Genomic DNA, 54,526 nt, shown 5'->3' on the forward strand with positions numbered 1-54,526 from the left:
GGCTTGCGAGCCTCGACGAGTGCTTCGAGTCCAGGTGAGCTCTTGAACCGGTCCGGGTAGGACTCCTGCAGGGTCTCACCGGTGTGCAGAGCCACTGCGGGTCCGACGAGGGCCAGCAAGGTGAACGGCGACATGGGCATGCCGAGTTCGGCGATGGCATTGTCCGCGACGTCGAAGGGGGTGCCTTCGTCGACGGCGGACATGACCTCACCCAAGGTGCGGGTGACGAGGCGGTTGAAGACGAAGCCTGCCTTGTCGCCGCAGAGGACGGCGGACTTCTTCAGGGATTTCGCGGTGGCGAAAGCCGTTGCGAGAGTGGCATCGTCGGTCTTGCTGCCCTTGATGATCTCGAGGAGGGGAAGAACGGCAACCGGGTTGAAGAAGTGGAAGCCGACCACACGCTCGGGATGCTCGAGGCCGGACGCCATCTCCGTGATGGAGAGTGAAGACGTGTTGGTGGCGAGGATGGTTTCGGGAGCGATGAACTGCTCGAGTTCCGCGAAGACCTTCTTCTTGACGTCCATGTTCTCGAAGACGGCTTCGATGACGAAGTCGGTCTTGGCGAACGCGGCCTTGTCGAGGGAACCGGAGACGAGCGCCTTGAGGCGGTTCGCAGCGTCGGGGGACAGGCGCCCCTTGCCCTGGAGCTTCTCGATTTCGGTGTGGACGTAACCGACACCCTTGTCGATGCGCTCCTGGTCGATGTCGGTCAGGATGACCGGCACCTTGAGCTGGCGGACGAAGAGCAGCGCGAGCTGGCTGGCCATGAGACCGGCACCGACGATGCCGACGCCGCTGACCTTGCGGGCGAGCGAGCGGTCGGGTGCTCCGGCGGGGCGCTTGGCGCGCTTGTTCACCAGATCGAAGGCGTACAGACCTGCACGGAGTTCGTCGGTCAGGAGGAGATCGGCAAGAGCCTCGTCCTCGGCCGCGAAGCCCTTGTCGAGCGAAGCGGCATCGGTGATGTCGGTACTGCGAGCCAGTTCGAGCAGCTCGACGGCCTTGACGGCGCCGGGAGCGTTGCCCTTGGTCTTGCCGTCGACGATCGCCTTCGCACGAGCGATCGCGTCGTCCCAGCCCTGGCCACGATCGATCTCGGGGCGAGCGGGGGTCACTGTGCCGGCGAGGACCTGCGACGCCCAGGCGAGGGACTGCTCGATGAAGTCGGCAGAATCGAGAACGACGTCGACGACGCCGAGTTCGAGTGCCTTCTTGGGGGAGAGCACCTTGTTCTGGTTCAGCGAGTTCTCGATCACCACGGTGACGGCGTTCGACGGGCCGACGAGGTTGGGGAGCAACTGCGTTCCGCCCCAACCGGGGACCAGGCCGAGGAATGCTTCCGGAAGACCCAGTGCGCCCGCATTGGCGGCAACCGTGCGGTAGTGGCTGTGCAGGCCGACCTCGAGGCCGCCACCCAGAGCGACACCGTTGATGAAGGCGAACGTGGGAACGGACGACTCACGCAGGCGTCGGAACACCTTGTGACCCAAGCGGCCCAGCTCGAGTCCCTGCTCGCGAGAGGTGATCGCGGGAACACCCTTGAGGTCCGCGCCGGCGGCGAAGATGAACGGCTTGCCGGTGACGGCGATGGCAACCGGGTTGGCTGCGAAGGCTTCGTCGAGGGCGGCGTCGAATGCTGCGAGTCCGCCGGGACCGAAGGACGACGGCTTGGTGTGGTCGAAGCCGTTGTCGAGGGTGATCAGTGCAAACGGGCCCTCGATGCCGGGGACCGAGATGATCTTCGTGTAGGCGTTCGTCACGACCTCGTCGGCGAATGCTGTTGCAATATCAGACATTTAGTTAACCCCTGCCTGGTAGTCAGCGTGGTTCGGGTTCTCCCAGATGACGGTGCCGCCCATGCCGAGTCCGATGCACATGGTGGTCAAGCCGTAGCGCACGTCGGGACGCGTCGCGAACTGGCGGGAGAGCTGCGTCATCAGGCGAACGCCCGAGGAAGCGAGGGGGTGGCCACACGCGATGGCGCCGCCCCACTGGTTGACGCGCGGGTCGTCGTCGGCGATTCCGTAGTGCTCGAGGAACGCGAGGACCTGAACGGCGAACGCCTCGTTGATCTCGAAGAGTCCGATGTCCTCGATCTTCAGGCCGGTGCGTGCCAGGAGCTTCTCGGTGGCGGGAACCGGGCCGATGCCCATGACGGCGGGGTCGACGCCCTGGTAGGCGAAGCCCACCATGCGCATGCCGACCGGCAGGCCGAGCTCGGCTGCGGTGTCCTCACCGGCGAGCAGTGCTGCGGTGGCGCCGTCGTTGAGTCCGGCGGCGTTACCGGCGGTGATGCGTCCGGCCGGGCGGAACGGCGTCTTGAGCTTCGCGAGATCTTCGACGGTGGTTCCGGGGCGCGGCGGCTCGTCTTCGGTGGCCAGACCCCAGCCTGCGGAACTGCGGGTGGCGACGGGGACCAGGGTGTCGGCGATGAAGCCGGCCTTCTTGGCAGCGTCGTACTTGTTCTGGCTGTTGACGGCGTAGGCGTCCGTGCGGTCCTTGGTGATGGTCGGGAACCGGTCGTGCAGGTTCTCGGCGGTGTTACCCATCACGAGGGCGCTCGGGTCGACCAGGCGGTCGGCGAGGAAGCGCGGGTTGGGGTCTGCGCCCTCACCCATCGGGTGGTGGCCCATGTGCTCGACGCCACCGGCGATCACGACGTCGTACTGGCCGAAGCCGATGCCCGACGCGGTGGTGGTGACGGCGGTCATCGCGCCGGCACACATGCGGTCGATGGCGAATCCGGGAACGGTTTCGGGGAGACCGGCGAGGATCGCAGCGGTGCGGCCGATGGTCAGGCCCTGGTCACCGGTCTGCGTGGTGGCTGCGACAGCCACTTCGTCGATCCGTGCGGGATCGAGCTGCGGGTTACGGCGAAGCAGCTCACGAATCGCCTTGACGACGAGATCGTCTGCGCGCGTGTCGGCGTACATGCCTTTCGGGCCGGCCTTGCCGAACGGGGTGCGAATGCCGTCGACGAAGACGACGTTGCGTTGGTTGTTTGTGGATGGAGCCACGCGAATTCCTCCTGATGGAGCTGCCCACCACTCCGAAGTGCGGTGAGACGTTGGTTCGGCGATCACGGCCAGGCGTCCGGCCTCGTATCGAGCGTACTACTGCCCATTACTGACCGGTAACTTAACGTGCCGAATTGCTCCAACCTCACACCGGGGTCAGGTCAGGATTCAGGCTCCTCCGCTTCGGGCTCGGCCGGGACCACGGAGTTCAGTGCCTCGGCGAGGACGGGGACCGTCAAAGTGCGTTGCCAGCCACGTGCGCCACCGGAAGTGAGCTTGGTCTCGATTGCGGTCTCGACCTCGGCGATGTCGGAGTCGGGTTCCAACTTCCAGTCCCAGCACAGGCGCCTGACCAGGTCGGGTTGGAGCAGATTCTCCACGGGCACTGACACGTCCTTGCTCAGGTCCGACAGTGCGGCCCGAGCCGCCGTCAGTCGGTCGGCCGCCGCCGGGTCCTGGCGAGCCCAGCGGCCGGCGGCAGGGGGTCCGACGATCGGCGGGGTCTTCGGCGGAAGCTCGCTGTCCGGGAGCCTGCGCGCAGCTTCCAGTGCGTCCATCCAGACACGCGAATACCGGCGTTGACGTGGTCCGCCGAACACGGGAAGCGAACGGAGCGCATCCAGCGACTGAGGATCTTTGAGGGCGGCATCGATGATGGCGGAGTCAGGGAGAACCCGGCTCGGCGACACGTCGCGCTTGCGTGCGAGATCCTCACGCGCCTGCCACAGCGCCCGTACTGCCGCCAACTGCCGAGTGGTCTTGAGCGAGGTGATGTGCGATGTACGACGCCAACGGTCGGGCTTGGGCTTGGGCGGGCCGGCCAGACGGATGTACTCGAACTCCTCCTTCGCCCACTCGAGCTTGCCCTGGGATTCGAGTTCGGCTTCCATGGCGTCGCGCAGTTCGAGAAGCACTTCGACGTCGAGGGCGGCGTAGTTCAACCAGGCGTCCGGCAGCGGACGTGTCGACCAGTCCGCGGCCCCGTGACCTTTGCGAAGTTCCACCCGAAGGGTTCGTTCCACTATCGCGGCGAGTCCGACTCGTTCGAACCCGGCCAGTCGACCGGCCAGTTCGGTGTCGAACAGCTCGGCCGGTGTCAGGCCCAGTTCGGCGAGGCCGGGGAGATCCTGATCGGCCGAGTGCAGCACCCATTGCAACGGGTTGATCGCCTCGGCCAACGGCTGCAGGTCCTGCGCTGTCGGGATCGGGTCGAGCAGGAACGATCCCGCTCCTTCGCGTCGGAGCTGGATCAGGTACGCCCGTGCCGAATAACGGAATCCGGATGCCCGCTCGGCGTCCACGGCGAGCGGGCCGTGGCCGGAGGCCAGCGCGGCCGCGGCGTCGGCGACACCGGCGGCAGTGGTGATGACGTCCGGAACTCCGTCACGCGGAACGAGCAGCGGAACTACGTCGGAGGTGGGCTCGGTTGCATCATCGGTGACTTCGGACATGGTCACTGACTCTACGTCGCAGTCGGGGCCGGGGTTGTCACCTCAGCGTCGAACAGTTCGTCGAGTGCGGCTCCGAAACCTTGCGCGAGCTGGTCCAATTCGGGTGCCAGATCGGAGCAACTGACGATGCCGACGTCGAGTTTTCCGTCGAGTGACATCACCGTCACGTTGAGTCCTGCCCCGTGAAAGATCGGGCCGAGCGGGAACATTCCCTTGATCTGGGCGCCGAGGAAGTAGAGCGGGACCGGCGGCCCGGGCACGTTCGAGACGACCAGGTTGGACACGACGGGGTGACGCTCGGCGAGTTTGAGCGACGAGTACACCCGCATGGCGGCGCCGAACACCGCTGGTGATGCGAACTGGGACCAGTCCTGGAGCATGTTCGCACCCAGAGCCTCGTTGTGGTTCTTCGAGGTGGCGTTGTAATCGCTGATCGCGTGCAGACGCTCGACCGGATCGCCGATCTGGGTGCCCAGCTGCGTGAACATGCCCGAGATCTGGTTTGTGCCCGGCCGATCGGATTTACCGTGGACCGATACGGGGACCATCGCGACGAGGGAGTCCTCCGGCAGCTCGTCGCGGTCCTCGAGGTAGGTCCGCAAAGCACCCGCGCACAGCGCGAGAACCACATCGTTGACCTTCACGCCGTGACGGTCTTTGACGGCTTTGACCTTCGCGAGATCGAGCTGGCTGAAGGCGACGTTGCGGTGACCGGTGATAGCGCCGTTGAACGAGGTCCGCGGCGCGGTGAACGGAGCAGGCATCGCTTCACCCTTTCGTGCACGCGTCACCCACTTGGGGAGCATCGCGATTCCGCCGGGGACCAGACGGGCAATTCTTGCGGGTCGGGCGATGACGGCCATGAGTCCGCCGATGGCGATGTCCAGCGTTCCCGCGTCGCCCGCACCCTGTGCGGTGGGATCCACGAGCGCCGGTGAATCCGGTTCGAGACTGCACAGCTGAGCGAGGATGTTCGCGCCGGTGACGCCGTCGGCAGCGCTGTGATGAATCTTCGACATGACGGCGATCTGTCCGTCGGCAAGTCCCTCGATGACCCACATCTCCCACAGTGGGCGGGAACGATCCAGCGGTTGGCTCGCGATGTGTCCGGCGAGTTCTGCCAGTTCCGCGTGTGTGCCCGGAGCAGGTACCGCGGTCCGGTGGCAGTGCCGCTCGATGTCGAAATCGTGATCGTCGACCCACACGGGGTAGTCGAGATTGAGGCGGGAATCTTTGAGTTTGCGCCGGAAGGTCGGCATCGTGGCCATCCGCGAGTCCAACTCGCGAAGCAGCTTCCGGTAGTCGTAACCGCCCGGAATGGTCGAGGGGTCGAGCAGTACGAGTCCACAAACGTGCAATAGCTGGGTCGGTGTTTCCAAGTAGAGGAAGGTCGCGTCGAGTCCGCTGAGACGTTGCATGACTCATTTTAGAACAGGTTCTAGTATTTTTCCGGGGGAATGCGTAAACGAGTAGTGGAGTTAGTCGCCCTGCCGCGACAGCGTGGTTATCCCGGCAGGCGGAAGTCCTGCCGCGTACGCGAGAACTTCACAGAAAGCCTCGACATGGTGAGCCAATTCCGATGACGTTGCAGTCCAGGATGCACGTAACTCGAGTTGGTGGGCTCGCGGCGGGCCCGCGATGTCGCCGTATCGCACGGAAGTTGTGGCTGTGACCGTACCGCCCAGGGCCACAAAAGGTTCCGGTCCGGCTTCGAGTGCGTCCACCAGCCAACTCCAGGCTACTTCGGGAAGTAGTGGATCCGCGGCGACGGCTTCGTCGAGATCGGCCTGGATGTAGGCCACCAACCGCATGGTGCCGTTCCATGCCTCGTCGCCGTCCGGATCGAACAACAGGATCAGGCGGCCGAAAGCGTCGCCTTCGGACTGCTCGGCCACGACGTCGGAGTCCGGGTGCAGAACCTCGGCTCCCACTGCGTGGCTGTACGGAGCGAGACGCTGCGGCGGACGGATGGGACCGACCTCTATCTCGGGCCGAACCCGCGCAGCGGTCATCGCCTCCACGGCGGCACGGAACTCGGCCGGGTCGGCTGTCGATCCGGATGTCGTCACAGGTCAGGACGTTAGTCGGGGATAAGGGCGGGTAGGTGGAGGCGCGCCGACCGAGTGTGGTTCGGGTGTGTGGCCGCTCACGAACCGCTCGGGTGTCCGATCCCGAGTGTGGGACATGGCAGCATTGAGTCGATCGAAGACACACGTTGGCGGAGAGCGCGAGGACTGATGAGCGGGTTGGACAACATGAATTCAGGCATGACCGGGTCGGCGGAATACAGCGCTCGGCGAGTTTTGCCCGACGCACCGTTGCTCGCCGCGGCGACCGGACGCACTCCGAGTCGACGGCCGGTGTGGTTCATGCGCCAGGCCGGACGTTCGTTGCCGGAGTATCGCGAGATCCGCGCGGGGATCGGCATGTTGGAGTCGTGTTTCGATCCGGCGCTGGTCTGTGAGATCACGATGCAGCCGGTGCGCCGTCACGACGTGGACGCGGCAATCCTGTTCTCGGACATCGTTGTTCCGCTCAAGGCTGCGGGAATCGATCTCGACATCGTTGCCGGCGTCGGACCGGTGGTTGCCAATCCGATTCGCTCCATCGCCGACGTCGCAGCCCTCCCGCGGTTGGTCCCCGAAGAGGTCGGGGCAATAGCGCAGGCCGTTCGACTTCTCACCACCGAGTTGGGCTCGACTCCGCTGATCGGCTTTGCCGGAGCGCCGTTCACCTTGGCGTCGTATCTGGTCGAGGGTGGTCCGAGCCGGAACCACGAGAAGACCAAGGCGCTCATGCACTCCGATCCGAAGACCTGGCACGCGTTGCTCGGAAGCCTGGCAGACACCACGATCTGCTTCCTGCAGACGCAGCTCAAGGCGGGTGTCGACGCGGTTCAGCTGTTCGACTCGTGGGCCGGCGCGCTCTCGCTGGCCGATTACCGGGAATTTGTTCTCCCACATTCCGAGCGGGTGTTTGCCGAGGTTGCAGCTGCCGGCGTTCCGCGTATCCACTTCGGTGTCGGAACCGGTGAACTTCTCGGCGCGATGGGGGAGGCAGGTGCCGACGTCGTGGGTGTCGACTGGCGGATTCCGCTCGACGTCGCGGCCGGTCGTGTCGGTCCGGGCAAGGCGCTGCAGGGCAATCTCGATCCCGCTGTACTGTTCGCGGGCCCCGAGGTGATCGATCGTGAGGTGCGCCGGATCGCCGCTGAAGGTGACCGCGCGATCGAAGCCGGTGCCATCGGCCACATCTTCAACCTCGGCCATGGAGTTCTTCCCGACACCGATCCCACGGCGATCACCTCGGCGGTGGAGCTGGTGCACTCGCTGTGACAACCACTCGGCCGTCGGTCGCGGTGATCGGAGGCGGAATCTCCGGTCTGGTTGCCGCGTACCGGCTTCGGCGCAGTCTGGGCTCCGTTGCCGACATCACGGTCGTCGACGACTCTCCGCGACTGGGCGGGAAGCTGCGAACGATTGATCTGGGTGGTGGCCCGATCGACATCGGCGCCGAGGCGTTCATCGCCCGTCGGCCCGAAGTCCCTGCCCTTCTCTCCGAGCTGGGACTGACCGATCAGATCGTTTACCCCGCGGGGTTGAGCCCGTTGATCTGGTCCCAGGGCTCACTGAATCGACTTCCTGCCGGAACCCTGATGGGAATCCCGGCATCGTCCGAGTCGGTGAGAGATCTAGTCGACGAGCAGACACTGTCGCGCATAGCTGCCGAACCAGGCGCTCCGTTCGAGTGGACCCGCGGTTCCGATTGCAGTGTTGCCGAACTGGTTTCAGGGCGATTCGGTGATCAGGTGGTCAGCCGATCGGTGGATCCCCTTCTCGGCGGGGTGTACTCGGGCCTGGCTGAGACCATCGGAGTGCGTGCAGCTTTGCCGACACTCGCTGCGGCGCTCGATGCGGGCGCTAAGAGCCTCACGGATGCAGTTGCAGCCGCAGTGCCGACACCTGCACCCGGACCAGTGTTCGGAGCGCTCAGGGACGGTTACGGCATCTTGCTCGATGCGCTGCGGCAGGCCGCCGACGCGACGTTCGTCCGCGGCGAGGCTTCCGGGTTACGCAGGGACGGGAAAGGTTGGAACGTCGATCCGCTCGGCAGCGTCGACGCGGTGATTCTGGCTGTTCCGGCGCCGCGCGCAGCGGTGCTGTTGGCCGGCGTCGATGCGGATATTGCGCGTATCGCGTCGCGGATCGAACTGGCGTCGTCCGCGGTGGTGGCGCTCCGCCTGCCCGGTCAGGTCGACCTTCCGCAGAATTCGGGGATCCTGGTTGCCACCGACGCTGACCTGACCGCGAAGGCGTTCACGCTGTCGAGCCGAAAGTGGACGCACCTCGCTGATCGCGGCGAGCATCTCGTTCGGGTGTCGTTCGGTCGATTCGGCGCATCGGAGATCGTCGACCGGCCGGATGGTGAACTGATCGAACTTGCGCGCGCCGATCTCGAGACCGTGACCGGAATCACCGAGGAGCCAGGAGCGAGCTTCGTACAGCGGTGGCACGGCGGTCTTCCCCAGTACTCCCCAGGTCACACGGAAATCGTGGCTGAAATCGAGTCCGGGATGACGCAGTTCGACGGCCTCGAAGTGGCCGGGTCGTGGCTGCACGGCGTCGGGGTTCCGGCGTGTGTCGCAGTCGGCACGACGGCGGCTACACGGATATTCGAGCGAGTGGCACGATAGACCCATGGCACGCCTTGATTTCGACAAACTGAACTCTGAAATCCGTTACCTCATGTTCTCCGTGTTCCAGGTGGAACCCGGTGTGCTGGGCGATGATCGGGAAGCTGCGGTCAAGGACGCCCGCTTGTTCTTCGAGGGTCTCGAAGACAAGGGCGTCGTGGTTCGCGGCATCTACGACGTCGCCGGCTTGCGCGCCGACGCGGACTTCATGATCTGGACCCACGCGGCCAGCATCGAGGAACTGCAGGCCGCTTACGCGGATTTCCGCCGCACCACCGTCCTCGGACAGGCCAGTGCTCCCATCTGGAGCAACTCGGCGGTGCACCGCCCCGCGGAGTTCAACAAGAGCCACGTGCCCTCGTTCATCGCGGGTGAGGATCCGGGCGACTACATCTGCGTTTACCCGTTCGTCCGCTCGTACGAGTGGTACCTGCTCCCCGACGAGGAGCGTCGCAAGATGCTCGCCGATCACGGTATGGCTGCTCGCTCGTACAAGGACGTTCGCGCCAACACGGTCCCGGCCTTCGCTCTGGGGGACTACGAGTGGATTCTTGCGTTCGAAGCGCCTGAGCTCATCCGTATCGTCGATCTGATGCGCGATCTGCGTGCCACCGAAGCTCGCTTGCACGTTCGCGAAGAGGTGCCGTTCTTCACCGGGCCGCGCGTGGACATCGAGAAGCTGGTCCTTTCCCTACCCTGATCTACTTCGAAAGTAGTTTCTGTGACAACTGCACCGAACCGGCGTCGTCAACACATGTCCCATTGGGGAATGTTCACCGCCGAATCGGTCGCCGGCGAGGTGACCGCCGTGCATCCGTACGAGGGTGATTCGAATCCCTCGCCGATGCTCGGGAACCTCGCCGGTTCGGTGCGCAGTCGGGCTCGCGTTTCGGGCCCGGCGGTGCGCCGCGGTTGGCTCGAGAACGGGCCTGGTCCCAGCGACCGACGTGGAGCGGACGAGTTCGTCTCGGTCTCGTGGGACGAACTGACCGAACTCCTCTCCCGCGAGTTGCGTCGCGTGGTCGACACGCACGGGAACAAAGCGATCTTCGGCGGCTCGTACGGCTGGGCCAGCGCCGGTCGATTCCATCACGCGCAGAGCCAAGTTCACCGATTTCTGAATCAGCTGGGTGGATATACCAAGTCGGTCCACAGCTACTCGCTCGGTGCCACCGGTGTCATCATGCCGCGTGTGGTCGGAACACACTGGAAGTTGTTCGCGCGCTCCACGTCGTGGGACGTCATCGCCAAGCACTCCGATCTTCTCGTCTCGTTCGGGGGAGTACCGATCAAGAACACCGGCGTCAATGCCGGTGGTACGAGCGATCATCCGACGCGCGGGGCGCTCGACGCATTTCGTGCCCGCGGCGGAAAGATCGTCTCCTTCAGTCCGTTGCGCGACGACGTCGATGGCGACTGCGAGTGGATCGCACCTGTTCCGGGAACCGACGTGGCAATCATGCTTGCCCTGGCGTTTGTCCTGGCGTCGGAGGACCTGCACGATCGCGATTTCCTGAACCGCTTCTGCGTCGGCTACGAACGCTTCGAGGATTACCTGCTCGGACGTGCCGACGGTGTACCGAAGGATCCGCGCTGGGCGCAGAAGATCTCCGGGGTGCCGGCGGAGTTCATCACCGACCTGGCTCGGAGAATGGCGTCCGGCCGGACGCTGGTGACCGTCACGTGGTCGTTGCAACGCATCAAACACGGTGAACAGGCTCCGTGGATGGGCGTGACACTCGCCGCGATGCTCGGCCAATTCGGGCTTGCGGGTGGCGGTTTCGGCCACGGCTACGGTTCGATGAACGAGCCGGGTCTGGCTCCGGTGCCGTATCCGTTGCCGACCTTCTCACAAGGTGTGAATCCGGTGCCCGATTTCATTCCGGTGGCCGCGATCTCCGATCTCTTGCTCTCGCCCGGCGAGGAGTTCGACTACGACGGCAGGCGCCTGACCTATCCGGATATTCGGTTGGTCTACTGGGCCGGTGGCAATCCGTTTCACCACCACCAGGATCTCCCGAGGCTGCGACGGGCATTTGCGCGTCCGGACACGATCGTCGTTCACGATCCCTACTGGACGCCGATGGCTCGCAATGCCGACATCGTTGTCCCGTCGACAACGTCGCTTGAACGAAATGACCTGAGCTGCACACGAAATGATCCACTTCTGGTCGCGATGCAGCAAGTAGTTCCACCTTTCGCGAATTCGCGAGACGACTACGACACGTTTGCCGCTCTGGCTTCTGCGCTCGGATTCGGGGAGCAGTTCACCGAGGGGAGATCCTCACAGGAGTGGATCGAGCATCTCTACGGTCAATGGCGGCCGTTCGTCGATGCAGACGGCGGCAACACACCGACGTTCGAGGATTTCTGGTCGGATGGGCACTACCGGATGCGAACCGAAGACAACCTCGTGCTCTTCGGTGACTTCCGCGAGGACCCCGAGAAGTATCCACTCTCGACTCCGAGTGGGAAGATCGAGATCTTCTCCGAGACCATCGAGTCTTTCGGCTACGACGACTGCGCCGGCCATCCGCGCTGGTACGAGCCCGACGAGTGGCTGGGTGGACCACGGGCCACGCAATTCCCGCTTCACTTGATCGCCAACCAGCCCAAGACGCGCCTGCACAGCCAACTCGATCACGGCGCTGCGAGCCAGGCATCGAAGATTCAGGGACGCGAGCCGATTCGTATGCACCCGGATGCAGCGGCCGCGCGCGGTGTGTCGGCTGGGGACGTGGTGCGCGTATTCAACGATCGCGGGGCGTGCCTGGCTGGTGTGATCGTCGATTCGGATTTGCCGAGCGACGTCGTCCAGTTGTCGACCGGGGCGTGGTACGACCCGCTCGATCCTGCCGATCCCGATTCGCTGTGTGTTCACGGAAATCCCAACGTTCTGACGCCAGACGTCGGCACGTCTTCGCTTTCGCACGGGTGCACCGGCCAGCACGTTCTGGTGCAGATCGAGAAATTCCAAGGGGTTCTGCCGCCGGTCAAGGCGTTCGATCCGCCCGTGCTTCGTTCGCGCTGACGGAACCGATCGGCCACCTCCCGCGTCGAACCTCGTGAGCGCCTGAATCAGGTGTCACGATCTATCGAAGGTGGGGGCCATCGTGAGTGGGGCGGATGTTGGTTCGATGAGGGGACACGTCGAAGTTCTTCGGGCTCAGATCGATTCGATGCAGGTTGATCTGTTGGAGCGAACGCGATCGCTGGCGGATATGCAGGAGAAGATCGCACGAGCAACGGCGAGCGCGCGCTCGAGTGATGGCAGCGTGGAAGTCGTCGTAGACGCTTCGGGGGCGACCGTGGGAGTCACCCTCTCCGGGAGCGCTTACGGCAAGCATTCGCCGGTAGCGTTGGGAATTCTGATCCTGGCCACGGCCACATCTGCGGCGGAGGACATGCGCCGACAGGTTGCCGAGATGTCGAGGCCGTTCACCGAAGCGGCCAGGATCGATTTGCCTGACCTCGTTCCCGGTGTGCTCGGATTGCGTGAGATTCTCGCGCCTCGTCCGGCGTCGGTGCCGATCGGCGGCGACGAGCACTGGGACCGCACCGTTCTGAGGAGCTCCGGCAATGTCTGAACTGGACGTGGACGTGGCCGCGATGGGAAGTGCTGCACCAGCATTCGAGGTGGTCGCTGCCGATCTCGACGAGGCGCGGAGTGCTCTGGAAACAGTGGCCGGCGCCGAAGAGGGGTGCTGGGGCGCTGACCAGTTCGGAACCGCATTCTCGGACGCGTATGTTCCCGGTGCGGAGTCAGCAGTCGGCGGGATGACACTGGTCGCGGGCGCGCTTCGCGAATTGACTGCCACGCTGATCGAGATCACCGATCGTTTCGAATCGATCGACACCTCGCTTGCCGACGACATGGCGGGTGGGCTCTGATGGGACTCGAGATTCCAGGCTGGTTACAGGCGGTTGCGTCGGTTGCGGTGGGCAGTGACTGGCCGCAAGGAGACGAAACGGCACTGTGGAGGTTGGGTGATGCCTGGTCAGGCGCGGCTGATCGGATCGAGGCTTCGGCCGCTGCCGGTGGTTACGGATTGCAAACAGTACTGGCATCGATCGACGGTCGAGCCGGCGACTCGTTGTCTCGGTATTGGTCGGAGGCCGGGGGAGTCGCGGAGGTCTTCGAGCGGTTGTCCTCTACCGCGGCCGAACTGGGTCAGTCATGCACCGATACCGGCACGGACATCGAGTACACCAAACTGTCGATCCTCGCGGCGCTGGGCGCACTGGCGCTCGAGATTGCCGCCATGCTGGCGGCCGCTGTCCCGACACTGGGTGCGAGTACCGCCGGAATCGTGGCGGCTGAGGTGGCAACAACACTCACGGTCCGAATGCTGTTGCAGCAATTGTTGATACGAGTGATCGAGGCCGCAGCAGTGGAAGCTGCCGCTGCCGTCTTCTCCGGCCTCGCCATTCAACTCGGGCAGATGACGATGGATCATCGCCAGTCGATCGACGGTGGCAAGGTCGTGACCGAGGGCCGCGACGGTTTCATCAAGGGACTTGCGAACGGAGGGTTGAAGACGACGCCGGATCGTGTCGGCCCTGACCCGAACCCGCTCCCGACCGGTTCGAGATTGCAGCAGATCGCGCGGGGGGCTTTCGACGATGCGGTATCGGGAGCGTCCGCTGCGATCGTGACGAAGGAAGTCACGGGCGGCGATGCCTCGTTGACGGACATCACTTCCGGCGCGATCGGGGGTGGGATCGGGTCAGTCAAGGACGGTCTTGTCGCTCGAAACGAGGACCTGAACGCGGCTGGTCTGAGCCCGACTGCGCTGAACTGGGACTTCTGAGTTGAAGTCTCGAATCGTGGGCTACCAGTGACACGGGGTAGCCCACGACCTGGCTACTGAGCGACACGGGGCAGCCCACGACCTGGCTACTGAGCGGGCTTGAGAACCAGCGAGATCGAGTTGATGCAGTACCGCTGATCGGTCGGCGTCGGGTATCCCTCGCCCTCGAAGACGTGACCGAGGTGGCTGTGGCACTTCTTGCAGATGACCTCGACACGGCGCATCCCGAGTGAGCTGTCTTCCTTCAGGATCACGGCATCCGAATCCGCCGGATCGAAGAAGGACGGCCACCCGCAGTGCGATTCGAACTTCTCGGTGCTGCGGAACAGCTCGGCTCCGCACGCTCGGCAGGAGTAAACGCCTTCCGCGGTGGTGTCGGTGTACTCGCCGACGAAGGGGCGTTCGGTGCCGGCTTGGCGCAGGACGGCGAACTCCTCCGGCGTCAGCTTTTCGCGCCACTCGCTCTCGGTGTACGTGACCTCAGGTGTGCTGTCGACGCCATCGTGTGAAGAACTCATGCCTCCACGCTAATGCTTTGTCGCCGTTTCGGCTTCGTCGGCAGGTGAGACGGTATCGAGTGGGGGATCGAGGAGGTAGGCGGGATCGATTCCGCGATCCAAGCGGCCCTCGCGACGCGCGACCAGATACCGGTATCCGAGGACACAGAAGATCACGATCAGCAGAAGGCTCCAGCCGAGGGTGCTCTTGGTGTATTCGGCTGCCCGGCCGAAGGTCGGCCAGCGGTTCGACCACCAGCTGTCGAACGTCAAGAAGCCGTAGACGGCGAGCCACGCCGGCCAGTTCCGCATGACCGAGTTCTTGAGCACCACGGACATCAACAGCGGCAACAGCATCATCGAGTAGTACATCTGGCCGAGCGATGGCAGCAGGAACGACGCGGTCATGATCACACCGGTCGCGGTGGTGAGGAAGAAGAGTTCGTCGTTGCGGTAATAGCGGTGCAGAAGCCACAGAGAGACGACGACCATGGCGGCCAACACGACGCGCAAGAGCAGGATCAACCATTCGGGCAGACCGAAGTAAGCGCCGTTTCCGACAATCGAACTGTTGAAGTAGTCACGAGATTCGAGCAGGTACGGCACGGTGCGGCGGACGAAGTCCATCGGATCCGACGCCAGCGGCCATGCCACGACCGTGAGAATGAACGGGATGCCCAGGGCGGTGACGAACACCTTCCACTGACCGCGAACGAGTGGCAGCAGGAGCAGCGGCGCGAGAGTGGGTTTCACTGCGATGGTGAGACCGATCGCGGCGCCGGCCCACAGATCCTTCTTGCGCATCAGCAACAGGAGGAAGGCAACTTCGCCGAGCAGGACGAGGCCGTTGATGTTGGTGAACACCAACGTGTTGGTGACCGTCTCCGACATGAACGCGCCGAGCACCAGAATCGGCGCCGCGATGGAACTGATCGTCAGGTCGAACAAGCGCAACAGCAGGTAGAGAGCCACGAGAATGGCGACGGCATTGACACCGATGAACAGCCACCGTGAGCGCTCGGGATCGAGGATCGCCAGGGGTGCCATCAACAAGGAACCCGATGGTGGGTACAGGTAATGGGGGTCTACGGAGTTGAAATCTGCGGTGTAGACGTCGCGCCCGTTCCAGAACGCCAGCGCGGCGTTGTAGACCGGTCGGAAGTCATCGGTGATGGCGCCGTTGACTGCTGTGACGATGACACGATTGAGCACTGTCATCACGGCGATCGGCCACAAAACGAAGTTGACGACTTGTTGGGTTGTCCGCCCGGTACGCGGCTCGAGCTGTCGAAGGAACACTTCGGCACGGTACACCGGAGCAGGGTGTGATCGGGGGATGCACCCCTTTTCGGTCGTGGTGGACAAGCGCCCGAGTCAGGCCGGGCACACGCTTCCGTTGCTGGGCAGGGAGGCGTCGGTGAGGTATGCCCTCATCGCCTGCTGCGCGCAGGTGGATTGTGCCGCGGGGTGACCCGCACCCTGCCAGTCCAGGGTTGCGAAGCGCGACCCCGCGTTGGTCACGACGCCGGTGACAGTCGAGAGTCCGGAGTTCCCGACGGCCGGGTCGCCCTGACCGCTCAGCACGAGGACGGCGGGCTTCAACTGATTCGGCAGGGGAGAGTTGGCGGTCGACGGCCAGCTGGCGCATGCGAGCAAACCGAGCGCGGCTTCTCGACCGAATACCGGATAGTTGGTGCCCCAGGTGTCCGCCAGTTCGCGGACGCGCCCGATCCCCGGCCACTGCATGCCGTCGGTGCATCGTCCGATGAACTGGCCGTCACCGTCCACCTCGTTCTCTGCCCGGGCGGCGCGCTCTCGAATCGGCGAAGCGTTGCCGGTACCGAGCGCGGACAGAGCGTCTGAGAGCGAGCGGGTCTCTTGCTCACGGTTGGTTCCGGCAGTCCACAGGCTCGCCGAAATCGCGTTCGACACCGCAGCGGCGGACAGCGGCTGGAATTCATCGGCCCGAGCGCGCTCCATCAGGTCCGTGACCGCTTTCTTCGGATCAGGTCCGAGAGAGCACCCCAGCGCCACACATCGCTGAGCGAATGCGGTCAACGCCGCTTCCTCGCCCTGCACGCGGCTCTCCGCCTCGGTGGCAGCGTCGGTGGCCACCGGAGCGGGAGAATCGAGGATCAACCTCGCGAGGTTGTCGGGGTGGGCTGCCGCGTAGCTCAGCGCGATGTCAGAGCCGGACCCTGCCGACCACAGAGCGATGGTCTCGACGCCCCACCGCGTACGTAGAGCGTCGATGTCCTCGGCAGCGGAGTCCGCGCCGAACTTCAGCTCTTGAGGATCGAGATAGTCGGTACAGGCGATGGTTGCATCGTGACCGAGAGCGGCGACCGCGTCGGCGGCGTCGCCGGTGGAGTCCGCGTCGAACTGGCCCAGATCGTGAAGGCCGCGCCGAATCTCCGGCGTCATGCAGTCGATTGCGGTGGACCTGTCGATTCCACGTCGATCCAGGGCAACGACGGGGTGGTTCGCGAGCACCGTCGTCAAGCCGGACGTAGCGAGCATGGCCAGAGAGTTTCCCGACGAACGGTCGGTGCCGGATGTGAACACGATCGGATACGCGTTGGCAGGCGTCGACGACGTCCGAGCGCGGGTCAAGCCGGCAGTGAAGTTGCCGTCGATGGCGCCGGTCACGTCGATGGGGGCACTGAATTCCGCGCATTCGAGGATGACGCCGGCGCTCGACGCTGCGAGAGCCTGGTCGGCGAGTGACGTGCCGGTGCAGTCTCGCCACGGTATGTCGTCGGTCGGGACGCCGGGGTCGACCGGCGGCGCATCGGGTGACGGTCCCTCGCTCTGGGCAGGGCTGCCGTCGGTGCGGCCTTCGACCGCGACGGCGGGCCGAAGCGACGGCCCGGCGCCGCACGCACAACACGTCGCGAGGACGACGGCCATCAAAGCAACTCTGCGCATGCCGACCAGAGTGCCAGGTTCACCGACGTGGCTGCTGACGAACCCATCGAGTGAGGATCGTGCCGTCCGAGTCGCCGAGAATGTGAGCGGGACGCATCGACGTGGGCATTGCATTGGGGGAGAGCGAGATTCGGCCGACTTTGCTCCCCACCAGTTGAGGTGAAGTGGTGATGCAGAGTTCGTCGACGGCATTGTCCTCGATCAACTGCCCGAAAAGTGACGGCCCGCCCTCGCACAGCGCGCGACGGAGCTTGCGAGCCGACAAGGCCCTGTCGATGTCGCCGCTGCTGACATTCGGTGAGTCCGTCACCTCCACCTGCGCTCCGGCCGACCTCAGCGCTGAAATCGCTGCGCTGTCCGCGGCGCTACCGACAACAAGAATCGGCGGAATTTCGGTATCTCGAAGGAGCCGGCTTTCAGGGTCGATCGACGCGTGCGCCGAGACGACGAGGATCGGTGGGACCGGAGCGAGGCCGCCCGCCTTTCGTCGCGCCTGGGCTGCGTCCGAGATCTGCACACCCCCGTAGTTCTCGGCTCGCGCTGTGCCTGCGCCGACCACGACGACGTCACAAAGTTCGCGCAAGATCCCGAATACCGACTTGTCTGCAGGTGTGCCCAGTCCATGGCTCACTCCGTCGACGGAGACGCACCCGTCGATGCTGGAAACGAAGTTCACGCGCATCCAGGGTTGGGAGAGGTTCTCCGGATAGGCGTACAAGCCGCGGAGTTCGTCTTCGTGGCCTGGTGTGAAGTAGGTCGCAATATCCATACGGTGCACATGAGAGATCACATCACGTAGATACCCTTGACGGATGCATGAACGTCTTGTCGATCGCAGCCCGGTGGTACCCGCCGATCAACTGGTAGCTCAAATGGTGCCTCCCGCAATGTTCGACGAGGTGAGTTTTGCGTCCTACATTCCTGATCCGAAGGAACCGAGCCAGGCAGCTGCTGTCGCCAAGGCCGAGGAATTCTCCAAGCGCGTAACCAAGATCCGTAGTGGTGGACGCCGCGGACTGTTCGGCAAGAAGACCCAGGCGACCGGCGCCGGCCTGTACCTCGACGGCGGGTTCGGTGTCGGTAAGACTCACTTGCTGGCGTCGATCTTCCACAGCGTTCCGTCGCCGAAGGCTTTCGGAACCTTCGTCGAGCTGACACACGTCGTCGGCGCTCTCGGCTTCAACAAAGCGGTCGAAGCGCTCGCCGACCACAGCGTTCTCTGCATCGACGAGTTCGAGCTCGACGATCCGGGCGACACCATGCTCGTCTCTCGCCTCCTTTCGGAGCTTTCCGCGCGCGGCGTGTCCATCGTCGCGACGTCGAACACGCTTCCCGGCCAGCTCGGTGAGGGTCGCTTCGCGGCTCAGGACTTCCTGCGTGAGATCAAGAAGCTCGGCTCGATCTTCGAGACGATTCGCGTCGACGGCCCCGACTACCGTCACCGCGATCTCCCGCCCGCACCGGAGCCCATCTCCTCGGAAGAATTGGTCTCTCGGGCCGAGGCGATCGACGGCGCCACGCTCGACAACTTCGACGAGCTGTGCAAGCACCTCAGCACACTGCACCCGTCGCGCTACAACAAGCTGGTCGAGGGTGTGAAGGCGGTCTTCATCGACGGCGTTCACCCGGCAACGGATCAGTCTGTTGCACTGCGCATCGTGGTTCTCGCCGACCGCTTGTACGACGCGAGCATCCCGGTCACCGTTTCCGGCGCACGCCTCGACGAGATCTTCACCCCCGAGATGCTTGCCGGTGGGTACAAGAAGAAGTACCTGCGCGCGACCTCGCGTCTGCTCGCACTTTCTCGTTTCGAGGTCGCGGCCGGCTGATCAGCAGGCCTGTCAGCTGACGGGGCGCTCCATCACGAAATCGTGGTGGAGTTGTGCCCCCACGAGAAACGTCTTCGTGCCGACCTGGGTGAAGCCGTGTTTGGCGTAGAACTTCTGGGCGCGCAGATTTTCCTGATTGACACCCAGCCAGATCCCGGCACTTCCGCTGCGTCGTGCATGGTCGACAACCGCGTCCATCAAGGATGCTGCCGCGCCGGTTCCGTGGTTACCAGGAAGCACGTACAACTTGCTCAGTTCCGTCGTCGGGCGAAGTGTCACAGCAGCTTTGACGTCCGGATCGGCGGGCTCGTCGTCGACGAGCATCGCGTAGCCGACGATCGAGCCGTCGCGAATGACCTTGAGAACGGTTCGTGTCGGGTCCGTCAGATACTCGGAGAACTTGTCGACCGAGAGAACGTTGTCGATGAAGGCACTGATGTCGTCGTCGGATGCGTCCGGCGGACAAGCCAGCGGAAACGTCACCGCTGCCACGTCGGCGATTGCTTCGGAATCCCAGATTCCGGCCCGGTCAACGGTGATCGTCACGTCAGTTTCTACCTCTCGCGCACATGATTCGGTTGATCAAGTACACCACCTTCGTCGAGCATGATGCTCAAGCGGCGTTCTCGGCGACCGGCGTCGTGGCTCGTTTCGGTGCGAACGCGGGAGCAAGAACTATCAAGATCGCGCAGAATGCCAGCGGAATCAGGAACCCGATTCGAAGGTCACTGAAGGCAGCGACCGCGCCGACGATGCCGCCGCCGACCACCGTGCCGACGTAGTTGAAGAGGTTGATTCGTGCGATCACCGCGTCGACCTGATCCGGGGGAGCCATCCGTCCGGCGGCGCTGAAGCAGATCGGGGCGATCACCGGTACGCCGAGGCCGACGATCAGGAAGCCGGCGATGGCAACGGCGGGAGATTGCGCGAGGACAACGATCGTCATGCCGACCACGCCGATGAGAGAGCCGATCCGCACGACGGTGGTCTCACCGAACTTGCCGACCCAGTAGTCGCCGGTCAGTCGTGCGACCAGTGCCGCGATTTGGTACGCCGCCACGGAAAGGGCGGCCGTCCCGGCGTCGGCGAGCAGTTCGTCCTTGACGTACAGCGTCGACCAGTTTCCGACGCTGAAGTCGACCGCATAGAACAATGCCATCGCGACGCCGAGGAGGACGAACGCGCGGGTGGGTACGGTGAATTTCGCGGTGCTCGTGATGTTTGCATCGGCAACCGGAGACTCGGAGCGATCGAGCAGTTGCGGGCCGAAGGCCAGAAGTATCAGTCCGACAACAACTCCCGCGATCACCTGTGTGATGCGGATCGAGATGTCGAGGCTTGCGGTAGCAGAGATGAACAGAGCGCCGACAATCGCTCCGACGCTCCAGGAAGCATGGAACGAGGAGAGGATGAAGCGGCCCTTGGCGTGTTGGATCGAGACTGCCTGCATGTTGGCGGCCGCGTCGACCATGCCGAGTCCGATGCCGTAGATCGCCAGGAAGACGAAGAACATCGCCGCGTTGGGCGCGATTCCGGTTGCCCCGCCAAAGACTGCGATGACGGCGAGTCCGGTTCGCAGAGTCATCTTGCTCGACGTTCTCACGGCTAGAATCTCGGCGAGCACGCTGCCGAGCCCGGCGATGACGGACACGGTGACAACCGCAACCACAACCAGTGTCTCGCTCAGCTCGAACAAATCCTTGTACTGCGGCAGCTGCGTCAGAATGGCGGCGAGCAGAAATCCTTGAAGTCCGAAGGCCACCGAAGTGGCGATCCGAGCCCTCGTCAGGGTGCGGGTGTTATCCGTCATCAAGCAGGGCCTTTGTCTCGTTCGTTCGGTTAGGCCGAACGGTACTGGATCTTGATACTGGTCGAGTGTCCAACAAAGCTGCGTGTTTTGCACGGTTCTTTGATTAACTGACCGACATGACTCGGCAGCCGACACCAGAATTTCCGTCTTCCTTCGTCTGGGGAACCGCCACCGCGGCCTACCAAATCGAAGGAGCTGTGGCCGAAGACGGTCGCGGACCGTCGATTTGGGACGAGTTCTGTGACCGCCCCGGTGTAGTCGTCGGGGGCGACACCGGAGCGGTTGCTGCCGATCATTATCACCGCTGGGAATCGGATATCGAGTTGATGAAAGACCTCGGGCTCGACGCTTATCGGCTGTCCCTGTCGTGGTCGCGAATTCTGCCCACCGGATCGGGGGCCGTGAATGCGAAAGGGCTCGACTTCTACGACCGCCTGATCGATCGACTGTGTTCGGTGGGAATTACTCCTGCCGTCACTCTCTTTCACTGGGATCTGCCCCTCGCACTGCAAGAGCAGGGCGGCTGGATGAACCGAGACACGTCGTACAGGCTGGGGGAGTACGCCCAGGTCGTCGGCGAACGGTTGTCCGATCGTGTCGGAATGTGGATGCCGCTCAACGAACCGGTAGTGCACACGCTCTACGGTCATGCCCTGGGAGTTCATGCCCCCGGCCTGGCCTTGGGGTTCGAGGCTTTCCAAGCTGCACATCACCAGCTGCTCGGGCACGGCCTCGCTGTCGAAGCGCTTCGGGCAACCGGATGCACGAACATCGGAATCGCCTCGAACCATGCACCGGTGCGTGCCGCCTCGGATTCCCCGGAAGACGTGATGGCTGCCGACATCTACGACCACGTCGTCAATTGGATGTTCGCCGACCCGGTTCTGGTCGGGAAGTACCCCGCCGACGAATTCGCTCAGCTGCTCAGCGGGCCCGTCGACGAGGACTTGAAAATCATCGGGGTGCCGCTCGACTGGTACGGGATCAACTACTACGAGCCGACGATGATTGCCGCTCCGGTGGAAGGCCAGGGGACCGAAGGTGTGCTCGAGGTCGACCTACCGCCGGGCCTGCCCTTTGCGCCTGTCGCGATTACCGGTTATCCCACAACCGATTTCGGATGGCCGATCGTTCCCGAAGGGCTGGGTGAGATCCTGCGGACGTTCCAGGCTCGGTTCGGTGACGCACTGCCGCCGATCTACATCACGGAAAGCGGATGTTCATTCCACGACGCACCGGATGCCGCAGGCGTCGTCGAGGACGAAGCGCGAATCGACTACCACGACGCGCACCTTCGCGCCCTCCGATCGGCCATGGACGACGGTGTCGACGTCCGTGGCTATTTTGTGTGGTCACTCCTCGACAACTTCGAATGGGCTGCGGGATACAAAGAGCGATTCGGCCTGGTACACGTCGATTTCGACACCCAGAAGCGCACACCGAAGACCTCGTTCGAGTGGTATCGCGCCCTGATCGCCGAGCATAAATCGGCTCAGGTCTGACCTGTGCGGAGGCGGTCCGGGTTGCATTCTCGAACCGGGCCGCCTAGCCTCGTCTCTCATGAAGCGAATTCTCGTAGTAAGCCGCCGTAGCGGGGTCTGAATCGGACCGACCCCTCGCTGCGGGTCGTCTTGCTACCAGTTGGTCCTCCACTTCATTCCAGGAAGACCACGATCATGACTTACAACTTCGCCTTCGCTTCTGATTCCGCCTTCGCTTCTGATTCTTCTTCTACCGCTGCTGATCCTTTCGCGGCGCGTCACGGAAAATCTCTGCCAGCCGGCCTGCGTGCCGAATGCTCAGCGATGTCTTGGACCGAGTTCGAGTCCACGTATGCGGCAATGAGCGGCCCGATCCGTTTGGGCGCGTGGTCCTCCGAGAAGATTGCGCCGGGTCGTTGGACTTTCGAAGCGACTCTCGGTCTGGGGGAGCGCATCCAGAAGGCTTCCGCCACCTCGACTGGCGCGATCTCGGCCATGACGTCGATGCTGCACGACGCGGGAATCTCGCTCGAGATCCTGTCTTTCCATCAGCACCAGATCGGCCACCGCACGGCGACGTTCATCTTCACCGAGTGCGACGGCCGTCGGAGCTGGGCGATGGGGATTGCGGAGTCGTCGACTGAGTCCTCGCTGCGCGCGATGACTTCGGCAGCGAACCGCTTCTCTCACTGATCAGTTACAACAATCTGATCAGCTACATCAACCGCAGTACTGACGTGGATTCCCGAGAGGGCTTGCGTCTGTACTGCGGTTGATGTGTTCGGCGCTCGAACGCAAAAAGCCGGAACCCTGAGGTTCCGGCTTCTTGCAATTTCAAATGGTGCGCGATACTGGGATTGAACCAGTGACCTCTTCCGTGTCAGGGAAGCGCTCTCCCGCTGAGCTAATCGCGCGGGTTCTGGAGAAAAATGGAGCGGACGACGGGATTCGAACCCGCGACCCCAACCTTGGCAAGGTTGTGCGCTACCAGCTGCGCCACGTCCGCATGAGCAATGAACTCCGTTACCGGAACTCAGTACTTTTCTAACTTATCAGACCTGCAAGCAGGCCTTGACCATCAGGCCCGAGGGCCTGACGTGGTGCGCGATACTGGGATTGAACCAGTGACCTCTTCCGTGTCAGGGAAGCGCTCTCCCGCTGAGCTAATCGCGCGAGGTGGAGACGGGAATCGAACCCGTGTGCACGGCTTTGCAGGCCGTTGCCTCACCACTCGGCCACTCCACCGTAAAAGGTTGAGTCACACCTCTCGAGCGGACGACGGGATTCGAACCCGCGACCCCAACCTTGGCAAGGTTGTGCGCTACCAGCTGCGCCACGTCCGCATCGCACCGTGTTGCTTGGGGAGCTGCTCGCTCTCCTCGGTGCGTTGGAAACATTAGCCGACCGTGTCGGATACACACAAATCACCAGCTCAGTGGCGTGTTCGGAGTCGAATCGGCCCGTCGCGCGCGTTGCAACTGTCCGTCTTGGCGATGAATACGGTCTGAAATCAGCTCGAATTCGTAGATTTCGGGGTCGCCTGGAGCAAAACGAATGCCAACCTGGTGATTCGTATTCATCGCGCAGCCGTGTTAATGTTCCAACTCGTTCGAGCGCATGCGTTCGGATGACTTACGGTCCCGTGGCTCAGTGGGAGAGCGTCCGCTTCACACGCGGAAGGTCGCTGGTTCGATCCCAGCCGGGACCACAGAAAAACACTGAAGGCGTTCCCGATCATCGGGGACGCCTTCAGTCGTTTGAGAGCACAGCTGTTTGAGAGCACAGTCGTTTGAGAGCACAGCTGTTCGAGGGCACGGTTGTTTCGGCATGCAGACCGTCGTCGCAGGTCGCCGGCCGATGATTTCGGTAGCCTGGTCGAAGAGACATTTCGCGACCGAAAAGGTGACCGACTTGAGTACCGAAAAGGTCGATTCTCCCGTCGACGATTCAGACCTGTCCGTCTTCCAAGACGCAGAGTCCCGCTGGGAGCGGTGGCGCGCTGGAATCGCCGCGCGGCCCACCCTCAATCTTGCGTACCGCATCGGTGTGGGAGTCGTGGGCACGATCGTGTTCGCAGCAGGCATCGTGGCTATTCCGTACCCCGGGCCCGGTTGGCTCATCGTCTTCGCCGGCCTCGGCATACTGGCGTCGGAGTTCGCGTGGGCACATCGACTCCTTCATTTCGCGAAGGCTCGATACGACAGGTTCATGGAATGGTTCGGCAAGCAGTCGCTGTTCGTCAAGGGGTTGGGCGTTCTGTTCACCACAGTGATCGTCCTGGCGACTTTGTGGGTGCTCGGCACCTTCGGCCTGATCGGGACATGGGTGGGCCTGGACTACTCGTGGCTCGAGTCGCCACTGTGAGCTGAACGCCGCCCGGTTTCCTTCACTCGGTTGTCTCACCATGTCGGTAGGGCCGATAACATGATCGTGCGCGTGCTCGCAGTGGGTACGACGCCTGTCTAACTTGTCGCAATACCTTTAGGAGCACATCGCCGTGACCAGTCCCGCGCCAGAGCACTCAGCCGCCCCACTTCGGGTGCCCGCGGGGACGACCGCCGGGACTGCAGTGCGCGAAGCCGGATACCCCACGAAGGGGCCCGACGTGATCGTCGTTGTCCGCGATGGCGAGGGAACGCTCAAGGATCTGTCGTGGACACCTGAGGTCGATGTCGACGTCGAGCCGGTGGCAGCATCCACCGAGGACGGCCGCAGCGTCATCCGGCACTCCGCGGCTCACGTCCTCGCGCAGGCGGTCCAGAAGGAATTCCCCGACGCGAAGCTCGGGATCGGTCCGCCGATCAAGGATGGCTTCTACTACGACTTCGCAGTGGATCGTCCGTTCACTCCGGAGGATCTGGCCAAGCTCGAAAAGCGTATGAAGCAGATCATCAAGGGATCGCAGCGTTTCTCGCGTCGAGTGGTCGATTCGATCGAGGACGCTCGGGTCGAGTTGGCCGACGAGCCCTTCAAGCTCGAATTGATCGACGACAAGTCCGGTATCGACGATCCCGAGATCATGGAGGTTGGCGGCAACGAGCTGACCATCTACGACAATCTCGATCCGCGCACTGGCGACAAGATCTGGTCCGATCTGTGCCGCGGCCCGCATATTCCGACCACGAAGCACATTCCGGCCTTCAAGTTGACCCGAAGCTCCGCCGCCTACTGGCGTGGCAACCAGGACAACGCCGATCTTCAGCGTGTCTACGGCACCGCGTGGGAGTCCACCGAGGCTCAGGACGAGTACCTCGAACTGCTCGCCGAGGCCGAGCGTCGTGATCACCGCAAGCTCGGTACCGAACTGGACCTCTTCAGCTTCCCCGACGAGCTCGGTTCGGGCCTGCCGGTGTTCCACCCCAAGGGCGGCATCATCCGCACCGAGATGGAGAACTACTCGCGCAGCCGCCACATCGAGGCGGGCTACGAGTTCGTCAACACTCCGCACATCACCAAGGGACATCTGTACGAGGTTTCCGGTCACCTCGACTGGTACCGCGACGGAATGTTCCCGGCGATGCACGTCGACGAGGAACTGAACGAGGACGGCACCGTGCGCAAGCCGGGCCAGGACTACTACCTCAAGCCGATGAACTGCCCGATGCACAACCTGATCTTCCGTGCTCGCGGACGCTCGTACCGTGAATTGCCGTTGCGGCTCTTCGAATTCGGCTCGGTCTACCGCTACGAGAAGTCCGGCGTCATCCACGGCCTGACCCGCGTGCGCGGCATGACCCAGGACGACGCTCACATCTACTGCACCCGTGAGCAGATGCGCGACGAGCTGACCACCACCCTGCAGTTCGTTCTGAACCTGCTCAAGGACTACGGCCTCGACGACTTCTACCTCGAACTGTCCACCAAGAACCCGGACAAGTTCGTCGGTAGCGACGACGTCTGGGAAGAGGCGACCGCAACGCTTGCCGAGGTCGGCGAAGCTTCCGGCCTGACTCTGGTGCCGGATCCGGGTGGAGCCGCGTTCTACGGTCCCAAGATCTCCGTTCAGGTCAAGGACGCACTCGGCCGCACCTGGCAGATGTCGACCATCCAGCTCGACTTCAACCTGCCCGAGCGGTTCGAACTCGAGTACACCGGCAACGACGGCGTCAAGACTCGTCCGGTCATGATCCACCGCGCGCTGTTCGGCTCGATCGAGCGGTTCTTCGGTGTCCTGACCGAGCACTACGCGGGCGCGTTCCCGGCGTGGCTGGCGCCGGTGCAGGTCGTCGGAATCCCGGTGGCCGAGGCCTTCGCCGATCACCTGTTCGACGTCACGAAGAAGCTCAAGGCAGCCGGTGTTCGCGCCGAGGTCGATTTCAGTGATGACCGGATGCAGAAGAAGATCCGTAACCACACCACGCAAAAGGTCCCGTTCATGCTCCTCGCGGGCGAGCGTGACGTGGAAGCCGGCGCGGTCAGCTTCCGTTTCCGTGACGGCACCCAGATCAACGGAATTCCCGTCGACGACGCCGTCCGGATCATCACCGAGTGGATCGGTCGCCGCGAGAATGCCTCGCCGACAGCCGAACTGGTGCAGCCAAGCGTGGCGCAGTGAGCGCCCCCGGTGACGATGGTCCGGGTTCGCTGATCGACCACGGCGTCGGCGATCCTGATCATTTGCAGCGTATTTGGTCGCCACATCGGATGTCGTACATCACCGAGGCGCCCAACACCCCGGGTACGACGGGTGAACCGTTCATCGACATTCCGAAAATGTCGGACGAGGAAGGGTTGATCGTCGCCCGCGGTGAACACGTCTACGCGGTCTTGAACCTGTACCCGTACAACCCGGGTCACCTGATGGTGGTGCCGTACCGCAAGGTCGCGGCCCTCGAAGACCTCACGCCGGAGGAGAGCGCCGAGTTGATGGCGTTCACCCAGCGTGCGTTGCGGGTGATCAAGAGCGTGTCGAATCCGCACGGATTCAACGTCGGTCTGAATCTCGGTGCTGCCGCGGGCGGTTCGCTGTCCGAGCACCTTCACCAACACGTAGTCCCACGTTGGGGCGGCGACGCCAACTTCATCACCGTGCTCGGTGGGGTCAAGGTGATGCCGCAATTGCTGCGGGAGACCAGGGGACTACTCGCCGGTGCCTGGCAACAATAGGTTGATGCATCCGGCTTCATGGCAGGATGCATTGCTGCAACGAGTTCCGAACCGGAACTCACGACGGGGAGGGTTCCTGCGGTGTTGAGCTTCTTCGGGCGCGCATCGGTGTCCAAGGTGACGGCACCTATGGGGAAGGCGCTGGTCAAGACCGGTCTGACGCCGGACTCGGTGACGGTGATCGGCACGGTGGCAAGCGTCGCCGGTGCGGTGACGCTGTTTCCGTCCGGACATCTGTTCTGGGGAACCTTGTTCATCTGGTTCTTCGTCATGTTCGACATGCTCGACGGCGCAATGGCTCGTGCTCGCGGCGGCGGAACGCGGTACGGGGCGGTACTGGACGCGACCTGCGACCGCGTGGCCGACGGCGCGATTTTTGCCGGCCTGGCCTGGTGGGCGGTCTACCACGAGAACAGCAAGTGGCTGCTCGTCGCGACGCTCATCTGCCTCGTCACCTCGCAGGTCATCTCGTACGCGAAGGCGCGCGCAGAGGCGAGCGGGCTGACTGCGGACGGCGGGTGGATCGAGCGCCCGGACCGACTGATCATCGTGTTGGTCGGATCTGGCCTGACAGGTATGGGTCTACCGTGGGCGATTCACATCGCGATGTGGGTACTTGCCGCCGGAAGTATCGTGACGGTCTTCCAACGAGTGCTCGCGGTGCGCAATTCGCCTGGCGCCCGGGAACTTCTGCCGATCGCCCCGGCGGCATCGACGGTCGAAGGCGCGGCGGGCACGGAGGGCGATCCCAAGCCTGAAGGTGAGGCAGAGCAGTGAGTTTTTCCGAGCGCGCAACCGATCTGGGATATGCCGCGGGTTGGCGGCTGGTGAGAAGCCTGCCGGAATCGGTGGCGGTCAAGCTGTTCGACGCCGGAGCGGATTTCGCGGTACGCAAGGGCGGACCCGAACAACTCAGGAAGAACCTCGCGAGAGTTCTGGGCACGACGCCGGCGGAAGTTCCGGATCAGTTGATCAAGGATTCAATGCGCTCGTACGCCCGGTACTGGCGTGAGGCGTTCCGTCTTCCGTCGATGGACCTGGTCGCGACAGGTAAAGCGCTGCATGCGCTGGTCGAGGGCCAGGAACATCTGGAAAAAGCAATGGCGGCAGGTCATGGCGCGGTATTGGCGCTGCCCCACAGCGGTAATTGGGACATGGCCGGCGTGTGGTGTGTTCAGCAATGGGGTGGGTTGACCTCCGTTGCCGAGCGGCTCAAGCCCGAATCCCTGTACGAACGGTTTGTCGAATACCGCGAGAGTCTCGGTTTCGAGATCTTCCCGCTAAGCGGCGGGGAGCATCCACCGTTCGTCGAACTCTCCAAGCATCTGCGTGAGAACAAGATCGTGTGCCTGTTGGGGGAGCGCGATCTGGCGAAGAAGGGTGTGCCCGTCACATTCTTCGGAGAACCCACTCGCATGCCCGCCGGCCCGGCGAAGCTCGCGATCGATACCGGCGCGCCGCTACTTCCGGTCCACTGCTGGTTCACTCCCGACGGTTGGGGTTTCAAGATCGACCCGCCGATCGACGTATCCGGCGGAGTCGGCCCGGCCACGCAGGCGCTTGCCGACCGTTTCGCGGTCAACATCGCAGCGCACCCCGCGGACTGGCACATGCTTCAGCCGCTGTGGCGCTCCGACCTCTCCGAATCGCGGCTCGCCCGCATGGAGGGTGAATGAAAATCGGCATGATCTGCCCGTACTCCTTCGACGTCCCCGGCGGCGTGCAGGCGCACGTGGTGGATCTGGCCGAGGTGCTGATCGAACGTGGTCACAAAGTGAGTGTGCTTGCGCCGTCGTCCGATGACGACGAGTTGCCGGATTTTGTGGTTTCCGCAGGTAAAGCCGTCGCGATTCCCTACAACGGTTCTGTTGCGCGGTTGTCTTTCGGCCCGACGGCGAACAACCGCCTCCGCAAGTTCATCGCGGAAGGTGACTTCGACGTTCTACATATCCACGAACCCAATGCGCCGAGTCTGTCCATGCTCGCGTTGCGTATCGCGGAAGGCCCGATCGTCGCCACCTTCCACACGTCGACCACGAAGTCGTTGGTGCTGAGCACTTTTCAGGGTGTCTTGGCTCCGTATCTCGAGAAGATCAGTGGCCGGATCGCAGTCTCGGAGTTGGCGCGTCGTTGGCAGGTCGAGTCCCTCGGATCTGACGCCGTCGAAATTCCCAACGGCGTCGATGTCGCAGCGTTTGCCGAGGCCGATCTGTTGCCCGGCTACCCGCGCGAAGGTGGAACCATTCTGTTCCTCGGTCGCTACGACGAACCGCGCAAGGGGATGGCCGTACTACTCGGTGCGTTGCCGGAGTTGGTCGAGCGTCACCCGGATCTCGAAGTGATCGTGGTCGGACGCGGCGACGAGGAGAAACTCCGCAAAGAGGCGGGCAAGTACTTCAAGCATCTCCGCCTGCTCGGGCAGGTCAGCGATGAGGAGAAAGCGTCGGCGCTTCGCAGTGCGGACGTCTACTGCGCGCCCAATCTCGGCGGTGAGAGCTTCGGGATCGTGCTGGTCGAGGCCATGGCGGCTGGCACTGCCGTCGTGGCCAGTGAGTTGGACGCTTTCCGCCGTGTTCTTCGCGACGGTCAGGCCGGCTTGCTGGTTCCCATCGGGAACTCCGATGCCTTGGCCGAGGCAATCGATTCCGTTCTCGGTGACCCGGATCGACGACGCGCGCTGGTCAACACCGCGACAAGTGTTGTTGCCGAATACGACTGGCCGGTGGTGGCCGAACAGATCCTGCGTGTCTACGAGACCGTCACGGTTGGCGGCACCGGCGTACGCGTGGTGGGTTCATGACCTTCTCCGCTCTGACGATCTTCATTCTCGGGCTCGTCGCTGCCGTCGTCCTGGTCGTCGGACTGTGGGCGTACGGGACGGCGAACCGACTCGATCGACTGCATGTGCGTTCGGATCAGTCGTGGTTGGCGCTCGATGCGGCTCTGTCCCGTCGTGCCGCGGTTGTCCGCGCGGCGGCTGTGGACATGAGCGCCGACGACGCCCGCAGATTCGTCACCTTGGCGGACGCCGCCGAACGTGCGGATCGTCAGGATCGCGAGCTTGCCGAGAACCGGCTGTCCAATGCTCTCGCTGCCTACGGCACGACGTCGCTGCGACCTCAACTGGTGGCCGAGTTGGCCGATGCCGAGGCGAGGGTCCTGATCGCTCGGCGGTTCCACAACGACGCGGTGCGCGACACTCTCGCGTTGCGTACGCGTCGACTTGTTCGCTGGCTGCACCTCGGGGGAACGGCACCGCTACCTCAGTACTTCGAGATATCGGAGCGCACGACCGCGGCGGCGGTGCCCGAGGGCATCACCGTGGATACGTCACGGACCTCTGCCCGCGTGGTGATGCTGGACGAGGAAGATCGGGTGCTGCTGTTGCGCGGGCACGATCCCAAGATCCCGAACACTTACTTCTGGTTCACCGTCGGCGGCGGGCTCGAACGCGGCGAACATCTGCGAGCGGCCGCGGTTCGTGAGATCGAGGAGGAAACGGGGTTCAAGGTAGCGCCGGAGAATCTGCGAGGTCCGCTTTGGCGTCGGGTGGCGATCTTCCCGTTCGACGGTGAGCTGATCCGTTCGGAAGAGCTGTTCTTCGCTACGCGCACTCACGGCTTCGAGCCGGTCTTCCAAGGCCACACGGAATTGGAACAGCGTGCCATCACCGGCCATCGCTGGTGCAGCGCCGACGAGATCCGCCGACTGGCCAAGTCCGGTGAGCCCGTCTACCCGTTGGATCTGGCAAACCTCCTGGTGGAGGCCGCGACGATTGCGGACGGTTCCGAGGATCCGGAAGTGCGTTCCATCCGCTGATCGTTCGGTCGTTCAGTGCTCGCGGCCGTTTAAGGCCAGCAATGGCAAATTGGATACGGAATCGAAGGCCGGTTCGTCCTAGAGTTCTGGCCAGAGGCCTCCGAGCGAATGAACTCGTGTGTTCGCCGTGCCTTGTTTCTTTCGTCACGCCACTACTGCAGGAGTTTGCTGTGAGCACCCCCGACTCTGCCCCCACCACCGCCATCGGCACCGCCCGCGTCAAGCGCGGCATGGCTGAAATGCTCAAGGGCGGTGTGATCATGGACGTGGTCACCGCTGAGCAGGCCAAGATCGCCGAAGACGCCGGCGCCGTCGCCGTCATGGCACTCGAGCGGGTCCCCGCAGACATTCGCGCACAGGGCGGCGTCTCGCGCATGAGTGACCCGGACATGATCGACAGCATCATCTCCACCGTCAGCATCCCCGTCATGGCGAAGGCACGCATCGGTCACTTCGTCGAAGCGCAGATCCTGCAGAGCCTCGGCGTCGACTACATCGACGAGTCCGAGGTCCTGACCCCGGCCGACTACGCCAACCACATCGACAAGTGGAAGTTCACCGCCCCCTTCGTCTGTGGCGCCACCAACCTCGGTGAAGCGCTCCGTCGCATCAACGAAGGCGCGGCCATGATCCGCTCGAAGGGTGAAGCCGGCACCGGAGACGTCTCCAACGCCACCACACACATGCGCACCATCCGCGGCGAGATCCGCCGGTTGACCTCGCTGAGCGAGGACGAACTGTACGTAGCCGCCAAGGAACTGCAGGCCCCGTACGAACTGGTCGTCGAGGTCGCCAAGGCAGGCAAGCTGCCTGTCACCATGTTCACCGCCGGCGGCATCGCCACCCCCGCAGACGCTGCGATGATGATGCAGCTCGGCGCCGAAGGCGTGTTCGTCGGATCGGGCATCTTCAAGTCCGGCAACCCGAAGCAGCGCGCCGAGGCCATCGTCAAGGCCACCACGTTCTACGACGACCCGGACGTGCTCGCCAAGGTCTCGCGCGGACTCGGCGAGGCAATGGTCGGCATCAACGTCGACGACCTGCCCGTCGGACACCGCCTCGCAGAGCGCGGTTGGTGACAGCAGGTCCAATGACCGGGCTCAGTGCCTGAAAGTCTTTACACAAGAAGGGGCGGCGGTTGCATTGGCAACCGCCGCCCCTTCGGGGTGTGGCGGACCGTCAGATGCTGTCCGATACCTCGAACACGAACTCGACCTCGACGGCACTGTTTCGGGGGAGTTCGGCCACGCCGATCGCAGAGCGGGCGTGTTGTCCAGCGGTACCGAAGATCTCGGCCAGCAGGTCGGACGCACCGTTGATCACCTGGGGTTGCTGCGAGAATCCGGATCCCGAAGCAACAAATCCAACGACCTTGACGACCCGAACGATGCGGTCGAGACCGACCAAGGCATCAACGGCCGCGAGTCCGTTGAGAGTGCACAACCGCGCCGCCTGGGCGGCGTCTTCGACGGAGACGCCCTCGCCCAACTTGCCGATGCACGTCGTAGTGCCGTCGACGAGCGGCAATTGCCCCGACGTGTAGACGTATGACCCCGTCCGAACGGCGGGAAGGTATGAGCCTGCGGGGGTGGCAACAGGCGGGAGGGTCAGGTCGAGTGCGGCGAGTCGTGCGGTCCAGGTACTTGCGTCGTTCATCGGTTCCTCAATGGGTTCTTTTGTCCGGGAATGGTGTTCGAGTCTGTCATCGGGAGTCTCGGCAAGTCCAAGTCGCATTTGCGCCCACCCCATCACTTTTGGTGATATTCGCCGTCGTCGGATTCAAATGGTGTTCGAGTTGGCCACCTAAACTGTGTCGTATGTCGTCAATTCGTAACATCTCACTGGGGATACCTGTCCGTTCCGGTCATGTACTCATGCTCGACGGCACGGACTCTGTCACGGGGGAGAACTTTCATCGATTGATCGGTGGCGGTATCGAGTTCGGTGAGACGGCCGAGGCGGCGCTGCGACGCGAGTTCGCGGAGGAACTCGGTGTCAGGTTGGGAAGCGTCGAGTTGCTCGAGGTCGTCGAGAACATCTTCGAGTTCGAGGGGCGACCTGGGCATGAGATTGTCCATGTCTTTGCAGTCGACTCAGCTGACATCGATGCGTTTCCGCTCGACGTGCAACTCCGAGTCCTAGACGAAGGTAGTCCAGTCCACTGGGTTTTGAGTGGTGGGTCCGACCGCCCTATCTACCCGGCCGAAGCTGCCCGCATGATCAACGCCCTGGTTCAGTAGGGGAATCCGTTGCCGGAACACGAGTGGCCGCAAAGGTTGCTCCGCAACAATTTTCGGTCAATCGGGATTGTTCGGACTGATTCCTGGAAATCATGGCTATCGAACGTATATTCGAATAATGTTGAGGAATGTTCGATGACGGAGCAGGAAGTTCGGGTACCGCAGCGCAGCTGTCCGGTGCTGAATCCGACTGCGCCCTCATCGATCTCATCGCCGATCTGCATGCGCGCGAATCGATGCTCGTGGAACGGAAACTGGCTGCCATTGCCGAGTTTTTCGAGCGTCGCAGCGCTGACCACACTGATAACGGTGCTTGGTCGTCTACCGCTCACGAACTGGCTGAGGCCGAGCTCGGCGCGGCATTGACCATGGGCCGTGCCGCAGCGGGAAAGTTGATCGGTCTCGGCTTTTCTCTCAAGTCTCGGCTCCATCGCACGCGTGCCGCCATGGCGCGCGGAGAACTGGATCTGTATCGAGTCGGATTGATCGACTCCGCTACGGCCAACGTCGCTGACGATTTGATCGACGAGGTGGAACGGCAACTCCTCGAAAAGATCTCGGCGCCACCGATGCCTGGCGGTACTGGCTTGACCGGTCGCCGATTGACAGCGGCTATCGACCGGATCGTCGCCGTGGTGGATCCCGAGGGGATACGCGAACGTCGACGCCGCGCCCTGGCTGATCGGTTCGTGGGTGTGAGCGCTGCCGAGGACGGAATGGCGCGGATATTGGGGAGTATTCCGGCGGAGAAAGCACGGGCTTTCGACCGTCGGTTGCGGGAGTTGGCAATGTCGGTGTGTCGACACGATTCCCGTAAGTACGAGCAACGACGAGCTGACGCATTGGGAGCGTTGGTATCCGGGTCGACGATTCTGCCGTGCGATTGCGGCCGGGACGAGTGCCCACAAGATCGAAGCGGGATTGTCGTGGTGCGTCGGCCGTTGGTTCACGTGGTCATGCTGGAATCAACGCTTCAGGGCGGTGACGCACCAGGTGCAGACGAACCCGCTCACCTCGACGGTTATGGAGTGATCAGTGCAGAGCATGCGCGTGACATCGCCGCGGGTGCGCTGATTCGGAAGGTGAAGGTACCAGCCGATGCCGCGCGCGAGTCTTCCGGTGAGGGCGAGCCAGTACCTCCGCCCGTTGTTCCTTCGGCGTCGGTCTACCGCCCCGGCGCTGTCCTCGACACCTGGGTGCGGGTGATCGCAGGAAGCTGCCAGTGGTTGCACTGCGATGTCGCTGCATGGAATTCAGATCTTGATCACACTGAGCCCTTTGATCATCGCGATCCCACTCGTGGTGGAAAGACCGTGGCGTCGAATATGAGTGCGTATTGTCGAAACCATCACCGCCTCAAGCATTCCGGTCAGTGGTTGCACATCTCGAACCCGGACCGGAGTGTCATGCTGACCTCGCCGACCGGACATTGCTACCGAACCAGGCCGTCAGGTCTGCTGGCGGGAATGCTCGAGCCTGTACTGCCCAAGGGTGGTCGGCGTCGGCGCACACGTCTGGAGAACAAGGCCTCTCGTGTGCGGGGTGAGCGCCGGCGTCAGCGGATACGGATGCACCGGCGGATGAAGAAGGCACAGAGGAGGACCTTCGACGGCGGAGACGATCCACCGCCATTCTGAGTCGATGCGCCCCGTCGCACAGTGTTTTCGGATGCCCACTTTGGTGGCCGGGGGTGCGTCAGGCATTGTGTGAAGGTCGGTAGACGTCGGTACACGGGAAGATGTGGAGCATCGATGGCGAGGATCGAAGAAATTCTGGAGTTGGAACGCCTCGAGCGTGACATCTTTCGAGGAATCATCGCGGAGACCACCCTGACCCGCACTTTCGGCGGCCAGGTCGCCGGCCAGGCATTGGTGTCGGCGGTACGTACGGTCGATCCGGCCTATTCAGTTCATTCGTTGCACGGATACTTCCTGCGTCCGGGCAATCCGATGGAGCCGACGGTCTTTCTGGTCGATCGTGTTCGGGACGGTCGATCGTTCGCGACCCGCTTGGTCACCGGAATTCAAGACGGGCAAGCCATTTTCACGATGTCGGCATCCTTCCACGTCCAAGACGAAGGCATCGAGCACCAGGACGAGATGCCACCGGTCCCTGACCCCGAGACCTTGGCCATCGCCCAGGATTCGGAAGATCCCGAGACTGCGTGGTTGGCTCGCGAGTGGTCCGATTGGGACCTCCGGATGGTGCCGAAGGCCGACATCAACAAACGTCCAGGCGCTGCCGCACAGCAGCAAGTATGGTTCCGTTCCCGCGAGGCTCTCCCGGACGACCCGGTATTTCACGTGTGCACGCTTGCGTACATGAGCGACATGACGCTGCTCGGGTCTTCCCGAGGCCCTCACATGGACGTCGCCATGCAAAGCGCCTCGCTCGATCACGCCATGTGGTTCCTGCGGCCGTTCCGGGCCGACGAGTGGCTGTTGTACGACCAGACGTCGCCGTCAGCGGGCTTCGGTCGCGCATTGACGCAGGGACGAATCTTCGACAGCCGAGGAAACATGGTTGCTGCAGTCGTCCAGGAAGGCCTGACCAGGCTGTATCGCCCGAAGTGAGGTCGGCCGAAGTGAGGTCGCCTGAAGTGAGATCAATCGCAGCGAGGCCTTCAGGGGCGAGACCGCACCGCAGGCCGGGCCGGATGGTCGTACCTGACCTCGAAATCGACCTCCTCGGACATCTCTGAGCGGTGTTCGAGGAGTGCGTCGACGGTCCACAGATCCGCCTCCGGAGTGTGCCGTCGCATGGCAGCTCCGCTCATGTCCAGGCGGACGCTGACGTCGAACTCCAGCCCACGCCCGAGCAACATCGGACCGGCGATCACGATGACCGCGCGTTCATGGACGGGGACGCGGGTCGAGCGAGCCGATCGATCGGTGGGTTCGTCCCAGAGTTTCGGCAAGAACGCTCGTTTGGTGCGGGCAGCGGTGATCACTTCACGATCGAGTGCCGGATAGTCGAACCAGATGGTGCGGTAACTCAGCGCATCCTCGTGACCGAACTCGTATCGCAGCGAAGCCGGCCGCACGTAGTCGTGCAGTGACACAACAGCACTCGGCCTGCTGTGCGACTCGACGGCGGACCCGACCAGTTCCGCGAGCCGAGACGGCTGCGCACAATCAGGTCCGTCGATCGCTACAACCGCCACCGACGGAAATGATCCGCTCAGCGTTGCGATCTGCTCGGCCAGGGCGAGGGGAGTGGACGGGATGAATGTGCTCACGCCCACCATGGTGCCGTGCCCGCTCGCCGAGGCGATATTGTGAACCGTCATCGCGCCCACCGCGGCGGTCTATTTCCGGAGGACTCATGGTTGGTATCGAGGAGATCCTCGCGCTCGAACACCTGGAGAAGGACATCTTCCGTGGTGCGGTCCATCCCACCGCACTTCAACGGACGTTCGGCGGGCAGGTTGCCGGGCAGTCGTTGGTTTCTGCCGTGAGTACCGTCGACGAGAGCTACCACGTGCACTCGTTGCACGGATACTTCCTGCGCCCGGGCAACCCGAAGATTCCGACGGTCTACCTGGTGGACCGCATCCGCGACGGGCGCTCGTTCTGCACCCGCCGGGTGAACGCAGTCCAAGACGGCAAGACGATCTTCACGATGTCGGCCTCGTTCCACGTCGAGGACGAAGGTATCGAGCATCAGGATCGGATGCCTTCCGTTCCGGCGCCGGAGGACTTGCAGGACGCGCAGACCGTCCCCAAGTTGGCGGAATCCCAGTTCTACCAAGAGTGGAAGAACTGGGACATCAGAATTGTGCCGGCCGAGCAGAGTGCGTCAGCGCCGGATCTCGCCGCACAACAGCGCGTGTGGATGCGCTACCGCGAGGCTCTGCCGGATCGTCCGCTGTTGCACATCTGCACGCTTGCGTACCTCAGTGACATGACCCTGCTCGGAACTTCGAAAGTCCCGCACCGGGGCGTGAAGACGCAGACTGCTTCGCTCGATCACGCGATGTGGTTCCTGCGTCCGTTCCGGGCCGACGAGTGGTTGCTCTACGACCAGACATCGCCGTCGGCAGGTTTCGGTCGCGCGCTCACTCAAGGGCGTATCTACGATCGCGATGGCAACATGGTGGCAGCGGTGGTTCAGGAGGGTTTGACGCGTCTGGAACGCGAACCCGACAGCCGTGAGAACAAGACAGGAACTGTGTGATGACGCGTCCGCTGATCGGTGTACTCGCCCTCCAGGGTGATGTTCGCGAGCACCTTGCTGCACTTGATGATTCGGGTGCGGATGCCGTGGGTGTCCGACGGCCGGAGGAGCTGGACAAGGTAGACGGAATCGTGATTCCGGGTGGCGAATCCACCACCATGAGCCGGCTTCTGCAGGTGTTCGAACTGTTGGATCCGCTGCGTGAGCGTCTTCGCGGCGGGCTGCCGGCCTACGGTTCGTGTGCCGGCATGATTCTGCTGGCGAGCGAGGTACTCGACACCCGGCCGGACGCCGAACATCTCGGCGCCATCGACATGACGGTGCGCCGCAACGCTTTCGGCAGACAGGTCGATTCTTTCGAGTCCGACCTGGAGTTCGAGGGCATCATCGGAGATCCCATCCGCGCCGTCTTCATCCGCGCGCCGTGGGTGGAGCGAGTTGGACCGGGCGTTGAGGTCCTTGCGCAGGTTCCCGCCGCCGCGGGGGAGGCCGCGGGCCGGATCGTTGCGGTTCGGCAGGGCTCGGTGATCGCCACTTCTTTCCATCCCGAGGTAACCGGTGACCGTCGAGTACACGAGATGTTCGTCGATCTGGTTCGCGGATAACTGGAGTAGTCAGCCTCGGCCGAACCTACAGCTCCAGTTCGCGGGCAAGGATCGCCGCCTGGACGCGTGAGGTGAGGTGCAACTTCGACAGAACTCGCGACACATGCGACTTCACCGTCGGAGCACCGACACCGAGTTCACGCGACAGCTCGGCATTGGACATACCTGTCCCCAGCAGCGCGAGCACCTCACGTTCACGGTCGGTGAGCTCGCTCAATCCCAGCGGTTCGGTGGGTTTGGGTGCACGCTGAACGAACTCGCCGATCAGTGCACGCGCCGCGCGAGGAGCGAGCACTGCATCTCCGGCCGCGACGTTGCGGATAGCGTTGGTCAGTTCGTCCGCGGTCGCAGTCTTGAGCAGAAATCCCGACGCGCCGGCGCGCAAGGCCGCGAAGACGTATTCGTCGAGGTCGAAGGTGGTCAACACCAGAACCCGGCTGCGGGTCGTCCCGATGATCTGACGCGTCGCCTCGATGCCGTCGGTGCCTGGCATCCGGACGTCCATGAGTACGACGTCGGGTTGATGTGTGCGGGTGACGGTGATCGCCGACGCTCCGTCACCGGCTTCTGCAACGACATCGATGTCGTCGTGCTGCCGCAGGATCATCGCCAGGCCGGAGCGGATCGCGGCGTGGTCGTCGACCAGGGCGACGGTGATCACCGATCCGTTCGGTTCGGTGCGGGGACCGGTAGCTGCGCGCATACCGTCCATTCTCCGTCGACCGGAAGTGCGTCGAGTGAACCGCCCAGCAGTTCGGCGCGGTGACGCATGTTTGCAAGTCCGCGCGTTCCTGCCCGCGGATGGGATGTGTCGGGACCGACGGGGTTTCGGATCTCGACCTGTAATGCATTGTGCTGGAGAGAGATCGACATCGAGATAGGCGCACCAGGTGCATGCTTGAGCGCATTGGTCAACGCTTCCTGGGTGATCCGATACGCCGTGTGATCGACCACGCTCGGCAGGTCGGCAGCATCGACGTCGATCGCAACGTGCACAGTGCCGCCGGCTGCCCGAACTGCGTCCAGGACGACGGGCAACTCGGTCAGCCGCGGGGGAGAGGAACGCGGGTCCGGGGTCTCGTCGTCCCCGGCGTGGAGCAGTTCGATCATCGACCGCATCTCGGAAAGGCCCGCGAGACTGCTCGATCTGATCGCCCCGATCATCTCCCGCAAGCCGTCGTCTGGTTGGCCCCGTTCACCGGAGAGAGCTGTGGTGGACAGTGCCGCCTCCGAATGGATTGCGATGGCGGAGAGGTGGCTTGCGATGACGTCGTGCAGATCGCGCGCCATGGTTGCTCGTTCGTGAGCGACTGCGGCCTCGCGGTCTAGAGCGGCGAGTGCTTCGTGGACTCTGGAACGCTCGCGTTCGGCCTCGGTCAGTTCGACTTGTCGACGGATGACCAGTGCCCACCACACCGGCGTACCGAAGAACAGTGCCGTCACCACGCCTGCCCCAGCCGCAGCGCGGACGTCCTGGGTGGACAGGTAGACGAGTGCGGTGAGCGCGGCAACCGTCACCGCGGTCAGAGAACACACCACTCGGCCCAGCCGCGCCGTCCCGTACAGAACTGCGGCGTAGGTGAGATCCGAGAGGACCAGCCACATCGGCAGAGTGGGTCCCAGGGCAGCGTCGACCGCGACGATGACGGCCCCCGCCGCCAAAGCTGTTGCCGGACGCACCCGCCGGAACGAGTCGATCACACACAGCAGAGCCAGCATCCCGATCCGAACCCCGGCAGGAACGTCGGCGACACCTCCGACATCGGTCCACATTTGGTACAGGCCGACCAGGTAGAGGAGTACCCCGATCGCGAACAGGCCGAAGGCGATGAGCGGATCGTTCCACTTGCCGACACTCCGACTTCTGGTCACCACAGACTTATCAGAGCACATCGGGGCGCCTGACTTGTCATACCAAATGATGAGGTCGGCGTTGTTCCGATGGCTGATGTGCGGATTCGATAGAGAAGACAGGCTCGACGTATGAAAATTCGCTTCGAGTTGATGATCGGCATTCTCTTGGTCGTCGGTGGCGGCTGTCTGTGGCTGTTCGCGCGTGACGCCGAGTTCTTCTGGTTTCGCGGCGGACCACTCGGCGTGATCCTCGCGATCATCGGTGCCTTCGACATCGTGAATGCAGTCCGAACGAGGGAGACAGCGATACCCGAGCGCCGAAACGACTGACGTGGAACTCGTCCTGCTCACCACGCTGGGCGGGCTCGCCCTGCTGGACAGTACGAGCATCGGAACATTGGTCGTCCCGGTCTGGATGTTGTTGATGCCGGGACGACCGCGGGTTCGCAGGCTGCTGACGTATCTGGTGGTCATCACGACGTTCTATTTTGTTGTCGGGGTGGCAGTCTGGACGACGGCACGGGCAGGTATGCCTGTCGTCGCCCCGCTGCTCGAAACCCCCGCCGCCCGCGGTGCGCAGTTGATTCTGGGTATCGCGTTGTTCGCGTGGAGCTTTCGATTCGATTCCGAGAAGAGGCGCACATCCGGTCAGGCCGATCGAACTCATGTTTGGCGAGAGCGGGTGCTCGGCTCGGGCAGTTCCGCGAGAAGTGTTGTACTTCTGGCAATTGCTGCCGGGACCGCCGAGTTGGTGACGATGCTGCCCTACTTGGCGGCGATCGCGATGATCACCGCTGCTGGGCTGTCCGCAGTCACGTCTGCGTCGATACTTGCCGGATACTGCCTGATCATGGCCACTCCGGCAGTCCTTCTGTTGTGCGGGCGGATCGTGGCCGGCGACCGACTGGACAAGCCGCTGCGCGGGGTGGATTCGTTCATCTCTCGCCACGGCGACAGCGCGATGGGTTGGGTGTTCGGCATTGCCGGCTTCTACCTCGCCGGCAATGCCGCTGCCGTGTTGTTCGTGAATTGACGTTGTTCGTAAATTGACGTTGTTCGTGAATCAACCAGCCTGAACCAACGAATTGATCAGCTTCACACCGTCTTCCGGGTGATCGACGGTCACGGCGAACAGTCGTCCGTTCTCGAGAGTGACCACGATGGCCTCACCCGAGCGGAGCGTGACGGCTGTTCCGCGCGGTGTCATTCGGTAACCCCATCCACCCCATTCGGCCGGACGTATCGCGTCGACTGATGCGGACTTCACCTTCGAGATGGGGATCTTCTTCCATCGAACGCCCCAGGAACTGATGCCGACACCGTGACGGTCGACGCGCACGGTGACCGACGCGAATGCTGTGACGGCGAGTGTGGACACACCCAGGATCACGGCAACCCACCAATCCGAGTACGCGGCAGTCGCGATCACGAGAACTACGAGGCCGGCGGTAACGATCCACGGCCAGACGCTGCGGACCTGCCCGACCCACACTGCACGTTCGGAGGCCGTCAGCGGAGTGTCGAGCGTCGGGGTCGGCAGTGGCGACTCCGGGCCGCTTCGTTGCTGGTCAGGCAGCGCGTATGCCAGAACTCCTACGAGTACCGCCGCGATCGGCGCAAGAATCCACCAGCCGATACGCGCGTCTTCCGGCGACCCGGCGTCGATCGTCAGGGCGACGCTCAGAATCCAGATCATCGCCAGTGTCGCACTCGAGATCGAGGTTACGGCGAGAAACAAGGGCGCGTTGTCGCTCGAACGGGCCGCGACGACACAGGCGCAAACGGCAGCCACCAGTGAAATCACCAGCGCGATGGCGAAAAACGTCGTCGTGGTGCTGAACCCGTCCGGGGTCGATCCGGACCAATGGCTCGCGACGGTCTCGGGTAGGCGGTCACCCCACGCGAAGCGTGCGAGAACCAGAATCAGGGTCGGGATCAGAGTCAGCGAAGCTGCTGTCCAGAGTCGGATCTTGCTGGTCGTCATTGTGTGCTGGTCTCCTTGATGAGGTCGAGCATGTGCGCAGTGTCGAGTCCGAGATTTCGGGCCTGCCGTACGAACTCGCGCGCAGATTCGTTGAGAGCTGTTCTTCCCGAGTCGAATTCGGCGCGAATGACGGCGCCACGTCCGCGTCGGAGGTCGATCAGGCCTTCGTCGCGGAGTGTTGCGTACGCACGAAGAACCGTGTGGAGATTGACGTCGATCGACTCGGCGAGAGCGCGAGCGGACGGCAGGCGGTCACCTGGACCGATCTCACCGCGGATGACCGAGCCACGAACCCCGGCTGCAATCTGCTCCGCTAGTGGAGTTGTGGAGGCGTGATCTATTCGGACCAACATGTTTGCATTCTATGCAAACAATGCGCGGTTTGACTAATTCGTGTCGGGGGATGCAGCGAGTTGTGACGTGGGACGGGTAACATCGGCAGAGCTGAAAGACGCGCATTCGGCGTGCGCAACGCAGCAGGAAAGGGGCTTGAATCGCATGAGCGGCCACTCAAAATGGGCCACCACCAAGCACAAGAAGGCTGTGATCGACGCACGTCGTGGCAAATCCTTCGCGAAGCTGATCAAGAACATCGAGGTGGCGGCACGAACCGGCGGTGGCGATCCCACGGGCAACCCCACCTTGTACGACGCCATCCAGAAGGCGAAGAAGACGTCTGTTCCCAATGACAACATCGAGCGTGCGCGCAAGCGCGGCGCCGGTGAAGAAGCGGGCGGCGCAGACTGGCAGACCATCATGTACGAGGGCTACGGACCCAACGGCGTCGCCGTTCTGATCGAGTGCCTCACCGACAACCGCAACCGCGCAGCCGGTGAAGTTCGCACCGCGATGACCCGTAACGGTGGCAACCTCGCTGACCCGGGTTCCGTCTCCTACCTGTTTGCTCGCAAGGGTGTCGTCACGCTCGAGAAGAACGGCCAGTCGGAGGACGACGTCCTGATGGCTGTGCTCGACGCCGGTGCCGAGGAAGTCACCGATCTCGGTGAAACCTTCGAAATCGTCAGTGAGCCACAGGATCTGGTTGCCGTACGTTCGGCACTTCAGGAAGCCGGCATCGACTACGACTCCGCTGAAGCCGATTTCCGCGCTTCCGTCGAGGTTCCCTTGGATGTCGACGGCGCACGCAAGATCTTCAAGCTCGTCGACGCGCTCGAAGACTCTGACGACGTGCAGAACGTGTACACCAACATCGATCTGTCCGACGAGGTTCTCGCGGCTCTCGAAGACTGATTGCTTTTCAACTCAACCCGGCCCTGACGTCCGCGTCTCGGCCGGGTTGCGTGTTGATGCGGGGCAGTACGCCCGCGCACCGCTAAGCTATCGAACAGCTGTTCGGTATGGAGAGGTGTGACAAAGTGCGCGTGCTCGGAGTGGACCCAGGCTTGACTCGCTGCGGGTTGGGTGTGGTCGACGGGAGCAACGGCAGGAAAGTGCGCCCCATTGCTGTCGACGTGGTGCGGACCCCGCCCGAGATGGACCTCGGGTCTCGGCTACTGCGAATCTCCGATGCGGCGGAGCTGTGGATCGAGCAGTACAAGCCGGAGGTCGTCGCGATCGAGCGTGTATTCGCGCAGCACAACGTCAGTACGGCGATGGGGACGGCGCAAGCAGGCGGAGTTGTCGCGCTCGCTGCCGCCAGACGCGGCATCCCGGTGTGTTTCCACACGCCCAGCGAGGTGAAGGCCGCCGTTACCGGCAGCGGTAACGCCGACAAGGCGCAGGTCACCGCGATGGTGACGCGAATCCTGAACTTGAAGACGGCGCCGAAACCGGCTGACGCCGCTGACGCTCTGGCGCTCGCGATCTGTCACTGCTGGCGAGCACCGATGATCGAGCGAATGGCCCGGGCCGAGGCGATGGCCGCTGAACAAATGCGTAAGTATCAGGCAAAATTGGCCGAGATGAAGAAGGCAGGTTCACGATGATCGCGTCGGTACGCGGCGAGGTACTCGATATTGCGCTCGACCACGCGGTCATCGAAGCGTCAGGTGTCGGCTATCGGGTCAATGCCACCCCGGTGACTCTCGGTGCACTGCATCGGGGAAGCGAAGCGCGACTGTTCACGACGATGATCGTTCGCGAAGACTCGATGACGCTCTACGGTTTTTCCGATACCGAGTCGAAGGACCTGTTCAGCCTCTTGCAGACGGTTTCCGGAGTCGGACCGCGCCTGGCGATGGCAACTCTTGCAGTGCTCGAACCGGACGCATTGCGGCGGGCACTCTCGGAAGGCAACCTGACGGCGTTGACGAGGGTCCCCGGTATCGGGAAACGCGGCGCCGAGCGCATGGTCGTCGAACTGCGCGACAAGGTCGACGCCGTCGCGACGACGGCCGGCGCGGCTTCCGGTGTCGTCGTCGGCAGTTCGATCCGTGATCAGATCGTCGAGGCTCTCGAAGGTCTGGGCTTCCCGATCAAGCAGGCCGAGCAGGCCACGGATTCGGTCCTGGCGGAATCGCCCGAGGCCACTACGTCGGTAGCACTGCGTTCTGCTCTGTCGCTGCTCGGTAAGACTCGATGAACTTCGACCCGATCGACGATTTCGACGACGAGTCGCAGGTCTCTGCCGAATTGGTGGCGGGAGACGGCGATGTCGAAGCGAGTTTGCGTCCCAAGAGTCTCGACGACTTCATCGGGCAACCCCGTGTTCGCGAACAACTGCAGCTCGTGCTCACCGGAGCAAAACTTCGCGGCAGCACTCCTGATCACATCCTGATGTCCGGTCCCCCCGGGCTCGGCAAGACGTCGATGGCGATGATCATCGCGGGGGAGTTGGGCTCTTCTCTACGGTTGACGTCCGGACCGGCGCTCGAACGCGCCGGAGACCTGGCCGCGATGCTGAGCAACCTCGTCGAGGGTGACGTGCTGTTCATCGACGAGATTCACCGAATCGCTCGTCCGGCCGAGGAGATGTTGTACCTGGCGATGGAAGACTTCCGTGTCGACGTCGTCGTCGGTAAGGGGCCGGGTGCCACGTCGATTCCTCTGGAGGTTGCACCGTTCACGCTGGTCGGTGCGACTACGCGGTCAGGTGCGCTGACCGGTCCGTTGCGCGACCGCTTCGGGTTCACCGCTCACATGGATTTCTACGAACCCGAAGAGCTGCAACAGATTCTGATGCGTTCGGCCGGAATTCTGGGAGTCAATCTCGAAGTTGACGCCGGGGCCGAAATCGCACGACGCTCGCGAGGGACGCCGCGTATCGCGAACCGATTGCTGCGCCGGGTTCGTGACTTCGCCGAGGTTCGCGCCGACGGAATCGTCACGATGGACGTCGCTCAGGCGGCCTTGGCTGTCTACGACGTGGACCAGTTGGGCTTGGACCGTCTCGACCGATCCGTACTGAGTGCGTTGGTGCGGTCGTTCGGCGGCGGGCCCGTCGGCGTGTCGACGCTTGCGGTGGCCGTCGGCGAGGAACCGTCGACGGTGGAAGAAGTGTGCGAGCCGTTCCTGGTTCGGGCCGGGATGATCGCCCGGACGCCGCGAGGACGCGTGGCTACCGCCGCTGCCTGGACTCAACTCGGAATGACACCGCCGCCGGATGCCGCAGCGGGCGGTATCGAGGTTCGCGTCAACGAACCGCAGGCCACGTTGTTCGATCCGAACGGAGAGTGAATTTCGACTGGAAAGGCCTACTTGAACGGCCGATCTGTCAGGAATCCTCAGCAACTAATGGCACACTGGTGTATTGCGTAGGTCCATCCGGGACCATCGCGGCGTAAAACGTGCAACACAACCGAGGTTGATCAACACATGTCGAGTTTGCTTTTCCCACTCTTGATCCTCGCACTGCTGGTGCCCATGTTCCTGGGCATGCGCAAGCAGAAGAAGGCTTTGGCTGCCACTTCCGAGATGCAGGACTCGCTGCAGGTCGGCGATCGAGTGCAGACCACGGCCGGGCTCTATGCCACGATTGCTTCTCTGGACGACGACACCGTGGACCTCGAGATCGCCGACGGTGTCATCACCACCTGGTCGCGTCTGGTCATCCGTGAGCGCGTTGTCGAGACGACCGAAACCGACGAGTACGACGACGACTCGGTTTCCGAGATCGAAGAATCAGCTGCTGACACCGAAATCCGGCTCACCAAGGAGTCCTGACTTCGTCGACCTGGCACGTGTTCTAGAGTTGTGAACTCGGACACACGTCCAGATCGGTTGGTCTGTAGTAGTTCTTTCATCGGAGTAGTTCTTTCACCAGCAGCTCAGTTCATCCCGTTGATCAATCGTTGCAGTTCGAACGCCGCAGCTCGGGTGGTCGTCGACCGCCCGAGCCCTGCATTTACTGAAGCTCTGCACCTACTGAGGAGACTTAAAGATCGTGGCACCTTCCACCGGAACGGTGCATCCGGTCCGCTACCTGGCCCTTTTCGGGGTCCTGGTGGTGGCACTGTATGCCCTGGTGTTCTTCACTGGAGACAAGTCGGCCACGCCGAAACTCGGCATCGACCTGCAGGGTGGAACGCGCGTCACGTTGACCGCTCGTACCCCGGACGGCAGCGCTCCCAGTCAGGACAGTCTCAAGCAGGCTCAGGAAATCATCGAGACCCGCGTCAACGGTCTCGGCGTTTCCGGCTCCGAGGTCGTCGTCGACGGTGACAACCTCGTCATCACCGTTCCCGGCGACGACAGTGCGCAGGCTCGCTCGCTCGGCCAGACCGCCCGTCTGTACATCCGCCCGGTGACGGGTTCGATCGATGTCGCCACCCGTGACGCGAATCGGACAGCTACCCCTGAGGCGCCGGCGGCCGAAACTCCGGCCACTGATGCTCCGGCTCCCGAGGTACCGGCCGACGGGACCCAGACGCCGCAGAACCGCCCGTTCCTGGCTCAGGACCCGACCACTCCGGAGGCAACCCCGGCGCCGGAGACGACAACACCGGCTCCCCCCGCGGACGCATCGAGTGACGGCACCGACGAAGGCGACGCAGCAGCAGCGGAAATCGCCGCAGCGCGCGCCCTCCGACAGAGCAGCGATCCGACGGTGCAGCAGCAAGCAGTGGCGAACCTCGACTGCTCCGTCGCGGATCCGCTCCGTGGAAACGACGACCCGACTCTTCCGCTGGTCGCGTGCTCGCAAGACGGACTGAACATCTATCTTCTCGGTCCTTCGATCATCGACGGCCAGGAGATTGCCGACGCGTCTTCGGTCTTCAACTCGCAGCAGTCGCGCCACGAGATCAGCCTCTCGTTCAAGACGACCGGCAGCAACACCTGGGCCGAGTTCACCTCTGCCAACATCGGCAAGCAGGCAGCGTTCACGCTCGACTCGAAGGTCGTCAGCGCCCCCACGATTCAAGGTGCAACGCCTGCGGGTAGCGCGACCTCGATCACGGGCAGTTTCACTGCGGAGAGCGCCAAAGAACTTGCCAACACTCTGAAGTACGGTTCGCTTCCGCTGTCGTTCGCAGCTTCCGAGGCCGAGACGGTCTCGGCAACGCTCGGCCTGGCCTCACTGCAGGCGGCATTGATTGCCGGCGCGGTCGGTCTCGTTCTCGTTCTGCTGTACTGCCTCGTCTACTACCGGATGCTCGGCGTCCTGACGGCGTTGTCGCTGATCCTCTCCGGAGTCATGGTCTACGCGATCATGGTTCTGCTCGGCAGATACATCGGCTTCACACTCGACTTGGCCGGCATGGCTGGTCTGATCATCGGTATCGGTATGACCGCCGACTCGTTCGTCGTGTTCTTCGAACGCATCAAGGACGAAATGCGTGAGGGCCGTAGCTTCCGCTCCGCGGTGCCACGCGGTTGGGCGCGAGCGCGCCGAACAATTCTTTCCGGCAACGCGGTGAGCTTCATCGCCGCTGCAGTTCTGTACGTGCTGGCGGTCGGACAGGTGCGAGGCTTCGCCTTCACCTTGGGTCTGACCACCATCCTCGACGTGATTGTCGTGTTCCTCGTGACGTGGCCACTGGTCAGTATGGCGTCCCGTTCGGCGTTCTGGTCCAAGCCCAGCGTCAACGGTCTCGGCGCAGTGCAAGAGGTTGCCCGCGAACGTAAGGTTGCCGCCGCTGCGTCGGCTAAGGAGACACGAGCATGAGCGAGTCCAACAACTCCCCGGTGGGGCCCAACAACAGTTCCTCGGCCGAGTCCGCCGATGCCGCAGCCCGGTCGGAGATCACCGACTCCGGCGTCGATCAGGGCGCGATGCCCAAGCACAGTTGGCTCTCGCGGCTGTACACGGGAACGGGTGCGTTCGAGGTCGTCGGCAGGCGTCGCTTCTACTACGGACTGACCGGCGCTCTGGTCGCCATTGCGCTGCTCAGCATCATCCTGCGCGGCTTCACCTTCGGTATTGATTTCGAGGGCGGATCGCGCATTCAGTTCCCGGCCGAGGGTGGAGTCGAGACGTCGGAGGTGGAAACCGTCTACTCCGACACACTCGGGTTCGAGCCGGTCAGCGTGCAGACGGTCGGCTCGGGTGCCAGCGCCACCGTACAGATTCGGTCGGAGACGTTGAACGCGACGCAGATCAACGATCTGCAGTCGGCTCTCTTCGACGAGTTCCAGCCCAAGGACAAGAACGGGAACCCGTCTGCGCAGGCCATTAGTTTTGCGGACGTGAGTGAAACCTGGGGTGGCCAGATCACCAAGAAGGCGCTGATCGCGCTGATTGTGTTCCTGGTGATCGTGAGTATCTACATCGCCATCCGCTTCGAGCGGGACATGGCGGTAGCTGCGATCGTTGCGTTGTTCTTCGACATCATCGTCACTGCCGGCGTCTACTCGCTCGTCGGTTTCGAGGTGACGCCCGCGACGGTGATCGGTTTGCTCACCATTCTCGGTTTCTCGCTGTACGACACAGTGGTGGTGTTCGACAAGGTCGAAGAGAACACCCGCGGTGTTCTGCATCTGACGCGCCGGACGTACGGCGAGCAGGCCAACCTCGCGGTGAATCAGACCTTGATGCGATCGATCAACACGACCGTCATCAGTGTGCTCCCGGTGATCGCTCTGATGGTTGTCGCGGTCTGGATGCTCGGCGTCGGCACACTCAAGGACCTTGCGCTCGTTCAGCTCGTCGGCATCATCGTGGGTGCGTACTCCTCGATCTTCTTCGCGACGCCGCTCCTGGTGTCGATGAAGGAACGCTGGGGACCCGTTGCCGCGCACACTCGTAAGGTGCTCTCGCGCCGGGCTACGCTGGCCGAGAAGGGTACGCAGGCGGTTGCCGTCGGCGCGCCCGTTGCACGTCGTGCGCCGGTTGCTCCGCAGCCGGGTGCGCGGCCGACCGGAAAGCGAAACAAGAAGGGGCACTGAACATGCTCCCAAGGACACGCACACTGGTTCGATCGATGACGTTCGTTGCAGCCACTGCGGTGGCTGCGGGTTCGTTGGCGGCCTGCTCGGAAAGCTCCGAGCAGGTTCCCTCCATCGGATACGCCATCGACAACTCCATCTCCACGTACAACGCCAACACGACAGCCGGATCGGTGTCCGGGGCGATGGCCGCGTTCGGCCGGGTGCTTCCCGGCTTCACGTTCACGGGCCCGGCCGGGGCACCGGTATCGGACACCGACATCGGAACGGCGTCGGAGTTGCCCGGTGACGTCCTCACTGTCTCGTACAAGCTCAATCCGGCGTCCGTGTACTCCGACGGAATTCCGATGTCCTGTGACGATCTGGTCCTCACCTGGGCGGCGTCGAGTGGCAAGTTCACCAAAGACGTCGATGGGGTCGTGAAGCCCATGTTCGACACGGCGAACAATCTCGGATATGCGGACATCGACCGGATCGACTGCCAGAGCGGGTCGAAGGACGCGACTGTCTTCTTCAAACCCGGGCGATCGTTCACCGATTGGCGATCTTTGTTCGGTGCGACTGCATTGATGCCTTCACACATCGTGACGCAGCGCGCCGGCGTCGGCGACGTCGTGAGTGCGGTGAATGCCGCTGACGCCGAAGCGTTGTCGAAGATCGCGGACTTCTGGAACACCGGGTGGAACCTGACTCCCGGGCAAGTGGACACCTCCGTACTGCCTTCCGCTGGTCCGTATCGAATCGACTCGTACAGTGACGACGACGGTCTGGTACTGGTCGCGAACGAGCGGTGGTGGGGTAACAAGCCGGCGACCGATCGCATCGTCGTCTGGCCGCGTGGTGTGAATCTGACCGAGGACCTCGACAAGAACTCGATCGAGGTCGTCGACGTCGCTTCCGGGTCGGCAGGCGAACTCGGCACTCCGTCCGGGTTCGATGTCCAGCAGATTCCGTCGCGGTCGATCGAGCAGTTCGTTCTCGCGACTTCGGGCGCGCTGGGGGACGAGGCCGCGCGCCGTGCCTTCGCGCATTGCGTTCCGCGGACAACACTTTTCGAGAAGTTCGGGCAGACGGAGAATGCGCCGCAGGCCGGTCTGGGTTCGGGCGTGGTTGATTCACGACTGATGGCGCCGGATTCACTCGTCTACGGCGACGCCGCCGCGGTCGACGGTGATCGGTACGCCAATGCCGACGTCGAGGCCGCGAAGACGTCGTTGTCGGAAGCCGACCTCGATCAGTTGACCGTCCGGGTCGGGTACCTCGCACCGGACCCGGTGCGGGCGCAGATCGTCTCCGAGGCGAAAGCCGCGTGTGCTCCAGCGGGAATCACGATCGAGGACGCGAGTAGCGACGGCTTCGATCCGGCGAGTCTGCAGTCCGGGGGAGTCGACGCTGTGCTGTCCGGCATGGCAGGCAAAGTCGGTGCAGGCGGCACAGCGAGCATGATCGACGCGCGCGGAGCATTGCGATCGGGCAACGGCGCAAACCTCGGAACGTACGGAAACGCAAGGATCGATCAGATCATCGATCAGTTGAACGTGGATGCGAGCACCAGTGCGCAATTGGGACTCGCGGTGGAGGCGGAGAACATCCTGTGGACCCAGGTGCCTACGATTCCACTGTTCAATCAACTACGAACTGTCGCTGTAGCCCCAGGCATGTCGGCAGTGTTGGTCAATCCGACTCGGGCCGCTGCCGGCTGGAACATGGACAGATGGGTACTACGCAGATGAGCGTCTCGAACGGTGTTGCCTTGCACACGACTGAAGAATTGATCGCAATCCACCGGGCTGCCGGAGACGCCGTTGTTCGGCTGACCCGCTGGGCGGACAACTTTCCCGGTCCCGGGGTTCGGTTCGCCGATCTGACTCCGGTGTTCGCCGACGCCGAGGGATTCGGAGCCGTGCTCGACGCCCTTGTCGCCTGCGCTCCGGACGCCGACACGATCGCCGCCGTCGATGCTCGCGGTTTCCTGCTCGGTGCCGGCGCAGCTGCGAAGATGGGCGCGGGAGTAGTTGCCGTGCGGAAGGTCGGCAAACTGCCGCCACCCGTGCTCTCTCGTTCCTACAGCCTCGAGTACGGATCGTCGACACTCGAGATCCCGGCAAACGGCTTCGATCTCACCGGACGGAATGTTCTGGTGATCGACGACGTTCTGGCTACCGGAGGGACACTCGAGGCGGCTGTACAGTTGGTTGAGTTGGGTGGAGCTAACGTCGTCGGCGTCGCAGTGGTGCTCGAGATCGAGGAATTGCGCGGCCGTGATCGCTTCTTGAAGTACCCACTGACATCCCTGGTGAAGGTCTGAGTATTAAAGTTGTCTCCTGGGGGTCGAGTTAGACCTCCAGGGCAATTACCCGATGCAGGGCGGTTGCCTCATCCAACTCGGTGGTAGGAGGTGGCGACATGACGTCGAATCTTGATCGATCACAGAACTCGGGTGCAGTGTCGCAGGAGACGGGTGCAGTTCCCGCTCCGGAGACGACACCATCGAAGTCCGCGGTTCCTGACGTTTCGGGATCAGCGCAAACTACCGGCAATCGGGGTGGGCAGAATCTGGCCGTGCCCGCTTCGGCCTCCCGTAGGGTGCGTGCCCGGCTTGCGCGGCGCATCACCGGTCAGCGCAATGCCACCATCCGCCCGGTACTCGAGCCGTTGGTCAGCCTCCACCGTGAGCTGTATCCGAAGGCCGACCTCGCGCTGCTCCAGCGTGCGTACGACGTCGCCGAGGACAGACATTCGAGCCAGCGGCGCAAGTCCGGCGATCCGTACATCACGCATCCGTTGGCCGTCGCGAGCATTTTGGCCGAGTTGGGTATGGACACCACCACCCTCGTCGCAGCCCTTCTGCACGACACCGTCGAGGACACCGGTTACTCACTCGAAGAGTTGACCAAGGACTTCGGTGACGAGGTCGCTCACCTCGTCGACGGAGTCACCAAACTCGACAAGGTCGTTCTGGGTACCGCAGCCGAGGGCGAAACCATCCGCAAGATGATCATCGCGATGGCGCGGGACCCGCGCGTGCTCGTGATCAAGGTTGCGGATCGTCTGCACAACATGCGCACGATGCGATTCCTGCCGCCCGAAAAGCAGGCACGTAAGGCCAGAGAGACTCTCGAAGTCATTGCGCCACTTGCGCATCGGCTCGGAATGGCGACCGTCAAGTGGGAACTCGAGGACCTCTCGTTCGCAATCCTGCACCCGAAGAAGTACGACGAGATCGTTCGACTGGTCGCCGACCGCGCGCCTTCTCGTGACACCTATCTGGCGAAGGTTCGCGCCGAGATCAACTCGACTCTGTCCGCCTCGCGCATCAATGCCATCGTCGAGGGCCGGCCCAAGCATTACTGGTCGATCTATCAGAAGATGATCGTCAAGGGCCGCGATTTCGACGACATCCACGATCTGGTCGGCGTGCGCATTCTGTGTGAAGAAGTGCGTGACTGTTACGCCGCGGTCGGCGTTGTCCACTCGCTGTGGCAGCCGATGGCCGGACGCTTCAAGGACTACATCGCGCAGCCGCGCTACGGCGTCTACCAGTCGCTGCACACCACCGTCGTGGGACCGGAAGGCAAGCCCCTGGAGGTCCAGATCCGGACCCAGGACATGCACCGGACCGCGGAGTTCGGTATCGCCGCGCACTGGCGGTACAAGGAGACCAAGGGCAAGCACGCCGGCGACATCGCCGAGGTCGACGACATGGCGTGGATGCGTCAGCTACTCGACTGGCAACGTGAAGCGGCCGATCCGGGGGAGTTCCTCGAATCGTTGCGTTACGACCTCGCCGTCAAGGAGATCTTCGTCTTCACGCCGAAGGGTGACGTCATCACGTTGCCTGCCGGATCGACTCCCGTTGATTTCGCGTATGCGGTGCATACCGAGGTCGGCCACCGATGCATTGGTGCCAGGGTCAACGGCCGACTGGTCGCACTGGAACGAACTCTCGAGAACGGCGAAGTCGTGGAGGTCTTCACGTCGAAGGCTGCCACCGCCGGGCCGAGCCGAGATTGGCAGACGTTCGTCGTCTCGCCGCGCGCCAAGGCGAAGATCCGTCAGTGGTTCGCGAAGGAACGCCGCGAAGAGGCGCTCGAGTCCGGCAAGGATCAGATCGCGAAGGAAGTCCGCCGTGTGGGACTTCCGTTGCAGCGGTTGATGAATGCCGAATCGATGAGCACGATCGCGCACGAACTTCGCTATCCCGACGTCTCGGCGTTGTACACGGCGGTAGGCGAGAGCCAGGTGTCGGCGCACCACGTCGTGCAGCGTCTCGTTGCTCATCTGGGCGGCGTCGGCGCCGTCGAGGAGGAATTGGCCGAGCGTTCGACGCCGTCGACTATGCCGGTACGCACCCGCAGTACGGGCGACTCCGGAATTCTTGTTCCCGGAGCGCCGGGGACGGTGGCTAAACTTGCAAAATGTTGCACGCCGGTTCCGGGCGATTCGATTCTGGGCTTCGTCACGCGCGGCGGAGCGGTCAGCGTGCACCGTACCGACTGCACCAACGCCAACTCGCTCCACGATCAGTCGGAGCGAATCATCGACGTCGAATGGGCACCGTCAGCGACGTCGGTGTTCCTGGTCGCGATCCAGATCGAGGCGCTCGATCGTCATCGGTTGCTTTCCGACGTCACCAAGGCGTTGGCCGACGAGAAGGTGAACATCCTGTCTGCCTCGGTCACCACGTCCGGCGACCGAGTGGCGATCAGCAAGTTCACCTTCGAGATGGGCGACCCGAAGCATCTGGGTCATGTGCTGAATGTGGTTCGCAATGTGGAAGGCGTTTACGACGTCTACCGCGTGACCTCTGCTTCGTAAACTGCTGTGCGCCGTTATTAACCCCGGGGGGGTTAAAAAGGCGCCCAGCACGGGTAGGCGCCTACAGCCAGTGGCTTATAAACAAAAGTCGCTGCCCCCGCAAATTCATTGGTGTATATATCG

The 54,526-nt window shown here is 63.1% G+C and carries 52 protein-coding genes and 6 tRNA genes (1 of these 58 running past the window's edge); 36 read left to right on the plus strand and 22 right to left on the minus strand.

The genetic code is table 11. The features are described 5' to 3' along the window. From R4P70_RS22135 to R4P70_RS22155, 5 genes are all read right to left on the minus strand, one after another. Positions 1 to 1,796 carry the 5' portion of a 3-hydroxyacyl-CoA dehydrogenase NAD-binding domain-containing protein gene (locus R4P70_RS22135; protein ID WP_007732875.1) on the minus strand. 310 nt of this gene lie to the left of the window's left edge, so only the first 1,796 of its 2,106 coding nucleotides appear in the window; its start codon is at positions 1,794 to 1,796; its stop codon lies beyond the left edge, outside the window. After that, on the minus strand, positions 1,797 to 3,017 hold the full coding sequence (locus tag R4P70_RS22140; protein WP_003942598.1) for a thiolase family protein: 1,221 nt from the start codon (positions 3,015 to 3,017) through the stop codon (positions 1,797 to 1,799). A 161-nt stretch (positions 3,018 to 3,178) separates the two neighbouring features. Beyond that, entirely contained in the window at positions 3,179 to 4,468 is a 1,290-nt protein-coding gene (locus tag R4P70_RS22145; RefSeq protein ID WP_317831798.1) for a ribonuclease D, read from the minus strand. An 11-nt stretch (positions 4,469 to 4,479) separates the two neighbouring features. Further along, entirely contained in the window at positions 4,480 to 5,886 is a 1,407-nt protein-coding gene (locus R4P70_RS22150; RefSeq protein WP_019748265.1) for a WS/DGAT/MGAT family O-acyltransferase, read from the minus strand. A gap of 60 nt (positions 5,887 to 5,946) precedes the next feature. Then, positions 5,947 to 6,537, minus strand: a complete 591-nt coding sequence (locus R4P70_RS22155) for a DUF3000 domain-containing protein (RefSeq protein ID WP_019748266.1) — start codon at positions 6,535 to 6,537, stop codon at positions 5,947 to 5,949. Between the two features lie 168 nt (positions 6,538 to 6,705). Here R4P70_RS22155 and hemE point away from each other — a divergent pair, with 168 nt between their 5' ends. The 7 genes from hemE (at position 6,706) to R4P70_RS22190 (ending at position 13,972) form a co-directional block, all read left to right on the plus strand. After that, on the plus strand, positions 6,706 to 7,803 hold the full coding sequence (gene hemE, locus R4P70_RS22160) for a uroporphyrinogen decarboxylase (RefSeq protein WP_021334677.1): 1,098 nt from the start codon (positions 6,706 to 6,708) through the stop codon (positions 7,801 to 7,803). Next, a complete protein-coding gene (locus tag R4P70_RS22165) occupies positions 7,800 to 9,161 on the plus strand; it encodes a protoporphyrinogen oxidase (RefSeq protein WP_259119719.1) in 1,362 nt (453 codons plus the stop codon). The genes hemE and R4P70_RS22165 overlap by 4 nt, the downstream gene beginning before the upstream one ends. A 4-nt stretch (positions 9,162 to 9,165) precedes the next feature. Continuing rightward, positions 9,166 to 9,861: a hydrogen peroxide-dependent heme synthase gene (gene hemQ, locus R4P70_RS22170; RefSeq protein WP_019748269.1), complete on the plus strand. Its 696-nt coding sequence runs from the start codon at positions 9,166 to 9,168 to the stop codon at positions 9,859 to 9,861. 54 nt (positions 9,862 to 9,915) lie between these two features. Then, entirely contained in the window at positions 9,916 to 12,192 is a 2,277-nt protein-coding gene (locus tag R4P70_RS22175) for a molybdopterin guanine dinucleotide-containing S/N-oxide reductase (protein ID WP_317832134.1), read from the plus strand. 82 nt (positions 12,193 to 12,274) lie between these two features. After that, on the plus strand, positions 12,275 to 12,748 hold the full coding sequence (locus R4P70_RS22180; RefSeq protein ID WP_317831804.1) for a YbaB/EbfC family nucleoid-associated protein: 474 nt from the start codon (positions 12,275 to 12,277) through the stop codon (positions 12,746 to 12,748). Then, on the plus strand, positions 12,741 to 13,052 hold the full coding sequence (locus R4P70_RS22185) for a hypothetical protein (RefSeq protein ID WP_019748272.1): 312 nt from the start codon (positions 12,741 to 12,743) through the stop codon (positions 13,050 to 13,052). Before R4P70_RS22180 ends, R4P70_RS22185 begins: the two co-directional genes overlap by 8 nt. Further along, positions 13,052 to 13,972 carry a hypothetical protein gene (locus R4P70_RS22190; RefSeq protein ID WP_214500031.1) on the plus strand — a complete coding sequence of 307 codons (921 nt, stop codon included), beginning with the start codon at positions 13,052 to 13,054 and terminating at the stop codon, positions 13,970 to 13,972. Before R4P70_RS22185 ends, R4P70_RS22190 begins: the two co-directional genes overlap by 1 nt. A gap of 86 nt (positions 13,973 to 14,058) precedes the next feature. On the opposite strand, the gene msrB is transcribed toward R4P70_RS22190, so the two are convergent. From msrB to R4P70_RS22210, 4 genes are read right to left on the minus strand one after another with little or no spacing between them, the layout of a single operon-like run. Beyond that, positions 14,059 to 14,490, minus strand: coding sequence for a peptide-methionine (R)-S-oxide reductase MsrB (gene msrB / locus R4P70_RS22195; protein WP_317831807.1), 432 nt, complete (start codon positions 14,488 to 14,490; stop codon positions 14,059 to 14,061). A 9-nt stretch (positions 14,491 to 14,499) separates the two neighbouring features. Beyond that, positions 14,500 to 15,783: a glycosyltransferase family 87 protein gene (locus R4P70_RS22200; protein ID WP_317831809.1), complete on the minus strand. Its 1,284-nt coding sequence runs from the start codon at positions 15,781 to 15,783 to the stop codon at positions 14,500 to 14,502. A gap of 60 nt (positions 15,784 to 15,843) precedes the next feature. Beyond that, positions 15,844 to 17,397, minus strand: coding sequence for an alpha/beta hydrolase (locus R4P70_RS22205; protein WP_317831811.1), 1,554 nt, complete (start codon positions 17,395 to 17,397; stop codon positions 15,844 to 15,846). Between the two features lie 19 nt (positions 17,398 to 17,416). After that, the gene (locus R4P70_RS22210) at positions 17,417 to 18,166 is read right to left on the minus strand and encodes a pyrimidine reductase family protein (protein ID WP_317831813.1); all 750 of its coding nucleotides are present in this window, start codon (positions 18,164 to 18,166) and stop codon (positions 17,417 to 17,419) included. A gap of 43 nt (positions 18,167 to 18,209) precedes the next feature. Here R4P70_RS22210 and zapE point away from each other — a divergent pair, with 43 nt between their 5' ends. Continuing rightward, a complete protein-coding gene (zapE, locus tag R4P70_RS22215) occupies positions 18,210 to 19,226 on the plus strand; it encodes a cell division protein ZapE (RefSeq protein WP_019748277.1) in 1,017 nt (338 codons plus the stop codon). A 12-nt stretch (positions 19,227 to 19,238) separates the two neighbouring features. On the opposite strand, the gene R4P70_RS22220 is transcribed toward zapE, so the two are convergent. Then, entirely contained in the window at positions 19,239 to 19,772 is a 534-nt protein-coding gene (locus tag R4P70_RS22220; protein ID WP_003942603.1) for a GNAT family N-acetyltransferase, read from the minus strand. Positions 19,773 to 19,839: 67 nt separating this feature from the next. Then, entirely contained in the window at positions 19,840 to 21,036 is a 1,197-nt protein-coding gene (locus tag R4P70_RS22225) for an MFS transporter (protein WP_113683580.1), read from the minus strand. A 116-nt stretch (positions 21,037 to 21,152) separates the two neighbouring features. Here R4P70_RS22225 and R4P70_RS22230 point away from each other — a divergent pair, with 116 nt between their 5' ends. Next, positions 21,153 to 22,538 (plus strand): GH1 family beta-glucosidase, encoded by a 1,386-nt coding sequence (locus tag R4P70_RS22230; protein ID WP_020969516.1) that lies wholly within the window; start codon positions 21,153 to 21,155, stop codon positions 22,536 to 22,538. Positions 22,539 to 22,712: 174 nt separating this feature from the next. Beyond that, positions 22,713 to 23,210, plus strand: a complete 498-nt coding sequence (locus tag R4P70_RS22235; protein WP_020907588.1) for an alpha-isopropylmalate synthase regulatory domain-containing protein — start codon at positions 22,713 to 22,715, stop codon at positions 23,208 to 23,210. 146 nt (positions 23,211 to 23,356) lie between these two features. On the opposite strand, the gene R4P70_RS22240 is transcribed toward R4P70_RS22235, so the two are convergent. The 5 genes from R4P70_RS22240 to R4P70_RS22260 all read right to left on the minus strand — a co-directional run bounded on the left by R4P70_RS22240 (position 23,357) and on the right by R4P70_RS22260 (position 23,860). Continuing rightward, positions 23,357 to 23,431: transfer RNA gene (locus R4P70_RS22240), tRNA-Val, on the minus strand. A 16-nt stretch (positions 23,432 to 23,447) separates the two neighbouring features. Then, positions 23,448 to 23,523, minus strand: a tRNA-Gly gene (locus R4P70_RS22245). 92 nt (positions 23,524 to 23,615) lie between these two features. After that, positions 23,616 to 23,690 (minus strand) — tRNA-Val (locus R4P70_RS22250). 1 nt (position 23,691) lies between these two features. Beyond that, positions 23,692 to 23,762, minus strand: a tRNA-Cys gene (locus tag R4P70_RS22255). Positions 23,763 to 23,787: 25 nt separating this feature from the next. Beyond that, positions 23,788 to 23,860, minus strand: a tRNA-Gly gene (locus R4P70_RS22260). A gap of 293 nt (positions 23,861 to 24,153) precedes the next feature. On the opposite strand from R4P70_RS22260, the gene R4P70_RS22265 reads away from it, so the two are divergent. The 9 genes from R4P70_RS22265 (at position 24,154) to pdxS (ending at position 32,521) form a co-directional block, all read left to right on the plus strand. Beyond that, positions 24,154 to 24,225 (plus strand) — tRNA-Val (locus tag R4P70_RS22265). A gap of 203 nt (positions 24,226 to 24,428) precedes the next feature. Then, positions 24,429 to 24,881: a TIGR02611 family protein gene (locus R4P70_RS22270; RefSeq protein WP_029255280.1), complete on the plus strand. Its 453-nt coding sequence runs from the start codon at positions 24,429 to 24,431 to the stop codon at positions 24,879 to 24,881. A gap of 133 nt (positions 24,882 to 25,014) precedes the next feature. Beyond that, positions 25,015 to 27,072: a threonine--tRNA ligase gene (gene thrS, locus R4P70_RS22275; protein WP_007732914.1), complete on the plus strand. Its 2,058-nt coding sequence runs from the start codon at positions 25,015 to 25,017 to the stop codon at positions 27,070 to 27,072. Further along, positions 27,069 to 27,623 (plus strand): HIT family protein, encoded by a 555-nt coding sequence (locus R4P70_RS22280; protein WP_019748284.1) that lies wholly within the window; start codon positions 27,069 to 27,071, stop codon positions 27,621 to 27,623. The genes thrS and R4P70_RS22280 overlap by 4 nt, the downstream gene beginning before the upstream one ends. An 81-nt stretch (positions 27,624 to 27,704) precedes the next feature. Beyond that, positions 27,705 to 28,400 (plus strand): phosphatidylinositol phosphate synthase, encoded by a 696-nt coding sequence (gene pgsA / locus R4P70_RS22285; protein ID WP_020907628.1) that lies wholly within the window; start codon positions 27,705 to 27,707, stop codon positions 28,398 to 28,400. Continuing rightward, entirely contained in the window at positions 28,397 to 29,299 is a 903-nt protein-coding gene (locus R4P70_RS22290) for a phosphatidylinositol mannoside acyltransferase (protein WP_019748286.1), read from the plus strand. The genes pgsA and R4P70_RS22290 overlap by 4 nt, the downstream gene beginning before the upstream one ends. Next, a complete protein-coding gene (locus R4P70_RS22295; protein WP_003943332.1) occupies positions 29,296 to 30,423 on the plus strand; it encodes a glycosyltransferase family 4 protein in 1,128 nt (375 codons plus the stop codon). The genes R4P70_RS22290 and R4P70_RS22295 overlap by 4 nt, the downstream gene beginning before the upstream one ends. Further along, complete coding sequence (locus R4P70_RS22300) at positions 30,420 to 31,442, plus strand: NUDIX hydrolase (protein WP_042951805.1); 1,023 nt, start codon at positions 30,420 to 30,422, stop codon at positions 31,440 to 31,442. The genes R4P70_RS22295 and R4P70_RS22300 overlap by 4 nt, the downstream gene beginning before the upstream one ends. Before the next feature lie 170 nt (positions 31,443 to 31,612). Then, entirely contained in the window at positions 31,613 to 32,521 is a 909-nt protein-coding gene (gene pdxS / locus R4P70_RS22305) for a pyridoxal 5'-phosphate synthase lyase subunit PdxS (protein ID WP_003943338.1), read from the plus strand. Positions 32,522 to 32,621: 100 nt separating this feature from the next. Here pdxS and R4P70_RS22310 read toward each other — a convergent pair whose 3' ends face one another. Beyond that, the gene (locus R4P70_RS22310; protein WP_317831821.1) at positions 32,622 to 33,098 is read right to left on the minus strand and encodes a RidA family protein; all 477 of its coding nucleotides are present in this window, start codon (positions 33,096 to 33,098) and stop codon (positions 32,622 to 32,624) included. Positions 33,099 to 33,259: 161 nt separating this feature from the next. Here R4P70_RS22310 and R4P70_RS22315 point away from each other — a divergent pair, with 161 nt between their 5' ends. The 3 genes from R4P70_RS22315 to R4P70_RS22325 all read left to right on the plus strand — a co-directional run bounded on the left by R4P70_RS22315 (position 33,260) and on the right by R4P70_RS22325 (position 36,255). Then, positions 33,260 to 33,682, plus strand: coding sequence for an NUDIX domain-containing protein (locus R4P70_RS22315; protein ID WP_317831823.1), 423 nt, complete (start codon positions 33,260 to 33,262; stop codon positions 33,680 to 33,682). 128 nt (positions 33,683 to 33,810) lie between these two features. Further along, entirely contained in the window at positions 33,811 to 35,319 is a 1,509-nt protein-coding gene (locus R4P70_RS22320; protein WP_317831825.1) for an HNH endonuclease signature motif containing protein, read from the plus strand. A gap of 114 nt (positions 35,320 to 35,433) precedes the next feature. Beyond that, on the plus strand, positions 35,434 to 36,255 hold the full coding sequence (locus tag R4P70_RS22325; RefSeq protein WP_019748291.1) for an acyl-CoA thioesterase: 822 nt from the start codon (positions 35,434 to 35,436) through the stop codon (positions 36,253 to 36,255). 50 nt (positions 36,256 to 36,305) lie between these two features. On the opposite strand, the gene R4P70_RS22330 is transcribed toward R4P70_RS22325, so the two are convergent. Continuing rightward, positions 36,306 to 36,971 (minus strand): hypothetical protein, encoded by a 666-nt coding sequence (locus R4P70_RS22330; protein WP_317831827.1) that lies wholly within the window; start codon positions 36,969 to 36,971, stop codon positions 36,306 to 36,308. 35 nt (positions 36,972 to 37,006) lie between these two features. Between R4P70_RS22330 and tesB the strand changes: the two genes are divergently transcribed. Both tesB and pdxT read left to right on the plus strand, forming a co-directional pair. Next, positions 37,007 to 37,858, plus strand: coding sequence for an acyl-CoA thioesterase II (tesB, locus tag R4P70_RS22335; protein ID WP_046378507.1), 852 nt, complete (start codon positions 37,007 to 37,009; stop codon positions 37,856 to 37,858). Continuing rightward, positions 37,858 to 38,463: a pyridoxal 5'-phosphate synthase glutaminase subunit PdxT gene (pdxT, locus tag R4P70_RS22340; protein WP_003943308.1), complete on the plus strand. Its 606-nt coding sequence runs from the start codon at positions 37,858 to 37,860 to the stop codon at positions 38,461 to 38,463. The genes tesB and pdxT overlap by 1 nt, the downstream gene beginning before the upstream one ends. Before the next feature lie 25 nt (positions 38,464 to 38,488). Here pdxT and R4P70_RS22345 read toward each other — a convergent pair whose 3' ends face one another. Beyond that, on the minus strand, positions 38,489 to 39,166 hold the full coding sequence (locus tag R4P70_RS22345; protein WP_317831830.1) for a response regulator transcription factor: 678 nt from the start codon (positions 39,164 to 39,166) through the stop codon (positions 38,489 to 38,491). Continuing rightward, positions 39,121 to 40,335: a sensor histidine kinase gene (locus R4P70_RS22350; protein WP_317831832.1), complete on the minus strand. Its 1,215-nt coding sequence runs from the start codon at positions 40,333 to 40,335 to the stop codon at positions 39,121 to 39,123. The genes R4P70_RS22345 and R4P70_RS22350 overlap by 46 nt, the downstream gene beginning before the upstream one ends. 111 nt (positions 40,336 to 40,446) lie before the next feature. Between R4P70_RS22350 and R4P70_RS22355 the strand changes: the two genes are divergently transcribed. After that, entirely contained in the window at positions 40,447 to 40,647 is a 201-nt protein-coding gene (locus R4P70_RS22355) for a hypothetical protein (RefSeq protein ID WP_003943331.1), read from the plus strand. A 1-nt stretch (position 40,648) separates the two neighbouring features. Next, the gene (locus R4P70_RS22360; RefSeq protein WP_020907635.1) at positions 40,649 to 41,350 is read left to right on the plus strand and encodes a GAP family protein; all 702 of its coding nucleotides are present in this window, start codon (positions 40,649 to 40,651) and stop codon (positions 41,348 to 41,350) included. A gap of 30 nt (positions 41,351 to 41,380) precedes the next feature. On the opposite strand, the gene R4P70_RS22365 is transcribed toward R4P70_RS22360, so the two are convergent. Together R4P70_RS22365 and R4P70_RS22370 are read right to left on the minus strand one after the other, a co-directional pair. Then, on the minus strand, positions 41,381 to 42,301 hold the full coding sequence (locus R4P70_RS22365) for a hypothetical protein (RefSeq protein WP_317831835.1): 921 nt from the start codon (positions 42,299 to 42,301) through the stop codon (positions 41,381 to 41,383). Next, positions 42,298 to 42,654 (minus strand): GntR family transcriptional regulator, encoded by a 357-nt coding sequence (locus R4P70_RS22370; protein ID WP_003943322.1) that lies wholly within the window; start codon positions 42,652 to 42,654, stop codon positions 42,298 to 42,300. Before R4P70_RS22370 ends, R4P70_RS22365 begins: the two co-directional genes overlap by 4 nt. Before the next feature lie 145 nt (positions 42,655 to 42,799). On the opposite strand from R4P70_RS22370, the gene R4P70_RS22375 reads away from it, so the two are divergent. From R4P70_RS22375 to R4P70_RS22420, 10 genes are all read left to right on the plus strand, one after another. After that, positions 42,800 to 43,552, plus strand: coding sequence for a YebC/PmpR family DNA-binding transcriptional regulator (locus tag R4P70_RS22375; protein WP_007732951.1), 753 nt, complete (start codon positions 42,800 to 42,802; stop codon positions 43,550 to 43,552). 125 nt (positions 43,553 to 43,677) lie between these two features. Next, entirely contained in the window at positions 43,678 to 44,247 is a 570-nt protein-coding gene (gene ruvC / locus R4P70_RS22380) for a crossover junction endodeoxyribonuclease RuvC (RefSeq protein ID WP_020907638.1), read from the plus strand. Further along, positions 44,244 to 44,843 carry a Holliday junction branch migration protein RuvA gene (gene ruvA, locus R4P70_RS22385; protein WP_007732953.1) on the plus strand — a complete coding sequence of 200 codons (600 nt, stop codon included), beginning with the start codon at positions 44,244 to 44,246 and terminating at the stop codon, positions 44,841 to 44,843. The genes ruvC and ruvA overlap by 4 nt, the downstream gene beginning before the upstream one ends. Next, complete coding sequence (ruvB, locus tag R4P70_RS22390; protein ID WP_019748300.1) at positions 44,840 to 45,937, plus strand: Holliday junction branch migration DNA helicase RuvB; 1,098 nt, start codon at positions 44,840 to 44,842, stop codon at positions 45,935 to 45,937. The genes ruvA and ruvB overlap by 4 nt, the downstream gene beginning before the upstream one ends. Positions 45,938 to 46,075: 138 nt before the next feature. Then, positions 46,076 to 46,423 carry a preprotein translocase subunit YajC gene (gene yajC / locus R4P70_RS22395; protein ID WP_019748301.1) on the plus strand — a complete coding sequence of 116 codons (348 nt, stop codon included), beginning with the start codon at positions 46,076 to 46,078 and terminating at the stop codon, positions 46,421 to 46,423. Between the two features lie 220 nt (positions 46,424 to 46,643). After that, entirely contained in the window at positions 46,644 to 48,365 is a 1,722-nt protein-coding gene (gene secD, locus R4P70_RS22400) for a protein translocase subunit SecD (protein WP_060938516.1), read from the plus strand. Then, positions 48,362 to 49,585, plus strand: a complete 1,224-nt coding sequence (gene secF, locus R4P70_RS22405) for a protein translocase subunit SecF (protein ID WP_317831840.1) — start codon at positions 48,362 to 48,364, stop codon at positions 49,583 to 49,585. Before secD ends, secF begins: the two co-directional genes overlap by 4 nt. A gap of 2 nt (positions 49,586 to 49,587) precedes the next feature. After that, a complete protein-coding gene (locus tag R4P70_RS22410; RefSeq protein WP_317831842.1) occupies positions 49,588 to 51,318 on the plus strand; it encodes an ABC transporter substrate-binding protein in 1,731 nt (576 codons plus the stop codon). Continuing rightward, entirely contained in the window at positions 51,315 to 51,893 is a 579-nt protein-coding gene (locus tag R4P70_RS22415) for an adenine phosphoribosyltransferase (RefSeq protein WP_007732962.1), read from the plus strand. Before R4P70_RS22410 ends, R4P70_RS22415 begins: the two co-directional genes overlap by 4 nt. A 98-nt stretch (positions 51,894 to 51,991) precedes the next feature. Next, positions 51,992 to 54,403, plus strand: coding sequence for a RelA/SpoT family protein (locus R4P70_RS22420; protein ID WP_095973602.1), 2,412 nt, complete (start codon positions 51,992 to 51,994; stop codon positions 54,401 to 54,403). Positions 54,404 to 54,526 lie beyond the last annotated feature (123 nt).

The organism is Rhodococcus sp. IEGM 1241 (assembly GCF_033142365.1).
Taxonomy (GTDB): domain Bacteria; phylum Actinomycetota; class Actinomycetes; order Mycobacteriales; family Mycobacteriaceae; genus Rhodococcus_F; species Rhodococcus_F erythropolis.

Excerpts from the sequence above, each read along its gene's own strand:
- R4P70_RS22145 (WP_317831798.1), bottom strand. The coding sequence starts at position 4,468 with ATGTCCGAAGTCACCGATGATGCAACCGAGCCCACCTCCGACGTAGTT.
- R4P70_RS22150 (WP_019748265.1), bottom strand. The coding sequence starts at position 5,886 with ATGCAACGTCTCAGCGGACTCGACGCGACCTTCCTCTACTTGGAAACA.
- hemE (WP_021334677.1), top strand. The coding sequence starts at position 6,706 with ATGAGCGGGTTGGACAACATGAATTCAGGCATGACCGGGTCGGCGGAA.
- hemQ (WP_019748269.1), top strand. The coding sequence starts at position 9,166 with ATGGCACGCCTTGATTTCGACAAACTGAACTCTGAAATCCGTTACCTC.
- R4P70_RS22175 (WP_317832134.1), top strand. The coding sequence starts at position 9,916 with ATGTCCCATTGGGGAATGTTCACCGCCGAATCGGTCGCCGGCGAGGTG.
- R4P70_RS22185 (WP_019748272.1), top strand. The coding sequence starts at position 12,741 with ATGTCTGAACTGGACGTGGACGTGGCCGCGATGGGAAGTGCTGCACCA.
- R4P70_RS22190 (WP_214500031.1), top strand. The coding sequence starts at position 13,052 with ATGGGACTCGAGATTCCAGGCTGGTTACAGGCGGTTGCGTCGGTTGCG.
- msrB (WP_317831807.1), bottom strand. The coding sequence starts at position 14,490 with ATGAGTTCTTCACACGATGGCGTCGACAGCACACCTGAGGTCACGTAC.
- R4P70_RS22205 (WP_317831811.1), bottom strand. The coding sequence starts at position 17,397 with ATGCGCAGAGTTGCTTTGATGGCCGTCGTCCTCGCGACGTGTTGTGCG.
- R4P70_RS22210 (WP_317831813.1), bottom strand. The coding sequence starts at position 18,166 with ATGGATATTGCGACCTACTTCACACCAGGCCACGAAGACGAACTCCGC.
- zapE (WP_019748277.1), top strand. The coding sequence starts at position 18,210 with ATGCATGAACGTCTTGTCGATCGCAGCCCGGTGGTACCCGCCGATCAA.
- R4P70_RS22225 (WP_113683580.1), bottom strand. The coding sequence starts at position 21,036 with ATGACGGATAACACCCGCACCCTGACGAGGGCTCGGATCGCCACTTCG.
- R4P70_RS22230 (WP_020969516.1), top strand. The coding sequence starts at position 21,153 with ATGACTCGGCAGCCGACACCAGAATTTCCGTCTTCCTTCGTCTGGGGA.
- R4P70_RS22235 (WP_020907588.1), top strand. The coding sequence starts at position 22,713 with ATGACTTACAACTTCGCCTTCGCTTCTGATTCCGCCTTCGCTTCTGAT.
- R4P70_RS22295 (WP_003943332.1), top strand. The coding sequence starts at position 29,296 with ATGAAAATCGGCATGATCTGCCCGTACTCCTTCGACGTCCCCGGCGGC.
- R4P70_RS22300 (WP_042951805.1), top strand. The coding sequence starts at position 30,420 with ATGACCTTCTCCGCTCTGACGATCTTCATTCTCGGGCTCGTCGCTGCC.
- R4P70_RS22310 (WP_317831821.1), bottom strand. The coding sequence starts at position 33,098 with ATGAACGACGCAAGTACCTGGACCGCACGACTCGCCGCACTCGACCTG.
- R4P70_RS22315 (WP_317831823.1), top strand. The coding sequence starts at position 33,260 with ATGTCGTCAATTCGTAACATCTCACTGGGGATACCTGTCCGTTCCGGT.
- R4P70_RS22320 (WP_317831825.1), top strand. The coding sequence starts at position 33,811 with ATGTTCGATGACGGAGCAGGAAGTTCGGGTACCGCAGCGCAGCTGTCC.
- R4P70_RS22325 (WP_019748291.1), top strand. The coding sequence starts at position 35,434 with ATGGCGAGGATCGAAGAAATTCTGGAGTTGGAACGCCTCGAGCGTGAC.
- R4P70_RS22330 (WP_317831827.1), bottom strand. The coding sequence starts at position 36,971 with ATGACGGTTCACAATATCGCCTCGGCGAGCGGGCACGGCACCATGGTG.
- tesB (WP_046378507.1), top strand. The coding sequence starts at position 37,007 with ATGGTTGGTATCGAGGAGATCCTCGCGCTCGAACACCTGGAGAAGGAC.
- pdxT (WP_003943308.1), top strand. The coding sequence starts at position 37,858 with ATGACGCGTCCGCTGATCGGTGTACTCGCCCTCCAGGGTGATGTTCGC.
- R4P70_RS22345 (WP_317831830.1), bottom strand. The coding sequence starts at position 39,166 with ATGCGCGCAGCTACCGGTCCCCGCACCGAACCGAACGGATCGGTGATC.
- R4P70_RS22355 (WP_003943331.1), top strand. The coding sequence starts at position 40,447 with ATGAAAATTCGCTTCGAGTTGATGATCGGCATTCTCTTGGTCGTCGGT.
- R4P70_RS22365 (WP_317831835.1), bottom strand. The coding sequence starts at position 42,301 with ATGACGACCAGCAAGATCCGACTCTGGACAGCAGCTTCGCTGACTCTG.
- R4P70_RS22370 (WP_003943322.1), bottom strand. The coding sequence starts at position 42,654 with ATGTTGGTCCGAATAGATCACGCCTCCACAACTCCACTAGCGGAGCAG.
- R4P70_RS22375 (WP_007732951.1), top strand. The coding sequence starts at position 42,800 with ATGAGCGGCCACTCAAAATGGGCCACCACCAAGCACAAGAAGGCTGTG.
- ruvA (WP_007732953.1), top strand. The coding sequence starts at position 44,244 with ATGATCGCGTCGGTACGCGGCGAGGTACTCGATATTGCGCTCGACCAC.
- ruvB (WP_019748300.1), top strand. The coding sequence starts at position 44,840 with ATGAACTTCGACCCGATCGACGATTTCGACGACGAGTCGCAGGTCTCT.
- yajC (WP_019748301.1), top strand. The coding sequence starts at position 46,076 with ATGTCGAGTTTGCTTTTCCCACTCTTGATCCTCGCACTGCTGGTGCCC.
- secF (WP_317831840.1), top strand. The coding sequence starts at position 48,362 with ATGAGCGAGTCCAACAACTCCCCGGTGGGGCCCAACAACAGTTCCTCG.
- R4P70_RS22410 (WP_317831842.1), top strand. The coding sequence starts at position 49,588 with ATGCTCCCAAGGACACGCACACTGGTTCGATCGATGACGTTCGTTGCA.
- R4P70_RS22415 (WP_007732962.1), top strand. The coding sequence starts at position 51,315 with ATGAGCGTCTCGAACGGTGTTGCCTTGCACACGACTGAAGAATTGATC.
- R4P70_RS22420 (WP_095973602.1), top strand. The coding sequence starts at position 51,992 with ATGACGTCGAATCTTGATCGATCACAGAACTCGGGTGCAGTGTCGCAG.